The 42,134-nt window shown below is 55.0% G+C and carries 29 protein-coding genes, 1 tRNA gene and 1 pseudogene (1 of these 31 running past the window's edge); 25 read left to right on the forward strand and 6 right to left on the reverse strand.

The annotated features are described in order from the left end of the window. The 4 genes from F4Y39_23985 to F4Y39_24000 form a co-directional block, all read right to left on the reverse strand. Positions 1-469: M67 family metallopeptidase (locus tag F4Y39_23985; GenBank protein ID MYC16799.1), on the reverse strand; the 469-nt coding region annotated here is incomplete at its 3' end. Beyond that, positions 445-1,389 carry a cysteine synthase gene (locus tag F4Y39_23990; GenBank protein MYC16800.1) on the reverse strand — a complete coding sequence of 315 codons (945 nt, stop codon included), beginning with the start codon at positions 1,387-1,389 and terminating at the stop codon, positions 445-447. The genes F4Y39_23990 and F4Y39_23985, both read right to left, overlap by 25 nt. Positions 1,390-1,499: 110 nt before the next feature. Then, the gene (locus F4Y39_23995) at positions 1,500-2,246 is read right to left on the reverse strand and encodes a phosphoadenylyl-sulfate reductase (GenBank protein ID MYC16801.1); all 747 of its coding nucleotides are present in this window, start codon (positions 2,244-2,246) and stop codon (positions 1,500-1,502) included. A gap of 211 nt (positions 2,247-2,457) precedes the next feature. After that, a tRNA-Lys gene (locus tag F4Y39_24000) sits at positions 2,458-2,530 on the reverse strand. A 77-nt stretch (positions 2,531-2,607) separates the two neighbouring features. Here F4Y39_24000 and F4Y39_24005 point away from each other — a divergent pair. The 5 genes from F4Y39_24005 to F4Y39_24025 all read left to right on the forward strand — a co-directional run bounded on the left by F4Y39_24005 (position 2,608) and on the right by F4Y39_24025 (position 10,250). Further along, complete coding sequence (locus tag F4Y39_24005) at positions 2,608-3,846, forward strand: HlyD family efflux transporter periplasmic adaptor subunit (GenBank protein ID MYC16802.1); 1,239 nt, start codon at positions 2,608-2,610, stop codon at positions 3,844-3,846. Positions 3,847-3,982: 136 nt separating this feature from the next. Then, positions 3,983-6,628, forward strand: coding sequence for a pyruvate, phosphate dikinase (locus tag F4Y39_24010; protein MYC16803.1), 2,646 nt, complete (start codon positions 3,983-3,985; stop codon positions 6,626-6,628). A 181-nt stretch (positions 6,629-6,809) separates the two neighbouring features. Further along, a complete protein-coding gene (locus F4Y39_24015) occupies positions 6,810-7,571 on the forward strand; it encodes a ParA family protein (protein ID MYC16804.1) in 762 nt (253 codons plus the stop codon). After that, a complete protein-coding gene (locus F4Y39_24020) occupies positions 7,564-8,466 on the forward strand; it encodes a ParB/RepB/Spo0J family partition protein (protein ID MYC16805.1) in 903 nt (300 codons plus the stop codon). The genes F4Y39_24015 and F4Y39_24020 overlap by 8 nt, the downstream gene beginning before the upstream one ends. A gap of 11 nt (positions 8,467-8,477) precedes the next feature. Continuing rightward, the gene (locus F4Y39_24025; GenBank protein ID MYC16806.1) at positions 8,478-10,250 is read left to right on the forward strand and encodes a redoxin domain-containing protein; all 1,773 of its coding nucleotides are present in this window, start codon (positions 8,478-8,480) and stop codon (positions 10,248-10,250) included. A gap of 14 nt (positions 10,251-10,264) precedes the next feature. Here the strand turns inward: F4Y39_24025 and F4Y39_24030 are convergent, their stop codons facing one another. Beyond that, entirely contained in the window at positions 10,265-12,346 is a 2,082-nt protein-coding gene (locus tag F4Y39_24030) for an ABC transporter substrate-binding protein (GenBank protein ID MYC16807.1), read from the reverse strand. An 86-nt stretch (positions 12,347-12,432) separates the two neighbouring features. After that, on the reverse strand, positions 12,433-13,623 hold the full coding sequence (locus F4Y39_24035; protein ID MYC16808.1) for an exo-alpha-sialidase: 1,191 nt from the start codon (positions 13,621-13,623) through the stop codon (positions 12,433-12,435). Between the two features lie 325 nt (positions 13,624-13,948). On the opposite strand from F4Y39_24035, the gene F4Y39_24040 reads away from it, so the two are divergent. The 20 genes and pseudogenes from F4Y39_24040 to F4Y39_24135 all read left to right on the forward strand — a co-directional run. Further along, entirely contained in the window at positions 13,949-16,477 is a 2,529-nt protein-coding gene (locus tag F4Y39_24040; protein ID MYC16809.1) for a GWxTD domain-containing protein, read from the forward strand. Next, positions 16,401-18,185, forward strand: a complete 1,785-nt coding sequence (locus F4Y39_24045) for a CocE/NonD family hydrolase (protein ID MYC16810.1) — start codon at positions 16,401-16,403, stop codon at positions 18,183-18,185. Before F4Y39_24040 ends, F4Y39_24045 begins: the two co-directional genes overlap by 77 nt. Before the next feature lie 118 nt (positions 18,186-18,303). Further along, positions 18,304-19,104: a FadR family transcriptional regulator gene (locus F4Y39_24050; protein ID MYC16811.1), complete on the forward strand. Its 801-nt coding sequence runs from the start codon at positions 18,304-18,306 to the stop codon at positions 19,102-19,104. 349 nt (positions 19,105-19,453) lie between these two features. Further along, positions 19,454-20,572, forward strand: a complete 1,119-nt coding sequence (locus F4Y39_24055) for a Gfo/Idh/MocA family oxidoreductase (protein ID MYC16812.1) — start codon at positions 19,454-19,456, stop codon at positions 20,570-20,572. Positions 20,573-20,621: 49 nt separating this feature from the next. Beyond that, on the forward strand, positions 20,622-21,317 hold the full coding sequence (locus tag F4Y39_24060; protein MYC16813.1) for a porin family protein: 696 nt from the start codon (positions 20,622-20,624) through the stop codon (positions 21,315-21,317). Between the two features lie 30 nt (positions 21,318-21,347). Continuing rightward, complete coding sequence (locus F4Y39_24065; protein MYC16814.1) at positions 21,348-24,479, forward strand: TonB-dependent receptor; 3,132 nt, start codon at positions 21,348-21,350, stop codon at positions 24,477-24,479. 97 nt (positions 24,480-24,576) lie between these two features. Then, complete coding sequence (locus F4Y39_24070) at positions 24,577-26,793, forward strand: hypothetical protein (protein ID MYC16815.1); 2,217 nt, start codon at positions 24,577-24,579, stop codon at positions 26,791-26,793. A gap of 10 nt (positions 26,794-26,803) precedes the next feature. Further along, on the forward strand, positions 26,804-27,760 hold the full coding sequence (locus tag F4Y39_24075) for a UPF0164 family protein (GenBank protein ID MYC16816.1): 957 nt from the start codon (positions 26,804-26,806) through the stop codon (positions 27,758-27,760). 158 nt (positions 27,761-27,918) lie between these two features. Continuing rightward, on the forward strand, positions 27,919-29,148 hold the full coding sequence (locus F4Y39_24080; protein MYC16817.1) for a Gfo/Idh/MocA family oxidoreductase: 1,230 nt from the start codon (positions 27,919-27,921) through the stop codon (positions 29,146-29,148). Between the two features lie 39 nt (positions 29,149-29,187). Then, positions 29,188-30,015, forward strand: coding sequence for a 3-oxoacyl-ACP reductase FabG (locus F4Y39_24085; GenBank protein MYC16818.1), 828 nt, complete (start codon positions 29,188-29,190; stop codon positions 30,013-30,015). A 22-nt stretch (positions 30,016-30,037) separates the two neighbouring features. Next, positions 30,038-31,411 carry a M20/M25/M40 family metallo-hydrolase gene (locus F4Y39_24090; protein MYC16819.1) on the forward strand — a complete coding sequence of 458 codons (1,374 nt, stop codon included), beginning with the start codon at positions 30,038-30,040 and terminating at the stop codon, positions 31,409-31,411. Between the two features lie 50 nt (positions 31,412-31,461). Further along, on the forward strand, positions 31,462-32,304 hold the full coding sequence (locus F4Y39_24095) for a phytanoyl-CoA dioxygenase family protein (GenBank protein MYC16820.1): 843 nt from the start codon (positions 31,462-31,464) through the stop codon (positions 32,302-32,304). 28 nt (positions 32,305-32,332) lie between these two features. After that, positions 32,333-32,992 carry an RraA family protein gene (locus F4Y39_24100; GenBank protein ID MYC16821.1) on the forward strand — a complete coding sequence of 220 codons (660 nt, stop codon included), beginning with the start codon at positions 32,333-32,335 and terminating at the stop codon, positions 32,990-32,992. A 48-nt stretch (positions 32,993-33,040) separates the two neighbouring features. Further along, the gene (locus F4Y39_24105) at positions 33,041-35,056 is read left to right on the forward strand and encodes a hypothetical protein (GenBank protein ID MYC16822.1); all 2,016 of its coding nucleotides are present in this window, start codon (positions 33,041-33,043) and stop codon (positions 35,054-35,056) included. A gap of 53 nt (positions 35,057-35,109) precedes the next feature. Beyond that, the gene (locus tag F4Y39_24110; protein ID MYC16823.1) at positions 35,110-36,348 is read left to right on the forward strand and encodes a Gfo/Idh/MocA family oxidoreductase; all 1,239 of its coding nucleotides are present in this window, start codon (positions 35,110-35,112) and stop codon (positions 36,346-36,348) included. Beyond that, entirely contained in the window at positions 36,155-37,723 is a 1,569-nt protein-coding gene (locus F4Y39_24115) for an extracellular solute-binding protein (GenBank protein MYC16824.1), read from the forward strand. The genes F4Y39_24110 and F4Y39_24115 overlap by 194 nt, the downstream gene beginning before the upstream one ends. Before the next feature lie 3 nt (positions 37,724-37,726). Next, positions 37,727-38,614, forward strand: coding sequence for a sugar ABC transporter permease (locus F4Y39_24120; protein ID MYC16825.1), 888 nt, complete (start codon positions 37,727-37,729; stop codon positions 38,612-38,614). 12 nt (positions 38,615-38,626) lie between these two features. Next, complete coding sequence (locus F4Y39_24125) at positions 38,627-39,457, forward strand: carbohydrate ABC transporter permease (GenBank protein MYC16826.1); 831 nt, start codon at positions 38,627-38,629, stop codon at positions 39,455-39,457. A 65-nt stretch (positions 39,458-39,522) separates the two neighbouring features. Continuing rightward, on the forward strand, positions 39,523-40,641 hold the full coding sequence (gene ugpC / locus F4Y39_24130; protein MYC16827.1) for a sn-glycerol-3-phosphate ABC transporter ATP-binding protein UgpC: 1,119 nt from the start codon (positions 39,523-39,525) through the stop codon (positions 40,639-40,641). A gap of 30 nt (positions 40,642-40,671) precedes the next feature. After that, positions 40,672-42,134 (forward strand): annotated as a pseudogene (locus F4Y39_24135) (tetratricopeptide repeat protein); it runs 568 nt beyond the window's last position.

Here is a 42,134-nt window from a genome sequence, read left to right on the forward strand (position 1 = left end):
ATCCCTCAAATATTGACCACCATACACGGAATTGTAACTCTTTTGCTCCCCCGACAGCTACCCGTGGATTTTTTAGTGGAATAATGGGATAAACCACGCCCGGATAGGTTGGCTCACCAAAAAATGTCGCCGCATCTTGATCCTCTTGAGAAAAATAAGCATCCACATCGATATGAGAATGATAGATCGCGACAATCCGCCCGCCCGCTTGTTCCGCCTCCGATTGAATTTTCATCACATGCATATCGTTCATGCGATAGGCCGTCCTGGAAGTGCGCGGGTGGGTTTCGGGATCGGCAGCGTGCAATTTATCCTGGATATTCTCACACGGATGAATCGTCTGCACACCCGAAGCATCTTCGGTCACAATACCACAACACTCAGCCGGGTATTCCCGCTGTGCGTGGACAAACATGGCATTCCAAATCGCTTTGTCAAACATCTCTACCCCGCGGGATCGAGCCGCCACAGGGGCGTACTCATGTACTTCTCACCACTATCGGGAAACATCGTGACGATGACCCCTTCATCCAGTGTCTCGGCAACTCTCAGAGCAGCGGCCATCGCCGCACCACAAGACTGCCCCACCAGCAAACCCATATCTCGCGTCAACCACCGTGCAATATCATACGCATCTTCTGTTTCAATCCGTATCTTTTGATCCCACACCGATGGATCGTAAATGCCTGGCACAATGGACACATCCATATTTTTCAGGCCCTCAATCCCGTGAAATTCGGGTGGCTCAACGGCAATAATCTGCACATCGGGATTAAATGCCTTCAGACCTCTGCCAGTACCCATTACAGTACCACTCGTGCCCAACGTCGCCACAAAATGCGTCACCCTGCCCTGTGTCTGCGACCAGATTTCCGGTGCCGTGTGCAAATAATGCGCCCTGGAATTGGACGGATTATTGTACTGATCGGGTTTGTAATACAAATCGGGATTCGAAGCCAGCATTTCTCGACATTTTAAAATCGCACCATCTGAGCCTTCGAGAGGATCGCTCAACACCAGATCAGATCCATAAGACTGAATGACGTATCGCCGCTCAATACTCACACTCTCGGGCATAACCAGCTCGACGCGATATCCCTTTGCCGCGCCGATCATGGCATACGCAATACCCGTATTGCCCGAAGTCGAATCCAAAATCACTTTTTCCGGTGTGAGCACCCCTGCTTTTTCAGCATCTTCAATCATCTGCAAAGCGGGGCGATCTTTGACCGACCCGCCCGGGTTAAACATCTCCAACTTCGCCCAGATTTCAACCCCTGGCTCGATCTTGTCACCCAATTCCCGGATACGCAAAAGCGGCGTATTGCCTATCGCATCGAGAACCGAGTGTCGGATGCCAGAACGCTTTGATAGCTTTTTCCTACGCATAAATGGCCTTTAGCCGTTATTATGAAATTAGCCACGCTTTTTCATAAACCAAAAACGACCCCACGAGAGGGCCGCGATTACATCCAAATAATACTATTTTCGACATTATGTCAAGATTCAACAGGCACGGCATTAACCGCCGCATCAATAGGCTGTAAAAAGGTGTGAATACCGCACTCTGTCTTATCCGAATCCGCCCAGCGACCCGCGCGTTCGTCTGCATCTGCATCCGCAGCTTTGGTGCAGGGCCAGCACCCTATCGTGGCAAAGCCCTGATCCATCAAAGGATTATAGGGCACATCGTGTTCGACAATATAATCCCAGACCTGTTTGCGCGTCCACGGTGCCATGGGATTCAATTTGAGCAACGCGCGACCATCTGTCTCATAATATTCCAGAATGGAAATTTGGCTGCGGGTATCGCCCTGATCTCGCCGGCGGCTATTAATCCAGCCATTCAACTGGGACAACTTGCGCTGCAAAGGCTCGACTTTTCGCAACCAGCAACAGCGGTCGGCATCCCGCTTGTAGAGTTCATCACCGTAATCACGCGCTTGCTCTTCAACACTCAAACGAGAATGCACCCGCTCAATCTCAATCCCATAGCGCGCTTCCACGCGGTCGATCAAACTCAGAGTTTCGGGAAACAGAAAACCCGTGTCAATTGTAAATACGGGAATTTGTGGCGCGACCTTTTGCATCACATCGAGCAAAACCATGCCGCTGGCACCAAAAGCAGTACCAAATGCCACGCGAGAACCCAGCGTCTCCCATGCCCAGATCAAAATATCTTCCAGAGGTGCTGTTTCAAATGCCCGGGACTGCGCATTCAATTTTTCGCGAGTAAGCACAAACATCTCCTATTCTTGAGTTCGTTGATTCACAATATATTTAATACCCGTTGTGATGTCAAGTTACCTCGCAATATAGCGGTCCCAAATCATAATTTTTATTTATAACTTTCTTGACCTTTTAAAAACAATATAATAGATTTATTTACTATATTTACTCGCAAGGGGCGCAAAAAAAGCCCTGAAATCATTGTGATTCAGGGCCGTTTTGTAATAGTGAGCGCGGCAGGATTCGAACCTGCGACCCACGGCTTAAAAGGCCGTTGCTCTACCGCCTGAGCTACGCGCCCATCCAGGATTTTGGTATAGAATTGTAAAATATACCATTCTGCCAAAATCTGTCAAGCAAAAGGAAAAAAATAATCCCATGATGCGCCGTCGCCGAAAAGGCAGAATTGTCAAATGGCTACTCTGGGTCTTCGGTGTGATTGGTGCCATTGCACTCGCCCTTGCACTGATCCAGATTGACGATGTTGTGATGGCTCAAGGCATTGTAGAACCAGGAGATAAAATATTTATCAACTCGCCCATGAGCCAGGACATCCACGAAATCCTCGCAGAACCCGGCGACTCCGTCATAGCCGGTCAACCCGTCGCCCGACTCTACGACGGCAATTTAAGAGCGGTAGCGGCAACCGCAGAACAGGAAATCAAACGGGAGATGGCCAACCTCGAAGCCGCACAGGCGCGGCTTGCCCTGCTGCGCGCACAGCCAACCCCCGAAGAAATCAAAATAGCCGAATCGCGTGTTGAGCAAGCGCGCATTAACCTCACAGCCCGGCAACAGGACCTCAAACGCGCACAAGCTCTCTATGAAGGCCAGCGGCTCTTCAGTCAGGAAGACTACGAACGCGCCAAAACCAATTACGACCTGGCTGAAGCCAGCTTAAAAGTTGAACTCGAAAATCTCAACCTGGTGAGACGCGGTCCCCTACCCGCCGAAATTCAACAGGCCGAAGCGGCAATGCGCCAAACCCAAGCATCTCTGGACAAGGCAAAACACAATCTCGAAGCCGCGCACGAAGCCCTCGAACGCGCAACCCTGCGCGCGCCAGTCAATGGCGTGGTGGCCCGCCAGGATCTCTATCCCGGCATGCAGGCCAGTCAGGGAGCCGTTGTCATGATCATCGCAGGAGAAGGCGAAGGTACAGTCATCGGTGCCTGGATGGCCGAAACCAGTGCGTGGAAGGTGCGCCCCGGCCAACCCGTTGAAATATTGAGCAACCTCTTTACCGACCGCGAGGGTTTTATCGGTCAGGGTGAAGTATCAGAAGTTCATGGGTATGCCGTCATCGAAGGCAATGTTCGCACCTTTGGTCTGGAAGTCGCAGTCAAGCAAACCCCCATCGCTCTGAGTTTTGGATCTACCGCTGATTTGCGTATCTATGTGGGGCGGCGCAGCATTTTGCAAACCATCCTCGGCTGGGAAAGCAATACTCAGTTCAATCAAGTAAAATCATCGATTGAATCATTCCAAGCGCTCCAACCCGACACTATCAATACGCCACAACCCGACACCATTAATACCCTACAGTCTGACACTATCGATACTCCACAGCCCGATACCATCAATACCTCACAGCCTGATACTTCCAGTAATGAGTAGTCAGCCCATCTCCGCCTTATCCTTCTCAATTCCAACAAAATCCTTGCTCGTTTTTTTGCCCTGTTATATTTTTTCCTGCCCAAATATCCCGGGGGCACACTGTCGTGCCCTGATTTGAACCCCTTTGGAGGACGCAATGGCAACAGCACAACAAGAAGAAAAATACGTCTATTTCTTTGGCGATGGCAAAGCCGAAGGCTCTGCAGAAATGCGCAACTTACTCGGTGGTAAAGGTGCGAACCTCGCAGAAATGTCGGGCCTTGGCATTCCCGTGCCCGCTGGATTTACCATTACCACCGAAGTTTGCACGTATTATTACGATAACGACAAACAATATCCCGACGCCCTTGAAAAACAGGTCCTGGACAACGTTGCCAAACTCGAAAATGTGATGGGCAGCAAATTCGGAGATGCGACAAACCCATTGCTTCTCTCCGTGCGCTCGGGTGCGCGCGTCTCCATGCCCGGCATGATGGAAACCGTGCTCAACCTCGGTCTCAACGATGAAATCACAGAAGGTCTCATAGCCAGGAGCAACAACCCGCGTTTTGGATGGGACTCTTATCGCCGCTTCATCCAAACCTATGGCGATGTGGTAATGGGCGTGACTCCTGAGGGTCTCGAAATAGACCCCTTTGAAGCCGCTATTGAGGAAGTAAAAGAAAAGCGCGGCATCGAAGACGACCTCGACATGACCGTAGAGGATCTCAAAACTCTCGTCGATATGTTCAAAGACATCGTCCAAACACGCACGGGACAAAATTTTCCCACCGACCCCATCGAGCAACTCTGGGGCGGTATTGGTGCAGTATTTGGCTCATGGCAGGCGGATCGCGCCATCACCTATCGGCGTCTGGAAAATATCCCTGGAGACTGGGGAACAGCCGTCAACGTACAGTCCATGGTCTATGGCAACATGGGCGACGACTGCGCCACAGGCGTTGCATTTACGCGCGACCCCTCCACGGGTGAAAACATCTTTTACGGCGAATTTCTCACCAACGCGCAGGGCGAAGACGTGGTTGCAGGCGTGCGCACGCCCGAGCCTGTAGAACGCCTGAAGAGCAGACAGCCCGAAGCATATCAAACACTCGAAGGCATCTATCAAACCCTCGAAAAGCACTATCGAGACATGCAGGACATCGAATTTACCGTGCAACAGAGCAAACTCTGGATGCTGCAAACCCGAGGTGGCAAACGCACTGCGGCTGCCGCCGTCAAAATTGCCGTTGACATGGTTAACGAAGGACTGATCACCCGGAGCGAAGCTATACAGCGCGTGGAACCCGAACAACTCGACCAACTCCTGCACCCCACTTTCGATCCCTCAGTTGAACGCAGTGTGTTGGCTACGGGATTGCCCGCTTCACCGGGTGCTGCATCGGGAAAGGTCGTCTTTCTCGCCGAAGAAGCCGAAGAAGCCGCCGAACAGGGCGAACGGGTTCTGCTGGTGCGTCTTGAAACCTCGCCCGAAGATATCGGCGGCATGAACGCCGCACAGGGCATTCTCACCGCACGCGGGGGCATGACCTCACACGCCGCTGTGGTTGCCCGCGGTATGGGCAAATGCTGTGTAGCTGGTTGTGGCGATCTGGCCATCGACTACACAGCGAATCAATTCTCCGTTGGCGATACCGTTGTCAAAGGTGGCGACTGGGTCTCCATTGACGGATCTACGGGCGAAGTCATGCTCGGCCAGGTCCCCACACAGGAACCCGAACTTTCGGGTGATTTTGCCACCTTAATGGGCTGGGCCGACGAGATTCGCACACTCAATGTGCGCACCAATGCGGACACACCACACGATTCGGCTGTTGCACGCGAGTTTGGTGCCGAAGGCATTGGTCTGTGCCGAACGGAACACATGTTCTTCGAAGGCGACCGCATCAATATCGTACGCGAAATGATTCTCGCCGATGACGAACAGGGCCGCCGTCGTGCCCTCGAAAAACTATTGCCCATCCAGCGCGGCGACTTTGAAGGCATTTTCAATGCCATGGCAGGGCTGCCCGTAACCGTTCGCCTGCTCGATCCCCCCCTGCACGAGTTTCTCCCACACGAGAGCGACCAGCAAGAGGAAATGGCAAGGCGGCTCGATACCTCATTGCGCGTGATTCAGGACAAGGTCGAATCCCTCAACGAATTTAATCCCATGCTCGGGCACCGCGGCTGCCGGCTGGGCATCACCTATCCAGAAATTTACGAAATGCAGGTGCGTGCCATCCTCGAAGCCGCCGCCAATGTGGGATCCAAAGCCGTTCCCGAAATCATGATCCCACTCGTGGGCGCGGTCAAAGAATTTACCGAACTCAAAATCATGACAGACCGCGTGGCTCGCGCAGTGGAAAGTGAAACCGGCAAGCGCGTCGCGTATCTCATCGGCACCATGATCGAAATCCCCCGCGCTGCCCTCACCGCTGCCGAAATTGCCGAACACGCAGAATTTTTCTCGTTTGGCACCAATGACCTCACGCAAATGACCTATGGTTACTCGCGCGATGACGCCGGCAAATTCCTGGGCGAATACGTCGAAAAGGGCATCCTCGAAAACGATCCCTTCCAGACCCTCGACCAGACCGGCGTGGGGCAACTCGTCGAACTCGGCACCAAAAACGGACGCGACGCCCGCGGCGATCTCAAAGTGGGTATCTGCGGCGAACACGGCGGCGATCCATCCTCTGTACACTTCTGCCACAACATCGGCATGGACTACGTATCCTGTTCGCCCTTCCGCGTACCCATCGCCCGCCTCGCAGCCGCCCACGCTGCACTGGAAGATTAATCTCCTATTTCTGGATAGGGATAAACACACAAGCACCCGCTTCTTCAACTGAGAAGCGGGTGCTCGTTTTTTGTCCGCTATCCTGCCACCACAAACGCCCGTGCTTGATTTTCCCCCGTGCGTACACTATATTTCGAGAACTTGAATATTTTTATTTATATGTAAATTTACGGGGTTTTGGATGTCTGCACGGGTCATTGCCATAGCCAATCAAAAAGGCGGCGTGGGCAAAACCACCACAGCCGTCAACCTATCTGCGTGTCTGGCTACTGCTGAAAAGAAAACCCTGCTACTCGACATAGACCCACAGGCCAACGCGTCCAGCGGATGTGGCATTGAGGTAAATGAACAAACGCCCTGTGTGTACGAAGTACTCCTCGAAGATGTGCCCTTAATGGAAGTCATATACCAGAGCGACCTGCCCTTTCTTAGCATTGCGCCCTCTCACATTCGACTCACCGGTGCCGAAGTTGAAATGGTCTCCATCATTTCACGCGAACAACGCCTCAAAAATGCCCTCTTGCAAGCGCGCGAAGCCTACGACTTTATCATCATCGACTGCCCCCCCTCACTGGGCTTACTCACGCTCAATGCACTGACGGCAGCCGACTCCGTCCTCATTCCCATACAATGCGAATACTACGCACTCGAAGGCCTGAGCAAATTGCTCAACACCCTGCGCCTCGTGCAGCAACACCTCAACCCCCATCTCGCCATTGAAGGCGTACTCCTCACAATGTACGACGGACGTCTCAATCTGGCGCGCCAGGTTGCCGAAGAAACCAAATCGCATTTTGGCGACCGCGTCTATAACACGATTATCACTCGCAATGTCAAACTCGGCGAAGCACCCAGCTTTGGCAAACCCATCATCCTCTACGATATTATATCTACCGGCGCGCAAAATTACATGAACTTAGCCGGGGAGGTCATCAATGGCTAAACGCAATGCCCTCGGCAAGGGATTGGGCGCCCTGATTCCCGGTGCCGATGCAACCCCTGCCGACAAAATAACATCGGAAATTGCTCCTTCGCCTACGGGACAGACCCAACGGCAAATCATCGAAATACCCATTGATGATATTGAACCCAATCCCCACCAGCCACGCACGGAATTCGATCCCAAAGCCGTGGGCGAACTGGCGCAATCAATCCGCGAAAAAGGCATCATACAGCCTGTTTCTGTGCGCCGCTTTGGCTCGGGCTATCAACTGATCGCAGGCGAGCGACGTTTCCGCGCCGCGCGTCAGGCCGAACTCGCGGTCGTACCTGCGATTGTTATGGATGTGGGGACAGACCAGGAAATGATGGAACTCTCGCTAATTGAAAACATCCAGCGGGAAAATCTCAACCCCATAGAAGAAGCCAAAGCCTATCGCATGCTCATAGAGGAGTGTTTTCTAACACAGGAAGAAGTTGCCGAACATGTGGGCAAAGACCGCTCGACCATTGCCAACACCTTGCGCCTCCTCGCATTGACACCAGAAGTCCTTGACGCACTCCAAGCCGGGCAGATATCTGCAGGTCACGCCCGCGCACTGCTGGGCCTTGACAACGCGGAACAACAAATTGCCTTATGCCAGCGGATTATTGCACAGGAATTATCGGTTCGCCGCACAGAAGCCCTCGTCAAAGCACTCAAAGAAGACACCACGTCCAAAAAATCCACGCCGCCCAAAGACCCCAACTTGCTATTTCTCGAAGAAGACCTCCAGCGTTATTTTGGCACAGCGGTCAACATCAGCCGCAGAGGCTCCAAAGGCAAAATCGAAATCGAATTTTACAGCAATGACGACCTCGAGCGCGTACTGGAATTGTTGCGAAGTAGAGAGTTTTAAATGGAGATATTATGAAACACCTATTGTACATCCTATCCTGTCTCTTCATCGGCTGTTCTGCCATTCCCGAAACACCACAATCCGTGGATATTGTCGTTGACGATTTTGGCCTTTATGACCAGAACGGTGAATTCCACACCCTCCACGAGCACTCAGACGCATCTGCCATCGTCTTATTCGTCCAGGGCAATGGTTGCCCTATTGTGCGCAATGCTGTGCACGACCTCAACGCAATACGCGATGAATACGCGCCCAAAGGCGTACAATTTTTAATGCTCAATGCCAATTTGCAAGACGACCGCGAAAGCGTACGCGAAGAAGCCAATGCCTTCTCCATCGACTATCCCATCCTCATTGACGAAACGCAACTCGTCGCCGAATCGCTCGACCTGCACCGCACGGCTGAGGCACTTGTCATCGATCCCAAAACGTGGCACATCCTCTACCGAGGTCCCATCGACGATCGCCTGAATTACGAAGCGCAAAAACCCAGTGCATCCAACCATTATCTCGCCGATGCACTCCTCGCCCATCTCAAAAATGAAGAAATCGCCGTCAAAGCCGTCGCATCACCCGGCTGCCTGATTGCTCTGCCGGGCAAAGACCGCGCACAACACAAACAGATCTCTTATGCCAGAGAAATCGCGCCCATTCTGCAAAACAAATGCGTCACCTGTCACCAACCCGGCGGCATAGCCCCCTTTGACATGACCGATCACAAAGAAGTCGCGGGCTGGTCCCCAATGATGCGCGAAGTCGTGCGCACACGCCGCATGCCCCCCTGGCATGCAGACCCACACATAGGCACATTCAGCAACGACCTGTCGCTCACACAACAAGAAGAACAAACCCTCGTTCACTGGATCGAAGCCGGATCGCCCCGCGGCGATGGCCCAGACCCCCTATCCGAAAACCCGACACAAGCCACAACCTGGGCTTATGGAAAGCCCGACCTGGTCATCGCATTGGAACGGCAAGAAATCCCCGCAACCGGCATTATCGACTATCGCTATCTCAAAATTACAGTGCCCATAGACCGTGATGTGCGAGTGCGCGGCACCGAATTTCTGCCGGGAAATCGCGCCGCCATGCACCACGCCCTCGCGCGCGTGATCTATCCCAAAGGACACAAAATGAAAACCGTCAAAAAGAACCGGTGGTTAGACGGCATCTTTGCCTCTTATGTACCGGGCATGGACGGTGTCATGCTGCCCAAAGGCACGGCGCAACTACTCCCCAAAGGGAGCAGAATCCAGTTTCAAATCCACTACACGACCACAGGACGCCCCGAAGTGGATGAAAGCAAACTCGGGTTGTATTTCACCGACGCACAAAACCTGCGCGAACACCGCGTGGTCGGTCCCGCCAATCCGAAAATTAAAATCCCACCGCATGCGAGTGCCCATCGCGATTCATCCGTAAAAATCTTTGAACAGGATGCCACCCTCTACACCCTCTTCCCCCACATGCACTTCCGGGGCGCGGGCTTCCGCTATGTGGCACATTTTCCCGATGGAACCCGCGAAACCCTGCTCTCCGTGCCAAATTACACGTTCAACTGGCAGCGGTTCTACGCCCTCTCAACCCCCAAACACCTACCCGCTGGAACGCGCATAGTCAGCCATGCCGTCTTTGACAACTCGGCAAAAAACAAACTCAATCCCGATCCATCCGCAACGGTTCGCTGGGGTGAGCAAAGTTTTGACGAAATGCTAATTGGATACATGGGCATTGTCGATGGTAAAATTGAACAAACCGCTCAACTTTCGGCACTGGAAGAGTAATCACCCTGTACGGGCTATGGCTCAATCGCATAACACTCAACCGCCGTATTCGCGGGCGTGCGAACTGACCACGATGCCATGGCGACCTCCGGCACATTCCGAAATGTATTGTGTACCAGCATAATCGAAGGCATACTCCCGATTGTTCCAATCACCCAGAGATTTTTCCGATTCAGCTCTATAATCTCTCCAAATAGCCGAATTTGTTCGGCCTCGTCCGGCGTCTCCTCAATCTGCCAGAACAGTTCAATGCAGCGCCGCATATCTCCCGTGGGCGTCTCCCCCCGTTTTCCATTGGTCAAAAGCCAATGCGTGAACCCAATCGCATGGCTCGATCCCACATTATAAGGGACAAACAGGCGCGGCTCCAAAAGTGGGTTCTGAACCTCACCCCCCGCAGTTGCCGCATCGTGTATCAATGCCTTTCTTCGCTCGTAATAAAGCTGTCGGGCTTCCTCTTTGATCTCCGTCTTCACCCCAACCGCCGTCCAATAATTCGCCACCAATTCCAGCACCCGATTGTTGATCGACATCGTTTCAATTGCCACTCTGATCGGCTTGCCATCCGGACGCAATCGCATACCGGACCGATCTCTCTCCACCAGCCCCATATCGTCCAAAAGCGAGTTGGCCTTATCCGGCTCATATTCGATATATGCTTTTTCAAAAGCCTCTGAATAATGCACTGATGTCCGCAAAGGCGCCGGTTGTCTGGGCTGACCGATACCAAACCCACCGACCTCGTTAATCGCCTCCCGATCAATCGCATATGACAGCGCAATGCGGAACCGACGGTCCCATATAATTTCACGCATCACCGGATCCTTATGGTTCAAATTCAGTGCAACGCACTCTCCCCCGGTCCCTCCAGTAATCCAGTGCAACACCCGGTACCCCCCACGCGACTGATTCTCCATAAATAATGAATAATTTTCGATCAAAATGTGCCGCCCCTGCATCCCAATCTCCCCGTTGATCGCTTTGAGATTGATCGTCTCGCGGTCGTAAATCTCAAAAGTCATACGATCAATATAAGGAAGCTGGTTCCCCTCTGGATCCACCTTCCAATAATAGGGATTGCGCTCGAATACAGAAGGACGAGCCGGTGGCGGCGCCACGACAACCCACGGCCACAGCCTGGGAATATCCGGGTTCCGCCAGTCCCGCTTGTCTTGAAAAAGCTGGTGCCAGAAATCAAAACCGTGTTCCCCCGCCATCGATTCCAATTTCTCCAGCGGCACATACCGCGGATGAAACTGCGCCATATAATGCGCCGGATACCGCAACATTTCGTATCCGCGCCCCCACGCCAGCAATTTCAAAAAAAGACCATTGGGTCGCTTGAAGCGAAAACGCACCGTGTACGCATCGACTTTCTCTATCGCCATCACCTCGCCTCCCCGCTGAAAATCCCGCGCCACCACCGGTGTCAACTCCTCGTTACGCAACACATTTTCATGCCAGAAGAAAATATCCTCTACCGTAAAGGGATGTCCATCTGACCAGCGCACCCCCTTTCGCAACCAAAACGTGTGCGTCCGTCCCCCATCGGATATCTCCCAGTGCGTTGCCAGATTGGGAAGAATTTTCTGCCCCATCGGATCCCATCTCACCAATCCTTCATAAGCAAATCGCGCCTCCACGATGCCTATATCTCTCGGTCCCGTTGCAAACCGCGTCCAGGTGCCTCCATAAGGCCCATTCTGATGGGGCGGCACGATCACCAGCGGATTTTCCGGCAGCCGTTCCTCAACTGGTGGCAACTCACCCACCGCCACCCTCTTTTGAAGCATTGGGGCTTCCCGAAACTGCCGTCCCCTTCTCTCCGGCCATTCCATCACCCGATGCACGGCTTTTGCTGTCTTAGGATGTCGGTCTGGCACCACAACCTGTATAGCTCCCTCTGTAGGACTTTGCACCAGCCTGCCCATAATCGCCTCAAACTCAGACGCCTGTTGCATTGACTCCGCATCCCTGGGCATCAGGTACCAGGTCACATACCCCAGTAACTCCACCAGGGCGACCAGTCCCAAAAAGACCACACCCACACCCATTCCTATATGTAGAATATTCCGGATCATTATTCTCCACCACATGTATAGAAAATCCCCGCCAGATAGCGCAACTGATGGGGACCTGCATTGCAAAACATAGACAATGGCAAATCGAGTGCTAATATTCCTTACTTCTGTGTGGGCACATAGCGCGACCAGTCCTCCGTCCGGTTGCGCTCATGCTGCTTCCGGGTCCACTCGGCGGACAGCTCCACATAGGGCTGGGTGGATGATGGGTGCAGCCACGGCACAGCGCCTTCCGGAAACAAAAACCAATCATGGCGAGAGACAATGTAGCCCCGAATAAAAGCTCGGGGGGCGTCATCGGTAATGTAATTGACCACGTACAGATCGCCGCTGGGGAGTTGCACCCACCCGGAATAGCCGCTATCGGGATGAAGGCTGCGGTCATTGTCCAGAAAGGCGAACCTGGCCTGGCGATAGTCGGTCGCGTAATCATTCGGGTTCGGATCGTCTCGGCGAACCGCCTCGGCGGTAGTCTCTACATACAGGGCCAGGCTGGTGGATACAGCAGAGCAGAAGCGGTAGGTGACTACGATCTCGCCAGACCGAACCCGGCCGACCGATGGACGGCCCAGGCAGGAGTGCATCTGGCTGCGAAAGGCTTCAGACCATGTGCGACCACCGTCGTCCGAAGTACTCTTCCAACCCGTGAACCGCTCCCCATCTTCACGCATATAGCAGACCACCGTGCCATCGTCCAGTTCGGCAAAATCGCCTTCGTTTAGCCGCAGGTAAGGCGGAGCTGGAACTACTGAGGGTCCCTCCCAGGTTCGACCACCGTCGCCGGAACGATAGATTGTCTGCTCTTCCTTCAAGCCGGAGAGCCTCCCGTCCGTAGAACGCTGGCGGGTCACACCGACGAGCAGATTGCCGTTGGAGAGCTCCTTGATGGAAGGCACGATCCCATCGGTGATGCCCGTCTCTACAGGCCCTTCCCATGTCCGGCCCGAATCACTGCTCCAGAACAGCAGGTTCTCAACCGGATTCACCAACCGATCCCGACCGGGCGCGTAGAAATCTACGATCAGCAACAGGGTTCCATCCCGGCAGACTGTAATGCGGGAACAGTTCAGTCGCCCTTCCCCCTTCTCGCCATCCTTCTCAATGACTACTTGCCTGGGCTGCCAGGTGTAGCCACCGTCCTCGCTGTGGCGCACTACGATCCGCGAGAAGGGCCAGGGGCCATGAGCCATGCTCTCGCGGTAAGTGCAGACGAGGATGCCATCCAGCGTCCGGGCAATGTCGGCAAAAGCCTCATAGACTTCGTCATCTCGTGAAACAGTGAGCTTCTGCATATTCACTAATGTCCAGTTAAACGATTACTTATATGGTGGGCCTCGTCTCCAACTGAATAGATTTCGCGTCAAGAGTGTACCTGGGAAACCCGGCCTGACAGTCTTTGGTTTAAGTTAGCTTTTTTTAAAAAATTTCAAAAGGAGTTTTTTTATCCAGGACTTCACGTGGACACAGCAATATAACGAGACCGGATTGTACCTGCCGCTTGACTTCCCCTGTTAGCAAACCTTATATTATTCTGAAGCCCTGGAAATATGATGGCAGTTGGAAAAGGATCCATCTTCACAGTCAAGATCCCACCAGTGTAGAGAGTGGAGGTGTACAATGGGAGTTTCTGTCGGATTTCGGCGTTTTACTTTCTCTTTTTGGGTCCCCTGGACGTCAATCTGGATCCTCACACTTGCCATCTCTGCCCAGGATCTACCGTCCGAGGCGGCACCACAAGTCCTCTCCAAAGCCAAGCGGGACTCTATGATCGCCCTGGGAGAGCAACAGATGCGAGCGAGCGAGTTGGGCAAGGCCGTTGATACATTTGCCCGCCTGGCCGAGGCATACCCGAAAGACGCCGCCCTTCAGATCCGGCTCGGCTACGCTGCCCTCAAGAAGGAAGACTTCGAGGTAGCCAAAGATGCCTTCGCAGCGGCCAGGGAACTCGATCCCAACCTCCCCAATGCCCGCGTGGGTTTGGGGCTGACCCACGTCAAGATGCCTGGCAAAGGACTGGCGGCCTTCTACAATTTCCGACGTGCTGTGGGTGAGGGTAAGCGGGCGGCCAAGATCGATTCAGCTTACGCCCCGGCCTACTTGCTTCTCGGAGAGGCCTACGAACACTTTCGGGGGGATCACCAAAAGGCGATTGGATACTATTTAAAATACGTTAAACTGGAGTCCAATGACCCGGATGGCCTCTACGCATTCGGGCTTTCCTGCGTGCGGGCCAGGCAATATGACAAGATTAACACCTACCTCATCCCTTACCTTGAGGCCAATCCCCAGGAGTTCCGGCTCCTGCCCCTGGTGGCCCAGGGCTATTTCTTCCATGAGCGCTTCGAATCAGCCCTGGAGTACTTCGAACGCTATCTACAGAACCTGAACGAAGGGGAACGCCAGATCTATACGGATATCTCACTCGTGGCCTCCAGGAAAGAACTCGACGATTATCGGGCTATCGCTGAAGCAGCGAAGCGCCAGGCCTATCTGGAGCAGTTCTGGATGCGTCGGGATTCCGATATCCTGACCCCTATCAACGAGCGTATCATCGAGCACTACCGCCGGGTGTGGTATGCCCGCACCTTCTTCGCTGCGGGACCCCATCCCTGGGACCGGCGGGGAGAGGTCTATATCCGCTATGGGGAGCCCGACTTCAGGTCGCGGTCCGACCTGAGGCAACTCAGTGTGAATGCCGAAGTTGAGGCCGTGCGCACCCGGATGGCGGTGGATATGTATGGACCCGAGGCCAACTATTTGACTTTTACCGGACCGGTCTTCCCGGTCCGGACGCGCCGTGACGCTCTGTCCGATGACATCACCGTTGACCCTCGTCAGATGGCTGAAGGGACAGCCGTTGGAGATCCCATCCTGGATGATGAGAATGTTGAAGCGCTTTCGGGATCGACGGATTCGGACCTGGATCGCCTTATGTTGCAGAATATTCCCACTCCACAAGAAGATGAACTCGGGAGCCTTTCCGATGATATCCTGGATATAAAGACTCGGCTCAATTTCCAGGGCTATACGCCCCTCACGATCGACAACGAGGTCAATACAGTTCCCTGGGAGACCTGGACTTATACACAGATCCAGAACGGCATCGAGTTTACCTTTACCGACGAACTGGGCAACCGCACCTACGACTTTGCCCCGATTCCCCCGATACCTGCCGGGCAAAGACAGTTGAAATACACGGCGCGAATGCTCGAATATGCGCCCAAACTCGTCTTTGAAAGGACTGTTGTCGCAACCCCGGACTATTACCGTCCCAGCCTCCGAGGCTCTGCTCTCCACTTCTACTACGACCTGGCCGACTTCCGAGGCCCCGATGGGCAGACCACGCTCGAAGTCTATTACGGCATTTCACCCAAACAATTAGAATTCGTCGAAAAGGACACGGGTTCGATGATCCATGTGCAGGCCGCACTGGCTCTGGCGGACGAAGGCCACACCAACATCTATCGAACGACAGATACGTTTTCCTATCGAAATACCGGAGAAGCCGACTGGGCGAAAGGGACGTTTGTCCCCGATGTGCTTCAGGTCCAGGTGCCACCGGGAAAATACGAACTTCAGGTTCACCTCAAGGACCTGATCGCAGGACACGTCGGGGTCTATAAACAGTCGCTGGAGATTGAGGACTACCGGTCGATGACGCTCCAGATGAGCGACATTGAGCTCGCTTCCGCCATCGGCGATAAAGGATCGAACAACAGATTTCGGAAGGGCAATATCTGGGTGGTGCCGATGCCCTCCCGTGCCTACAAATCGGATCAGAAGGTCTATGCCTATTTCGAGATCTACAACCTGAATAAAGACGCTTTTGGTCAGACCCGCTACAAGGTGCAATATCTGGTTCGGTTCAGCCCCGAAGGTTCGGTGGGGATTGTCGGAATGGTTGCCTCTGGGTTCCGATCCCTCCTCAGGAGCAAGAAACCTCAGGTCTCAGTGACCTACGAGCAGGTCGGATCGGAATCGAGTGAAAATGAGTATGTAGAGCTGGATTTGAGCAAGACCAAACCCGGTATCAACGTCCTGGAAGTGACAATCACGGACCTGGTGAGTGGTGAGACGGCCACACGCGAGATCGGCTTCCACTATGGAAGACGGTCGAAAAACAAGCGTGTCTCGAACGAACATTAGTAATAAAGGATACATGTCAGAAGGAGCCCCCATGGAACCCAATTACGACGTAGATATGCAACTGGACGTAAAAGTCCCGATGCGGGACAGAGTTAATCTATCCGCTGATATCTACCTCCCCAGAGCCGCGGGAAAATTCCCCACTGTCTTGATGCGTACCCCCTACAGCAACAACACCGATATCATGATCGAAAAAGCCCGGCAACTGGCCAACTGCGGCTACGCCTGTGTGATGCAGGACTGTCGCGGTCGCTGGGACTCGGAGGGCAACGACTACCCTTTCCGGGAAGACAAAGATGGCTACGACACCCAGGAATGGATCGGTCGCCAGGAATGGAGCAACGGCAAAATTGGTATGTCCGGTGCTTCATACCTGGGCCTGGTCCAGTGGCAAAGCGCACCGCACAGAAGCCAGTATCTCACCTGCCTTGCCCCTCGCGTCATCTGCTGTGACTACTTCAGCGGGCTGGTCTATCCCGGTGGTGCCCTTCAGCTCAACGTCCTCATGACCTGGGGCATGCGCACCACCGCTCGCACTGCCCAGAGCATCGAATACCACAACTGGACTGAAGCCTTTCGTTATCTCCCCCTCATAGAAATGGACGAACAGGCCGGGCGCAACCTCGGCTTCTGGAAAGACTGGATTCAACACGCCGCCTACGACGATTACTGGGACGAAATCAATGACGAAAAACGGTGGGGTGACATCGCTGTCCCCGCATTCAACATGGGTGGCTGGTATGACCTTTACGCCGCAAACACCTTCACCAACTTCAACGGTCTGCGGCATCACGGCCGCACCCCCGAAGCCCGGCAAAGTAAGCTCATCGTCGGGCCGTGGCCCCACGTCTTGAGCGCCTCTCCCCGAACAGGCGACATCGACTTCGGCGACCACTCAATGGTGGACTTAGAGGCTCTGGAACTGCGCTGGTTCGACTACTGGCTCAAAGGCATCGACAACGGCATCGTAGATGAACCGCCTCTGCGTATCTTCATCATGGGCACCAACGAATGGCGCAATGAAAACGAATGGCCCCTGGCGCGCACCCGGTGGCAGAAATGGTATCTCCATTCCCGCGGCACTGCCAACACCCTGCTCGGCGACGGGAGCCTGTCTCCCACCCTCCCAGAAGGAGAGACTTCGGACCACTTCATCTACGACCCTCGGTACCCCGTCCAGACCCTGGGTGGCAACAACTGCTGCTCGCCCCACATCGTGCCCTGGGGGCCCTATGATCAGCGCCCGGTCGAGATGCGCAGCGATGTGCTCTGTTACACCTCGGCTCCCCTGGAAGCCGACCTGGAAGTCACCGGACCAATCAAAGCCGTGCTCTACGCCGCCACCGACAGCCCGGACACCGACTGGACGGCCAAGCTGGTAGATGTCTCCCCCACGGGTTACGCCAAAAACCTCTGCGACGGCATCTTGCGTGCTCGCTACCGCGAAAGCCTTACCAACCCAACCCTGCTCGAACCCAACCAGATCTACGAATACGAAATCGACCTCAGTGTCACCGGCAACGTGTTTCGGAAAGGCCACTGCATCCGTGTCGAAATTTCGTCGTCCAACTTTCCGCGCTTTGACCGCAACCCAAATACCGGCCACGAATTCGGCACCGATACAGAGATGCGCCCGGCTCGTCAGACCGTACATCACTCGAGACAGTATCCGTCTCACATCGTATTTCCCGTCATTCCGGCAACCTGATGCCAGACCTTTCCAAAGAGTAAGGTTCACCAATTCACAAGAGGTCAACTGTTTATACCTTCTCCTCAAACATTTCATCCCGAAGCCTATATGAATCAAAAAATCCTTGACAGATGATATGAATAAGTGTATTATTTTTACTAATGGTCTGACCATTATACCATATAATGATATGGCTGGTTTTGTAAACCAATATCTGTACAATGAAAGGCCGGGAGAATGGAATTTGTTTAATAGCATTGAAAAAGAAAATCTGAGTAAGAGGATCATCGGTGCAATCAAGAACCATATTTTGCAGAATGGATTGATGCCCGGAGACAGGTTGGCCACAGAGCGAGAGATGGCAGAAGCGTTTGGTGTGAGTCGTGCCTCCGTTCGAGAAGCGGTCAAGATCTTAGAGGCAATAGGCGTTCTGGAAGCTCGTCCCAAGCATGGGATCAGTGTCAAAGAGTTCGATCCTCAGGCTTTGTTTAAGTATCTGAGCTTTGTTCCATCCATAAATAAAAAGACGATTATAGAGATGTACGAATTGCGGCGGGCGGTGGATATTGGAATTGTGGAGATGGTAATAGAGCGCGTAACTGAAGATCAGCTGGAAGTGATGGGGCAACACCTGGAAGCGATGCGGGAGGCGTTAGAACGTCCTGTCGAGTTTTACACGCACGACTGGGCGTTTCACTTTGCGACCTACGAAGCAACGGGGAACCAGGCGACTCAGGCTCTTGGACGAGTACTGAGTGAATTTTTCGTTACGGCGCACCGCGAGTGGTGGGACTGGGAGAGCATTGACCTGGAACACTTCCAGAACCACGAGCGGATCTTCCTCGCTCTGAAGGCGCGTGATCCAAACGGGATGCGGCAGGCAGTGTGGGATCACTTCGACACCGGCATGAGGCAATGGGTAAAGCGCACGCAGTAAGTCCAGTCGATCTGAAATCGGGTATAAGAGAAAAGAGTTGAAGCGTATTATTCGCAAGGCGCATAAAAAAAGCCATTAGCTACCAACCTTGCGCGGAGGAGCTAATGGCCAGAGCAATGTGAGAAAATATTATAATTTCTCTCATTGCGCCTTTCAATATCAGAAAGATAGATTTTTATGTCAAGTAGAAATTAGCGAAACTTAACTAAGTGTGAGGATTAGCGAAACTTAACTAAATATGGAGTAGAACGGTTGGTGCATTTTAGAAAGGAATCGTATTGCCTGGGGCTCATTTGTTGCAATGTTTCCATTTGCGTGACTTAGGATTGTTATCTGTCGGAGGGTATCGATGGCTACCTTGAAGGCCGGGATCGTGGGGCTTGGATTCGGGGAGTCGCACCTGAGGACATTCCACGACTACATCGACGAAGTGGATGTCGCTGCGGTGTGCGATATAGACGAGGAAAAGGCGAACCAGTTCGCCAGGGAATACGGGGTGCCCAGAGTCTATACAGACTACGGGGACCTGCTGGCCGACCAGGACGTGGACTTCATATGCACGGGCACGCCGGGATTTCGCCACGGAGATGAGTGTCTGGCGGCCCTGGAGGCGGGAAAGCACATCCTGACGACCATTCCGATGGTGGAGAATGCCGACAAGCTGCACCAGTGCATGGAAATCGTCAAGGCGGTAGAACGAACAGGCCTGAAGCTGGCCATGGAGCAGAATAGCCGGTGGGATCCACGCACGATCACCCTGAGGCGGCTGGTGAAAGATGGCACAATCGGCGAGGTATGCTACGCCGAGTCTGAATATACACACAGCCTGGTGTACCTGTTTGTAAGAGATGGGAAAAAGACCTGGCGGGACGGGTTCGGTACAACGACGCAGGAGAGCATCTCTTCCGGCGGCGGCATTCACGCGATCGACGACATCCGTTGGATCATCGGGCAGGATTTCACCGAGGTGGTCGGGTTGGGAAACCGCATTTACTCGCCATATCGGACAGTCAACGACTGGGAGACAGCAATTTTCAGGACGACCGGTGGGGTGACGGTAAAGATTGCCTGTTGCAAGGCGATGGCCTGGCCCGGCTGCAACCTCTACAAGTCGCTATACGGCACCAGGGCGGCCGTTGAGGGAGATCGGCGTAATGGAGTACTCGGTATTGCACATGCACAGGAGGAAGGCGGGCTTCCCGGAGAGATTGAGCCTCTGGAGTTGGTGGGGCTCGAACTGGATGCCGAGGTTGCCAAAAGAACCGGTCACGGCGGTGGTACGTACCACAACTGCCGCGACTTCGTAGATGCGATTTTAGACGATAGGCTGCCATTTATCAACGTTTACGAAGCGGCAAAGAGCTGCGCTGCGGCAATCAGTTCGCTAATCTCGATCAACGAGGGGGGCCGGAAGGTCTATATCCCCCAGTTTTACAATCGGCTCGGTCCGGAAAGGGAGATCATCTGAGACGGGTGAGTTGATCGAAAAATGACTGCGTATCTTCAAGGAGGCGTTTATGAGAAGGATCATGGGTTTATGGATTCTTTTGTGGGTGTTGTCGCCCACGGCTTTTGCTGTGGCTCAGGAAGAGGGCCACAGAGGGGGGTTCGGCGTATTCGCCGAGCTTTATTCGCCGCTGTTTAACTTCAGGGATATGTACACCGAGGGATTCAAGCTTGGGGCTGCTGCGCACTTTGTAACCAGTCCGGCACGGATCGTGGAAGTAGAGTACTATTACTCGAAGTTTGCGGGCGGCAGTCTCGAAGAGCGGACGTTTCGGTTCAAGGATGGAAGGGACTACACAAGTCCACAGGCCAAGTCCGATATGACCTTTAACAGCCTGACGGTCAACTGGCTTTTTGCCCTGAAGAATAAGAAGTTCGAAGGCGAAGGAAGCGTTCCCTATCTTACCGTTGGAGCCGGATTCCACAACTACCATTCTAAGGTGAGCGGGCTCATCTTTCCCGAACAAGGGGGAGCTACGCTGGATCAGACCCTGCTCCTGGAGGCGATCGACGATACGCGGACAGCGCTGGGTGTAAGCGGAGGGGCTGGGATGCAGATCTTCCTGGGACCGAAGGCTGCCCTGGACCTGCGTGTGAGTTACAATGTGATCGTTGGGGAACTCAGGCCCTTCCTGAACTGGGGTGTGAAAAAGACCCATCCGTTTCACTTGTTCGACATCGGGGCTGGAGTGAAGTTTTATATGTGATCCGCAACCTGTTAATAAAAGGAGAAGAATATGAAGAGTGATCGTGTTTTCTGGATTGTAGGGTTGCTCGCCTTTCTGCTGCTGTTCTCGGCGACCTCCGAGCAGGTGGTTGCCGGAACCACAGGAAAGATTAAAGGTCAGATCGTTGACAGCAACGGCCAGGCGTTGCCCGGGGCAAATGTGATCATCGAGGGCACCTCACAGGGTACCACCACAGGGCCAGATGGGGACTACTTGATCTTACTGGTGAATCCGGGGACCTACACGCTGACAGCGTCCATGATCGGCTACGATCAGATTTCCAAGACGGACGTCCAGGCCATCGCTGATTTTACCACGACTGTAGATTTTACCCTGAAGGAGACCGCCCTGGAGATGACCGCAATCGTGGTCGTTGCTGAGCGGCCCCCAGTGGAGCCGGACAGGACAACCACCAAATACATCCTGGACAACTCCAACGTCGAGGAGGTCGCTCCCATCGTCAAGGACACCGAACAGGTGCTTGAACTCCTGGCCGGGGTCGGTCTGGACGGAGACACGTCGATCCGGGGTGGAGACACGTCGTCATCTGGCTCTGGGAGCAGTGACGTGGTTTACTACGTCGATGGAGTACCCATGTCTGCAGTCAATGTAGAGCGGCGGTCGCACGCCAGCCGAAATTTTCAGAGCGTCAACTCCAGTGCTGTTCAGGAACTCGCCGTGGTTACAGGCGGGATGGAGGCCGAGTTCGGCAACGCCCAGGCGGGTGTTGTCAACATTGTGACAAAAGAAGGGAGCAGGGACTTCCACGGCAGCCTGGATTACCTGTTGAATCCGGCCGGGAAAAAGCACTGGGGCAGCAATGTCTATGACAGCCCCTATTATCAAGATAAGATGAAGTGGAACAATTCGAACTGGACGGGCGAAACCGACCCGGTGACCGGACGGAGGGTGCACGAGCGGATCGATTACACCGGCGTGATCGGCCACCGCATAGAGGGGACTCTGTCCGGACCAGTGATCGAAAATGCTTCCTTTTTTACCTCGGCCAGGTATCGGGGGTTGGCGGCGATATTTCCAGAGGGCAAACAGCGCGGCTTCTACCTCTACCCAGACCGAAAATCGGGTTGGATTGCCTCTCCTGGCAACATCGAGACCTCCTACAAACTAACCGGGATCGCACGCTCAAAGTTCAAGGTGGGCGTGGGGGGCATATACGGCCGTTCAGGAAGCTACTGGGGAGGCTCAGGTGCCAGAAGGCAGTTGGGCCGCGACATCTTTCTCCCTGAGGGGAGTGGGGCCGGGCAGGTCAAGTATAAAAACGACCTGGCCTATGTATCGCTGACCCACATCCTGACGCCCAAGACATTTTACGAGGCAAAGCTTTCCTTTTTCCGAGATAACCAGGACACCACCAACGTACCGGTAGATCAATACGGAGAAGGCCTTACCGAGGACATTCGCCGGGACGCGGACGGCTACTTCACGGCTGCCCCTTCGACGAGAACCGAGTATCAGCTTACGAAGCGAGAACGGGTCAACTTCAAGCTCGATTTCTCCAGCCAGATCACAAAGGGTCACTTCGTCAAGAGCGGGTTCGAGGCCGCGTTCGACAAAGTGCTGACCGTATGGGAACGCTGGCGAAGTATGACGAGTTTCGCCCTGCGCGTAGCCGGGAAGCCATATACGAGGGATACGCCGTGGGAACCCATCCAGTCGTCCTGGTATATCCAGGACAAGATGGAGTTTCACGGGCTGGTCCTGAACGTGGGTGCTCGCTATGACCGACTGGATTGGGGCACCCAGGTGCCTCAGGGCGAACACGGACTCTGGTCGATGGCGCCGATGACCAAATCGTGGACGCGCCAACAGCTCATCCCTCTGGTGGATGCCGAGGCCCTGCAGGCCTGGAGTCCCCGGGTTGGGGTCTCACACCCGATCACCGACAGAGCTACGATCCGCTACTCTTTCGGAGTGTTCCGCCAGTTGCCCTCCACATGGTACATCGCTCAATACGGATGGGTCAGTCGAGCACGGGCAGCGGATTTCAACAACAACGGACAGATCGACCCGACAGAGGTCGGGAACCAGTCGGACTCGCGGGACTGGTCCGGATTCTGGAACCACATTAAGTATGAAACGACCACCAGCTTCGAGGTCGGGACCGACTGGAACTTTGTCGGGGACTACATCAGTTCTCTGACGGTCTTCTACAAGAGTGGGACGGATCAGTTCTTCTACGGCAATAGCTACTGGTGGGACCCGCAGAAGCAGGCTCCCCAGCGCGGTGGCGCTGACTGGAGGAACAACTCCTATGAGGACGTCCGGGGCATCGAACTGTCGCTGAGGAAGAATCTCAGCCACGGGTTCTCATTCCTGGTTTCGTACAATAAGCAGTGGGTGTCTGCCGCACGCCAGTCCGGGTGGTGGCGGACCTACTTTGTGCCCGACTCGAACTGGGTCGCCACCGGATCCAACTACTATGTGACGCACTCCCGGGACACCAACGGCGACGGGCAGGTGAACAGCAGCGATTCCGGAGCGGAAGTACCGGTGCTGCTGACCGCCGAGGAGATCCAGGAATTCGGCCATCGGGCCAACGAACGGCTCCGGGCCATCCAGAATGGCACCGCGGCGGACTACGACCCGCTCAAGGAAACCGAGATCAAAGAAATGGAGGATTGGCCAGGCATGTGGTCCTACAAACAGTTTAACGTAAACCCCCGGGGACGGAACACAGCACAGGGGACTTTTGGGACCGAACGGCCGGGTTTCGGATCGGTGGTGTTTGTGTATCACTCGCCGACCGACTATGGACCGGTGTGGGGCGACATCAGCGTCACGATGGTCTATCGGATGCAGGAGGGGAGGGCCAGGCGGTTCGCACTGCCTGGCGAGCCACCGAAGTGGTGGTTCGGACCTATGCATACCCGGACCGACCTGGCCTTTGTGAAGCGGTTCCAGATCCGCAACCAGGTGCGCTCTACATTCTATTTCAACGTCAGGAACCTGTTTAACCAGCGCGATCTACAGCCCAGGCCGGCTGAGGACTGGTGGAAAAACGGTCTGGATCGGCCAAGGCCCGACAGCGGCACGTACAAACAGTTCGGTGATACCGGAGAACTGAACCGATATGCCGGGTTTCCAAGAGAGATCGAGCTGGGAGTGATGGTGTCCTTTTGACAGGTCAACCCTGTTTTTATCAGAGCTTGGGATTGAGGCGAACGCAGGCTGTGGCCCGATCCCAGGCGCTCCTTAATTATCACAAGGAGGTTTCAAGATGCGAATAGTGAGAATAGGCTTCTGGCCTGTGGTGCTGGCGCTGTTGTTCCTGCCGTGTAGCCTTTGGGCCCAGGCTGCGCCGATGCGGAACCTGACCCGGGGACTGCTCTGGTCGGGCTATCGCAGCAACGGCATCCAGGGTAAGACAGAGGGCATGACCAGGAGCTGGACGAGGCTGTGGGACGCGGGCCTGATGTATCCCGGCGCTCCCATTTTGGAGGGAGACTTTGAAGACTACTGGGGAGTTAAGGAGAGCATCGACTTTGCGGATCGTTCGACCCACACCAGCCAGGGAGAGGGAATCTATGTGCTGACAAAGGACGAGAACGGCTTCTACAATGTGTCGATGTCCAACCCGCGGATCGTCACAGAGGATATCGTGCCGATGACCTACGATGCCTCCGCCGGTCCGGAGAAAGATCTGGGAGTGCGGACGGTCTCCCCGGCGACTGGAGCAGTGACGGCCAACTACTGGCCAGGAGCACCGCCGGTGGTCAACGATGTGACGGAGATCCACAACTTCGACTACAACCGTTACATTCCCAACGACACCCAGCCCGAGGAAATCTTGATTACGCAGTGGGGCACCGAAACCGGGATTGTCGTGACTCGAAAGGCCAAAGCGTGGGGCTACCCGGACTACGACGACTTCATCATCCAAGAGGTCATTCTGGAGAATACCGGGACGAAGCAGTTGAACGATACCTACCTTTCATTTTTCAATCTGCCCAGAGTCTCCCGGGCAGGGCACATGTGGACGGGCTGGACCAGCGGCTGGGAGGATGTGAGCACCCGGGTGCAGGACGACTGGTTCAAGTACAGCGAAGCGCCCAATTTCGATGGCCACGCGGATCTGAGGGGAAAAAAGATCCAGTACGTCTATGACGGCGACTATCCCTTTGACCAGGCCGATGACACGGGAGAGCCTGCCCGGCTGGCTGAGGCCCCGGGCAATGTCCGAAACTCCGGCCTTCTCAAAGAAGGGCAGCTCCGGGCATTTCAGTATATCGGGCTGGCCCTGTTAGACGCAGATCCGACCGACGGGTTCGCCCAGGACGACGAGGTCTATGTAGCACCGAAGAATTCCGACCAGCCAGCCTTCCCCTTCTGGTGGCAAATCCGCAGCCTGGACGACATCGATACGCCGGAGCATCCTATGTCCGACGAGGAGATCTACCTGGAGATGACCGGTCAGGGGACGCGCCCCATCTCGCCAAAGCACCCCCAGGACAATCCCACAGAGCTTATGAACATGGGCTTCGCCCAGACCTATGGTCCCTACGATCTGGGACCCGGCGACAAGGCCAAGGTCGTGGTGGCCTGGGTGGCCGGCACCGGAGCCGAATTTGCAAGCTCGGGAGAAACAGTGGACATTTTTGGATGGAGCAGACAGCCGGGAGCTCAGGCTCAGGTGTCCGACGGCGAACGGGCACTGGCCCAGCACCTGGATCGGGCCCGGTTTGCCTACGCCAACAACTACGATATCCCTGACGCGCCGCCCGACATCAGATTCACGGTGGAAAGCGACGAGGACGGGAACAACCTGCTGTCCTGGTCTGCCGATGCAGAGGCCGCTGAAGATCCCGACTATATGGGGACCGCAGAGGCGCGGGATGTAGCTGGCTATCGGATTTACCGGTCAGAACTCACGTCTATGGGCCCCTGGGAGCTTCTGGTGGACCTCCAGACTGGCACGCACAGCTACAAGGATGCTTCCTCGCTCGCGGGGTTCAGTTATTGGTACTCTGTCCGAAGCTACGACACTGGGCACGCCGACTGGAACGGCACAGGGATGGCGATTCCCTCCCTGGAGAGCGGACACGGCGCGCCCGAAACGAGGACGCACCTGCAAAGCATACCCTTTGTGGTGGCCTCCGATAAGAAAGACCGATTCGAGGATCCGGTGATTGTGGTGCCCAACCCATTCAGACTCGACGACATTCACCGCTACCCGGGTGGTAGCGAAGAGATCCGGTTTGTAAATGTGCCCCGAAGGTGCAAGATCTCGATCTTTACCGTCTCTGGAGATCTGGTCGCGGTGGTCGATAACCCGGTGCGGACAAGGTCCCCGATTCGGGGAGAGACGAGTTGGAATCAGGTGGTACTGAATTTCGCGTCGAAGGTCTCGACGGGAAAGTATTTCTTCGTGGTGGAGTCGCTGATGCCGGGGAGCGAGGGCGAGAAGAAGACAGGGACATTTATGATTGTCAAATAACCGTGCGACCATGAAAGGAGGCATAAAAATGAGACGCAGTCTGTTGATAGCCACTTTGGCCGCACTGATGGGGCCGTTTCTGGCCGTGGATGCAGAGGCCATCTTCAAGAAACTGGGCACGACCGGGTTTAACTTTGTGAAAATTGGCCAATCGGCTCGCCCTGTGGCGATGGGATCTGCATATATGGCCATTTCTAACGATATCAATAGCATCTTCTGGAATCCGGCTGGTCTGACCCACATCGAGAGGGCTGCATATACCTTTTCTTACAATCGCTGGTTTGCCGATTCAAAACTCTACTCGGGTGCCGTGGCTTATCGTTTCGGTGCTTCGGTCTTCGGGGTCAGCATGGTGTCGTTCCGGACGAAGCCATTTGAGGAGACGACTATTTTCGAACCCATGGGCACCGGCAAGATGGTAGAGGGGGACGACATCGCGTTCGGTGTTGCCTATGCCTACCAGTTCACCGATAGGCTCTCTTTCGGTGCAAACTTCAGGTACCTTCAAGAGTCTCTATTCGAAGATTCGAATACGACTTTTGACGCCAGCGTCGGTACGCTTTTCTACACTGGTTTCCAGTCTTTCCGGTTGGCGATGACCCTGAAGAACTTCGGGCAGGACAACACCGTTATCGCAGAGAGCTCTTTTATGCCGGTGGTTTACACAATCGCCGGGGCCATGGAAGTGATCGGGAAGGTGGGAGATCCCACTTACCTGACACTTTCAGCAGAGAACGTATTTGCGATTGATTACGAAGGACGCGTTCACATGGGTGCTGAGCTGTGGTTGGCCAATACACTGGCACTGAGGGGGGGATACAAGTGGAATTACGACGCCGAGGATTTCAGCGTCGGCGCCGGGCTCAAGCGGGCTTTTGGTGCCGCGTCGCTAAGTGTGGACATCGCTTACACTCATAGCAAATACTTCAACGCACCTTTGAGATTCACGGTAAACGGGACGTTCTGAGCGTCTGTAATGGTATGCCTAACGCCGGGGGCATGGAGAGGTCCAAACCTCCGGCGTTGATTTTGTGGATTGTTCTCGTATTTCTGTCCTTATTTTTTTCTGGTGGTCCTTGACCGTATTCTTGAATCAAACGGATATCCAAGGGACACCAGTTTTTTTTGAGGGATTCATTTAAAGGTGGGGTGCTGGAAATGAAGACTTACAAGGTCGGTGTGGTCGGACTCGGTCACGGAAGAAGCCATGTTCGTCTAACCCACGAATACCTTGAGCAGACCGAGTGCGCTGCGATCTGTGATGTGAACGAGGAGCGGCTGAAGAACACGGCTGAAGAACTGGATATAGGCAAGACAACCACGCATTACGCGGACTTACTTTCGGACCCGGACCTGGACATTCTGTGTATCTGTTCGCCCTGTCATATCCACGGGCAGATGGTGCTGGCGGCGCTGGATGCCGGCAAGCATGTGATGGTTGAGACGCCGATGGAAAACGAGTCCATGGAACGACTCTGGAAAATTATCACGATGGCCGAACGCCGGCATCTGAAGGTCCAGATGGACTGCCCGGACCGGTGGATCCCGGAGTCGGTGAAGATGAAGCAGTTGATCGACGATGGCCATGTGGGGGAAATCTATTACGTGATCTGCGAATATTTACAGGATATTCGGCAGCAGGGCGGAGGCGGACTCATGAAAAAAGAGGGTTTCCGGATGGGCTACGGGGTGAAGGCACAGGAATCTGTGTCTGCCGGAGCCGGCATCTATGCTGTGGACACGGCCCGGTGGTTTCTGGGAGAGGACTTCACGGAGGTTTTTGCCTACGGCAATCGCAAGAATCTGCCCAGCCGGAACGTGGACGACCACGATGTGGCTCTGTTTCGGACGGCCTCTGGGGCGATTGCACGGGTCCAGTGTTCAAAGGCAGCGAGGCGTCCCTACAAGGAAATTACAAAATCGGTGTGGGGTACGAAGGGCACGATCGAATCTACGGGGTATCTGCCTGCGCCCCCGGACAGTACGGGGCTTTACGGATGTCTGGTGGAGGACGGCGCCGGACCCAAGCCTTATACCGGGCCTTACGAGATGCGTCCGATTGAGGTGCCGTCGGTTCCACTACCGGAGTGGATCACCCAGGATATGGTCAGGAAGGTGGGGCATGGCGGTGTGGAGTTCTTCAGTTGGATGGACTTGATCCACTCGATCGAGAACGATTGTATGTCGGAGATCAATGTCTATGAAGCGGCGCGCACATGTGCCGGGGCAGTTGCGGTCAACGAGTCGAAGGTGGCGCATCGACCGATCTCTATCCCACAGATTGTGGATCGACACGATGAGATGAAACCGCTCTATCCACTGCCCTATGGGGAAGCGTCGAGTGCGGAGCTTTGAGGTGCCGATTTTTCATAAATTGTCCTGGAGGCCGGAATTATGGAGAACGATACAAAACCATCCCCTCTTCAAGGTCTGGAAGATCGCGTTGCGGTCGTGACGGGCGGGAGCCGGGGCATCGGTCGGGCAATCGCTCGCGAGTTGGCACGTCAGGGGGTGGCGGTCGCCGTCAACTATACCGCCAATGCCCCGGCAGCCGCGAGCGTGGTCAGTGAGATTGAGCGGGATGGAGGACAGGCTATGGCGATCCAGGCCGATGTATCGGATCGCACAGCAGTGGAGGCCATGGTCCAGGCAGCGGTTCAACGTTTTGGCAGTATCGATATTCTGGTCAACAACGCCGGTATAGATGTCGCCGTATCCGTTCTCGATACAACCGATGCCGATTGGGAGCGGATTTTTGCGGTAAATGCCCGGGGGTGCTTTCTCTGCACGCAAATCGCGGCTCGGGTTATGATCGATGCCGGGGGCGGTGGACGGATCATCAACATCAGTTCGCTCAACGCCCACCTGGGCTGGATTGCAAGAGCCGCCTACAGCGCCTCCAAGGGTGCGATGGAGGCTTTTACCCGGTGCTGTGCCCGGGATCTGGGGCAATATGGAATTACGGTCAACGCCGTGGCACCCGGTGCGATTCGGACCGACATTTGGGGCGATGCGCTCACGCCCGGCGCTGAAAAGGCACAGGCCGAGCGCGTTGCCCTCGGGCACATCGGAGAGCCGGAGGATGTCGCCGGAATCGTTGTATTTTTGGCGTCCCCATCTGCGCGCTTTATCACCGGCGAGGTTATCCTGGTGGATGGCGGCCGAGGGACATGCGATTACTTGCCGACAGAGCATGCGTTAGAGGACAAGATGTATCCGTAGATTTGATCAGGAGGGCATTAAAATGGCAGAGGATACACTTAAACAGATTTTCGAATATGTTGATCAACATTTCGACGATCATCTGGCAGCTACGCAACGCTATCTTCGCCAACCCAGCATCTCAACGGAGAATTTGGGGATACAGAAGTGTGCCGAAATGACCGCAGAGATGCTGCGAGACCTGGGTGCAGACGCGAGGCTGGTCCCTCTGAAAGGCGGTCATCCCGTCGTGTACGGCCATTTGATGTCCAGCAACAGCGATCGCACCCTTCTGGTCTATGGCATGTATGACGTCCAACCGGTAGATCCGCTGGAGGCCTGGGATTCGCCGCCCTTTGAGGCCAGGATTGTGGATGGCCGTATCATTGCCCGAGGTGCCATAAACACCAAGGGACCGCTGATGGCTTTTATTCACGCCGTCCATTCCATTCAGGCCGTTACGGGTGATGTGCCCGTCAACCTCATTTTTCTCATAGACGGTGAGGAGGAATTGGGCAGTCGGCACCTGCCCCAGTTTATTGAGCAGTACACAGATGAGTTGAAGACGGCCGATGCGATGTACTACCATCTCCCATTGGAGACCGTTAAAGGCCATCCGCAGGTAAGTCTGGGTTTCAAAGGCATTGCCTACTTTGAACTGGCGGTCAAAACACTGCCGACTGATGCGCATTCCATGGTCGGGCCTGTGGTCAACAGCCCGGTGTGGCGGCTGATCTGGGCACTTAATTCTATGCGCGGGGCCGACGATCGAATTGTGATTGATGGTTTTTATGAGAATGTACGGCTTCCCACTGAGGATGATGAGCACCTGCTCACCGATCTGGTCGATATTTGGGGGCCCCGTGCTTTCAAGGAGATGTACGGTATTACGGAATTCCGTGAAGGGCTTGATGGCCTGGACCTTGTCAGAGAAGCGATTTTTGCGCCTGGCCTGAATATCGACGGCTTTCTGTCCGGATACACTGGGCCCGGACCCAAAGCGATTGTGCCAGCTTCGGCGATGTGCAAAATAGACATCCGATTGGTGCCGGATATGACTGTCCAGGAGATTCTGGACAAGGTACGCGCCCATCTGAACCGACATGGGTATGGCGATATCGAACTGAGATTTGTGACCGGATACGATCCAGCCAGGACATCGCCGAAAGAGCATATCGCGCAAGCCGCTGTCAGAGCCCTCAGAAGATTAGACGCCGAGCCTGGAGTTGTGCCTATATTACCTGGAACGGCTCCGCAAGTGTTGTTCAGCGAGCCTCCGTTGAACCTGCCCTTTGTGATGTCGGGACTCGGTCACGGCTGGTTATTGCACGCCCCTAACGAGTATTTCGAAGTGGAGGGCCTGCGAGCATGTGAGAAGTCGGCGGTTGCGCTTCTGTATGAATTTGCAGATGCTTGATGGTTGTAGCGGAAGAGTCATCGGCCGCCACAGTGAAGGAGATTGAGGGAATGTCCGTCTTAAGCACAGAAGACCGAACCTTTTGGGAAGAGAACGGTTATGTTGTTATTCCCAATGCCGTTCCCCCGGATCAGGTCAGAGCAGCCGAACAAAAGGTCTGGGATTTTCTGGGCATGGGTCCCGAGCATCCAGAAAGCTGGTACCCGAATCCTCCCCGTGCGAGTATTATGGTCGAAATGTACCAGGATCAGACCCTCTGGAACAACCGCCAGTATCCCCGCGTCTATCGGGCGTTTGCCGAGATTTTTGGGACGAAAAAGCTGTGGGTGAGCATCGATAGAGCCAGTATGAATCCACCAGAACGGGACGACTGGAAATACTCCGGCAAATTCCATTGGGATACATCGTTGGATTTGCCGATCGAATTTTGGGTACAGGGTGTGCTCTATCTAACGGATACTGCCCCCAACCAGGGGGCGTTCTCCTGTGTACCCGGCTTTCACCGAAAGATCAAGGCGTGGCTGAAGGACCTGCCGCCGGATGCCGACCCCCGGCAGCAGGATATCGAAAGCCTGGGCGTGCGGTCAATTCCAGGCAGGGCGGGAGATCTCATTATCTGGCACAGTGCGTTGCCTCATGGAAGCAGTCCAAATACGGCCGATCTTCCGAGAGTAGCGCAATACATCACTATGTATCCCGCTCAAGAAGAAGATGAAGAAGCACGGGACCATCGGATTGAGGCCTGGCGAGATCGCCTGGCGGGTCTGGTTATCGAAGTAACCGGTAAGCGCTGGGAACTCCGGAAAGAAAAGGAACACGAACTTGGCCTGACAGCAAAATTGTCTCCCCTGGGACGAACACTATTAGGTCTTGATCTATGGGAAGACAATTAAAGAAAAAATAAAATAGGAGGTCAATTTGATGGATTTTGAAGAGATCAAGCGGCGTCTGTCCCTTCTCGATACCGCGTGCATATGTGATGCCAACAAGGACCTCAGGGCTATCGATTCTGCCATTCGTCCAATCACCACTGGCCTCAAGCTCATCGGACGTGCACACACTGTGACCTGCCACGAAGACTTTCTTACGGTCGTCAAAGCGCTGAGAGACGCCGAGCAGGATGAGGTTCTTGTCATCGATTCCCAGGGCAGTCGCAGGGCGCTGACGGGCGAATTGTTTCCGACTGAGGCCATGCGCAAGCAACTGGCTGGCGTCGTCATCGACGGTCCCTGCCGGGATACGGCAAAGATACGCACCTTACCTATTCCGTATTATGCCCGTTCAATCTATCCCGTTGCCGGTACCACTTCCAAGATATTCGAGACACAAATACCAATCTCGTGTGGAGGCGTGAGCGTGCATCCGGGTGATATTCTTTTCGGCGACGACGATGGTGTTGTTGTGGCAACCACCGCTGAATTGTCAAAGGCTATTCCGATTGCCGAGGATATCCAGAAAAAGGAAGGGCTGTTGCTCACAAAGATGGAAGAAGGGGTGAGCCTGCTTGACATGTTGAATTTTGAGGAACATTCTGCGAAGGTGGGTGCTGGAAAAGAGAGCGAGTTGAAGTTTATCGTTTGAGTTATTACCGCCCACGATAAAAAAAATAGACATTGGGGAAGATAGGTTATGAATAGCCGAGAACCAGTTTTTGTTCCCCCCAGGGCGACGATTGAATCGACAGCCGCGGATGAGGCGCACCTGTCCTCACCCGCGAAGAAGGAGGGAATTACAACCAGATCGGTGATTCTGGGCGTTCTCTTCGCGGCCTTCGCCAGTCTGTTTCTGACCTATGATGAGTACGTGATTCGCTCCTCGTATCTCAACCTGAGTCATTTTCCTTTGATTGCCTTTCTGTGCTTCCTGGTCCTGGTTATTTTGAACGTCGTTCTGGGTCGTCTGGGTTTTGTGCGCCCGCTTTCGCCCTTCGAACTGCTGATCATCCTGGCGATGGTGATGGCCGGAAGCGTGTTGCCGACATGGCAACTGACGGGCTTTTGGCTGGCGATCATTTCCTCTCCGTACTACTTTGCCTCGCCAGAGAACCGGTGGGAGCCATATTTTCACAACTACATCTCTGACTGGCTGGCCCCATCTGACCACACCGGCGCCATGACGTGGTTTTTCGAGGGTTTGCCAACAGGGGAACGTATTCCCTGGGAAATGTGGGTGGTCCCCCTATTTTGGTGGGTCTGTTTCATCGCGGCGGTGACGCTGGTTTCGGCGTGCATCGTGGTGGCATTGAGAAGGCAGTGGATCCATCACGAGAAGCTGGGCTACCCTCTGGTGAATGTCGGAATCGAGATGGCGACAAAATCTGGAGCAGCTGGCTTCAAGCCGGAATTTATGCGTGGAAAGCTGTTCTGGGCCGGGGCAGTGATTCCGTTCGGGATCGTCTGCTGGAACATCCTGACCTATCTCGTCCCGGGCCTCCCGCCCATTCCCCTGGGAGGGGGAAACGTCGTTCTTTACCCGGGGGCGCCAGGTATAAACCTGAACATCCACTTTTTTGCGATGGCGTTCGGTTTTTTTGCGAACTTAGAGGTGCTGTTCAGCATCTGGTTCTTCTTTCTGATCTTTATTGTCGAAGCCTCCATCTTCAACCGCATCGGCTACAGCGCTGGGGAAGGAGCGTACTGGTCGTCCTACAGCGCGGCCACCGGCTGGCAGTGCTGGGGGGCATTCTGGTGTATGGTGTTCTGGGTGCTGTGGACGGCGCGGCACCACCTGAGGAATATAGTGCGCAGTGCCTTCGGATATGCACAACCCGCCGAGGACAGCGACGAGATGATGTCCTATCGGACCGCCGTGTTTGGATTTATCCTGGGTATAGTATTCATTCTCTTATGGCTGCACAGCGCAGGGATGAGCTATAAGATGGCCCTGGTGTTGACGGTTTCCACTCTCGTCATATACATTGGAGTGTCGAGAATCGTGGTCGAGACCGGCCTGGCTTATGTGCGAGCACCCATGACGGCGCAGTATTCCACGCTGTATGTACTGGGGACCGAGACAACCTCGGGGGCCAGCCTGACTGCCCTGGCCTTCACATACTCTTTAGTGGCCCGTGGGACGGGGCTGTTCATGCCGGTGCTGACACATGTGGGGAAGGTGGCGGATGTGGCCGCACGTTCCCGCAAGGGAATTCTGGTCTGCACCGGTCTGGCACTATTTGTTTCTCTGCTCTGCTCGGTGTGGGGAACCCTTTACCTGGGATATGCCCACGGAGCCTACAACTTTAACTCCTGGAAGATCAATTCCGCTGCGCCGAAGGTCCTCAACGACGTAGTCGTGTACATGCAATCGCCATTTCCGACCGATTGGGAGAAGCTGCAGTTCTTCTGGATCGGCGCCGGGGTTATGGCAGTCATGACGTTCCTCCGGTACCGGTTTCCGGGCTGGCCGATCCATCCGATTGGATTTGCGATTTCATCTACCTACTTCAGCTACCGAATGACCTTTTCCATCTTTCTGGCCTGGGCGTTTAAATGGATCTTTATGAAGATCGGAGACGCGGCGCTCTACAGGCGGTCCAGACCGTTTTTTATCGGCATCCTGGTCGGCTGGGCGCTGGGAGTCGCCCTGACAATTCTCGTGGATGCGATCTGGTTCCCCGGTAGCGGCCACCATATCCACGCAGACTAAAGCCATATAGCACGCGCTTGAGCGGTGATCATGATCAGAAGGAGAAACAGGCGATGGCAAAGACATTGAAGGTTGCTGTGGTCGGGATGGGCCATGGGAGGGCGCACGTTCGGGTGTTCAACGAGTACATCGACCAGACGGAAGTGGTGATGGTCTGCGATGTCGTTGAGGAGCGGGCCAGGTCCGCGGCAGAGGAACACGGCATTGGCAAGTGGACCACCCGATACGCCGATGTGCTCGCCGAAAAGGATGTGGACCTGGTGGCCCTCTGCACGCCCTGCCACCTGCACGGGCAGCACACTCTGGCGGCACTGGACCACTGGAAGCACGTTATGGTTGAGGTGCCAATGGAGAACCAGTCCCTGGAGACGCTCTGGAAGATTGTGTATATGTCTGAAAGGCGCAATCTGAAGGTCCAGATGGACAATCAGCTCCGGTGGATGGCACCGACGGTGCATATGAAGCGGTTGATCGAACAAGAAAAGCTTGGAGAGATCTACTATGTAGAGACAGAATATGTCCACGACATTGAGGGAATTACCATCCGGCAGGATGGTTCTCCGACCTTCCGATGGGGGTTGGGAGAACTGGCTCAGGGATCGATCAGCGCCGGCGGCGGTCTGTATGCCATAGATAATGCGTACTGGTTGATGGGAGAGCAATTCGTCGAGGTGTTCGGGTACGGGAACAAAAAGAATATGCCCTATCGACAGGTGTATGATCACGAAGTGGCGCTTTTCAAAACGGCGAGCGGTGCGATTGCCCGATGTGTCTGTTCAAAGGGCCCAAAGCGACCCACGATAGAGTATGCCGCCGTGTACGGGACGAAGGGCACGCTGGAGACCTCCGGCCGTCTGCCCCATCCTCCCGATGGGCCGGGTGTCTATGGCTGCTTTGCCGACGAAGATCCGAATTATAGCAGGGGCGTTTATGGGTGGATGTACACAATGTCCGTCAAACAGGAGGACGAGGCTGCAAAGGAGCAGTCGGAACACGGGATGGTGAAGATCGAAGTGCCGCCGCTGATTGTGGATGAGGAAATCTCCGGGAGGGTGGGCCACGGCGGCACGGAGTACCTGGCCGACCTGGATCTGGTGAATGCCATCCTGGAAGACTATCAGCCGCCGTGCAACGTCTATGAGAGCGCCCGATCCTGCGCTGGAGCAATCTGTGCGGTGCAGTCGATCTACGAGGGGAGGCCGGTCCAGGTGCCGGATATCGTGGATAGAAGCGACGCCGTCAAGCGATTTGGACCACTACCGACTGCACACCAGAACTCGGATGAGCTATAAGGAGATTGAACCAGTGGGTGATGGAGGAGTGACACGGCGGGAGTTCCTTGCAAGGAGCGGCCGAGCAACTGCCGGTCTGGCAGGTCTGTCTCTGGTTATCCCGCTGACGCCCGGCAGCGTCCGGGCCGCACCAGAGGTTCATCTCACCGTCTGGTGGTGGGGCGAACAGGAGGCACCGGGTCTGCAGCAGTGGGTGCGGGAGACCGTTCACCGATACAAGGCGGCGCATCCGGGCGTTGAGATTGCAACCGTGCTACAGGCTACAGAATCGCTCTACCCGTCATTCGCCTCCGCCGGACAGGCCCGACAGGGGCCCGATATTCAGTATATGTGGGGTGGGGTATCCACGATGCAGTTCGTCTGGCGGGGGTATGTGCATCCGATCAGCGACCTGCTGAGCAAGGACGATCTGGAGCCTGTTTTTCCCGACAGTCTGCGGGAGACCGCCTTTCGGGGGAAGGTCTATGGGCTCCCCTGGTATGCGCTTCCCTTCCTGCTCGTTTACAGCAAGCCAGCTTTTGTCCAGGCGGGCCTGGATCCCGATCATCCGCCTCGCACCTGGGATGCGTTCCTATCGGCAGCAGATCGCCTGCGGGCTGCCGGTTTTGTGCCGTGGGGATATGGTGTAAAGGGTCTGAGCGGTATCGGAAATTTTAGCAGCCTCTTCATTTTGCAGGAATTGGACGATTCTACCGATATTCTCAAGGCCGCTACCGGCGAGGTTCCGTTTATCGATCCTCTGTATTCAAGCTGGCTGCACCGCGTGGAGGAGATGGTTCGAAAGGGCGTTTTCAACCGGGATGTATCTTCGCTGGAATACTATCAGGCTCAAAACCTGTTTCTGGCTGGGGAAGCGGCGATGGCCGTTGCCGGCCAGACCAAGGTGAGCTACTTCAGCAAGATGCTGGGAGAGGAGAACGTGGGTGTCATGCTGCCTCCCAGATTCGGGAAAGGCAGGCTGGCGGGTAGGATGCCGAATACGGCACAGCAACTGCTTGTGACTTCGTGGTCGGATTACAAGGAGGAAGCGGCCGATCTGCTTTGTTACTTTCATACCCCGGAACGACTGGATCGGATGCATGTCCTGTCGGGAGCGATTCCACCCGACAGGCGCTTCGATCGCAGCAGACTTGTGTGGCCGCAGGATCGCACGATTGCCGCGTGGATGGGGAGCGAGAGCATGACGAATTACCAAAACTACTGGCCGCCTCAGATGGATCGGGAAAATCTTTTCCCGACGGTGCAGTCCCTGTTCGCCGGAGCACTGTCCGCAGATCGGGCTGCGGAGCAGGTGGATGAATTCCTCAACCGGTGGCGGGATTCGAATGTGGATACGGTTGAAGAACTCGCTACTTGGGCTTCTGAGGCCAGATAGCGTATGCAGGTCAGGAGACAGCGTGTGATGATACAGTGGACAAATCGCGCGGGGTACACCTTTCTCGTTCCCGCCCTTGCCATTCTCGCCTTTGTGTATGCATACCCTATGGCGAAGGTTATCGAATTCAGCCTGCGGCATAGAGGGACCGGTGTGTGGACCGCGCTGGACAACTACCAACGCTTGCTGGGCGATCCGATTTTCTGGCAGGCGTTGTGGAACAATGTTGGGTTGTTCTTCCTGATACCGATTCTCGTTGTTCTGTCTCTGGTTTTTTCGTCCCTGCTGTACGAGCGGATCAGGGGCTGGCAGGTGTACAGGTTTTTCATCTTTCTCCCGTACATGATACCGGTTGTGGTTACCGGCATCGCGTTTGGTTACATCCTTCAGTACCGCGGTCTGGTCAACAGGGTCCTTGATTTCGCCGGACTGGGTGGGCTGCGCCAGGATTGGCTGGGAGATCCTCATCTCGCTTTTTTTACCGTAGGGGGTGTGATCGTCTGGCGGGAATTGGGGTTGGGCATCGTCCTGTTCCTGGCCCGCCTGATGCAGGTTCCGGGCGAACTCTACGAAAGTGCCCGTATTGATGGGGCGGGCTGGTGGCAGACACTTTATTACGTTACGGTTCCGCAGCTGAGTACGGTGATTCTGTTTTACACGAGTGTTATGATGATTCAGCTGTTTAGCTGGGTATTCAATTATATCTTTGTACTGACCCGGGGCGGGCCCGGCTTCACCACCTACGTGAGTGAATTTTATATCTATCAGCGGGCTTTCAGCTACGACGAGATCGGCGTTGCCTCCGCCTGTTCGTTTGTCGTGGTATTGCTCGTCGCTGTGGGCCTATCCGGCCTTTTCAGCCTGCTGCGCCGGGTGGAAATCTTCGAGTAGAGGATACTCGCGATGGTCCAAAGATTTATTCGGTCGGCCATGTGCCACTTTGTTCTGCTCGGGCTGTGCATCGTGGCCCTCGTCCCCCTCTACTTTATGTTGGTTTCGGCTCTTAAAGAGCAGATGGAGTTTTTCCAAGATCCGGTGGGATTGCCCTCTTCGCCTGTGCTGAACAATTTTGCCGTTGTCTTTGGCCAGTCGAAGTTTGCACGGTGGATTTTGAACAGCACTGTTCTCACAATCGCGTCGGTCGGTTTGACGCTCGGTATCTCGTGCTTTGCAGCTTACGCCTTCGCCCGGATCCCTTTCACGGGCCGGCACGTACTCTTTCGGCTGACCTCGGCGCTGATGGCCGTTCCGGTCATCGCCATGATCGTGCCGCTATTTGTCTTTATGGTGAAGGTCGGTCTGGTGAACACCTATCCGGCGGCCATTGCGGTGTATTGCGGGTTTATGTTGCCCTATACCACGTTTTTTTTGACTGGCTTCTTCAGCCAGCTGCCCCGGGGAATCTTCGACGCAGCTCTGATCGATGGGTGTTCGCACGGGTTGCTGTTGCGCAAAATCGTGCTGCCGCTGTCCCTTCCGGCGATCGCCACCTTGGCCATCGTCAACGCGTTGTGGGTCTGGAATGAGTTGCTCATCTCCCTGGTGCTCCTGCAGGCCGACGATATGCGCACACTTATGGTGGGGATCACTGTTTTTCGGGATCGATTCGGCGTCAATGTGCCAGTGACGATGGCGGGATTGCTCGTGGCCGTTTTTCCGATGCTTCTTTTGTACCTCAGTGGTCTGCGCTATTTTGTTTCCGGCCTGATGGTCGGTTCGCTCAAAGGTGAATGACAGCCAGCGGATGGCGGACGGAAACTCAGGAGAGAGATGCGTGTCACCAAAAAGAAGAGGTAGCGATGGCGAGCGTGACTCTGAAGCGTGTGCGAAAGGTGTTCGACAAAGCGGTGGTGGCAGTAGAGGATGTCGATCTCCAGGTGGAAGATGGAGAGTTTGTGGTCCTGGTGGGTCCGTCCGGGTGCGGGAAGACGACAATCCTCCGGATGATCGCCGGTCTGGAGGAGGTGACCAGAGGAGAGATCTATATCGGGGAGGTCCTGGCAAACAACCTCCTGCCCAAAGATCGGGATATTGCCATGGTCTTCCAGAATTACGCCCTCTACCCCCACATGTCCGTTTACCAGAATATGGCCTTCGGGTTGAAGCTGCGGAAATACCGGAAGGAGGAGATCGACGCCCGGGTAAGGGAAGCGGCAGATATTCTGGGAATCGGCGACCTGCTTGACCGGAAGCCGAAGGCGCTGTCGGGTGGACAGCGACAGCGCGTGGCGGTGGGGCGGGCTATCGTTCGGAAACCGAAGGTCTTTCTGTTCGACGAGCCGCTGTCGAACCTGGATGCCGGGCTGCGCGTCCAGATGCGCACAGAGATCAGCAAGCTGCATATGCATCTGGACGCGACGATGATCTATGTCACCCACGATCAGGTCGAGGCGATGACGATGGGGGATCGGATTGTAGCGATGCGAGAGGGACGGATCCAGCAGATTGGTTCCCCTATCGATCTCTACCGGCATCCGGTCAACCGGTTTGTGGCCGGTTTTATCGGCAGCCCGTCAATGAATTTTCTGGAGGGCAGGCTGACCCGAAACAAGGGGGTGGCCTTTTCCTGCGATGCCATCTGCTTCCCCATTCCAGAGCGATGTACCGGTTGCCTGCAAGCCTACATCGGCCGGGATCTGGTACTGGGCATCAGACCGGAACATATTGTCGAGGCGTCTGCTCCCTACGGGCCTCAGGAACGAGGGGAGGTCCGCGCCAGCGTTGAGGTGGTAGAACCGATGGGAAACGAGACCTATCTCTACCTGAGGGCGGAAGATACACGGTTTGTCGCCCGTATCTATACGGATTGGATTCCGGCAGTCGGCGAAACGGTTCACCTGGCGTTCGATTTGGCCGAGATACACTTTTTCGACAAAGAGACGGGAGCAGCCCTGATTTCGAACGAATGGGATAGCTGAACCCTGTTTTAACCTGAATAGACATGGAGGATGGAAATGCGGGTTTTCTTGTTGTTACTGATCGCGGTTCCCGTCTGGGCTCTGGCTTCGGACCAGGAGGAGGTCGAGGCGCATTATCGGCGCGGCGTCGAATCTGTGGATCAGAGCCAGCACAAGCAGGCGATCCAGGCATTTCTTCGCTGTCTGGAACTCGACGCCTCCCACTACGATGCCCGCGTGCGGCTGGCAGAGATCTATCTGAGGCAGCAGATGTTGGGGCGAGCGGCCGATGTGCTCCACCAGGCGATCGAGATTGAGCCGGACCGGGTCGAAGCCCGCCTGGTGCTTGCGGAGGTTCTGGCGACTGAAGGGCGGTTCTTCGACTCTCGACAGGAGATTCAGCAGGTGCTTTTGACCGACCCAGACAGTATCCCTGCGGATGCACGGATGAAGGTTGGCTACCTCCTGGGGATCGCGGGGGGGATGCTTCCCAACCTGGAGGAGGCCAAGAGGCAATTTGAGAAGGTGCTGGAAGTGAATCCCGATCATGTAGGCGCTTCCTTTCAGCTGGGTATCGTCGAACTCAGACTCGGTCAATTTTCTGAAGCCGCAGAGCGCTTCGCATCAATTATCCCGCATTATCCCCAACATTTTGAAGCCCAATATCAACTCGGGATTGCCCATCTTCGAAGCCAGGATTACCGCAAGGCCATTCCCGCTTTGAAAGAAGCCCTTAAAATCAGGCCAAGCAGCCTGGAGGCCAAATGGGCCCTTAAACTCGCCTACGATCGGGAAGGCGGATATCCGGAGGATTTGGAAGAGAGATATAGACTCAGGCTTTTCCACGAGGATTTCGGAGTTTCTCACCCCCTGTTTACCGATATCGCTTCCCGGGTGGGGGTCGCGAAGGTGGATGGCGGACGGGGTAGTGCCTGGGGAGACTACGACAACGACGGAGACCTGGATATTTTCGCCCTGGGACATTATGCGCCTCAGGCTCTCTATCGAAACAACGGAGATGGCACCTTCACTGATGTGGCTGTCCATGCGGGATTGGCCGATATGCCGGGCGGTTTCGCGTCTCTGTTTGCCGACTACGACAACGACGGGGACCTGGATCTCTACGTAACCCGTGACGGCTGGTTTGGTAAGAAGCCAAATTCGCTCTACCGGAACAATGGGGACGGCACCTTTGACGATGTGACAGCGAGTGCCGGCGCAGGAGATTCCGGGTCGGGCTTTGGCGCTGCCTGGGGGGATTACAACAATGATGGGGCTCTCGACCTTTACATTGCCAACGGTGTGGTCGGGGATGGGTCACCCAACGTGCTCTATCACAACAATGGCGACGGCAGTTTCACCAATGTTGCCGTTCAAGCAGGTGTTGCAGACACCCGGTCGGCTATCGGGACAGCCTTTGGGGATTACGATAAAGATGGTTACCTCGATCTGTATGTCGTCAATCATACGGAATCCAATGTCCTTTATCACAACAATGGGGATGGGACCTTTAC

The organism is Gemmatimonadota bacterium (genome assembly GCA_009838845.1).
In the GTDB taxonomy this organism is placed as follows: Bacteria; Latescibacterota; UBA2968; order UBA2968; family UBA2968; genus VXRD01.

Coding starts and splice junctions, on each gene's coding strand:
- F4Y39_23990 (MYC16800.1), bottom strand. CDS start 1,389: ATGCGTAGGAAAAAGCTATCAAAGCGTTCTGGCATCCGACACTCGGTT.
- F4Y39_23995 (MYC16801.1), bottom strand. CDS start 2,246: ATGTTTGTGCTTACTCGCGAAAAATTGAATGCGCAGTCCCGGGCATTT.
- F4Y39_24005 (MYC16802.1), top strand. CDS start 2,608: ATGATGCGCCGTCGCCGAAAAGGCAGAATTGTCAAATGGCTACTCTGG.
- F4Y39_24010 (MYC16803.1), top strand. CDS start 3,983: ATGGCAACAGCACAACAAGAAGAAAAATACGTCTATTTCTTTGGCGAT.
- F4Y39_24015 (MYC16804.1), top strand. CDS start 6,810: ATGTCTGCACGGGTCATTGCCATAGCCAATCAAAAAGGCGGCGTGGGC.
- F4Y39_24020 (MYC16805.1), top strand. CDS start 7,564: ATGGCTAAACGCAATGCCCTCGGCAAGGGATTGGGCGCCCTGATTCCC.
- F4Y39_24025 (MYC16806.1), top strand. CDS start 8,478: ATGAAACACCTATTGTACATCCTATCCTGTCTCTTCATCGGCTGTTCT.
- F4Y39_24030 (MYC16807.1), bottom strand. CDS start 12,346: ATGTGGTGGAGAATAATGATCCGGAATATTCTACATATAGGAATGGGT.
- F4Y39_24035 (MYC16808.1), bottom strand. CDS start 13,623: ATGCAGAAGCTCACTGTTTCACGAGATGACGAAGTCTATGAGGCTTTT.
- F4Y39_24040 (MYC16809.1), top strand. CDS start 13,949: ATGGGAGTTTCTGTCGGATTTCGGCGTTTTACTTTCTCTTTTTGGGTC.
- F4Y39_24050 (MYC16811.1), top strand. CDS start 18,304: ATGAATAAGTGTATTATTTTTACTAATGGTCTGACCATTATACCATAT.
- F4Y39_24055 (MYC16812.1), top strand. CDS start 19,454: ATGGCTACCTTGAAGGCCGGGATCGTGGGGCTTGGATTCGGGGAGTCG.
- F4Y39_24060 (MYC16813.1), top strand. CDS start 20,622: ATGAGAAGGATCATGGGTTTATGGATTCTTTTGTGGGTGTTGTCGCCC.
- F4Y39_24065 (MYC16814.1), top strand. CDS start 21,348: ATGAAGAGTGATCGTGTTTTCTGGATTGTAGGGTTGCTCGCCTTTCTG.
- F4Y39_24070 (MYC16815.1), top strand. CDS start 24,577: ATGCGAATAGTGAGAATAGGCTTCTGGCCTGTGGTGCTGGCGCTGTTG.
- F4Y39_24075 (MYC16816.1), top strand. CDS start 26,804: ATGAAAGGAGGCATAAAAATGAGACGCAGTCTGTTGATAGCCACTTTG.
- F4Y39_24085 (MYC16818.1), top strand. CDS start 29,188: ATGGAGAACGATACAAAACCATCCCCTCTTCAAGGTCTGGAAGATCGC.
- F4Y39_24090 (MYC16819.1), top strand. CDS start 30,038: ATGGCAGAGGATACACTTAAACAGATTTTCGAATATGTTGATCAACAT.
- F4Y39_24095 (MYC16820.1), top strand. CDS start 31,462: ATGTCCGTCTTAAGCACAGAAGACCGAACCTTTTGGGAAGAGAACGGT.
- F4Y39_24100 (MYC16821.1), top strand. CDS start 32,333: ATGGATTTTGAAGAGATCAAGCGGCGTCTGTCCCTTCTCGATACCGCG.
- F4Y39_24105 (MYC16822.1), top strand. CDS start 33,041: ATGAATAGCCGAGAACCAGTTTTTGTTCCCCCCAGGGCGACGATTGAA.
- F4Y39_24110 (MYC16823.1), top strand. CDS start 35,110: ATGGCAAAGACATTGAAGGTTGCTGTGGTCGGGATGGGCCATGGGAGG.
- F4Y39_24115 (MYC16824.1), top strand. CDS start 36,155: ATGCCATCCTGGAAGACTATCAGCCGCCGTGCAACGTCTATGAGAGCG.
- F4Y39_24120 (MYC16825.1), top strand. CDS start 37,727: ATGCAGGTCAGGAGACAGCGTGTGATGATACAGTGGACAAATCGCGCG.
- F4Y39_24125 (MYC16826.1), top strand. CDS start 38,627: ATGGTCCAAAGATTTATTCGGTCGGCCATGTGCCACTTTGTTCTGCTC.
- ugpC (MYC16827.1), top strand. CDS start 39,523: ATGGCGAGCGTGACTCTGAAGCGTGTGCGAAAGGTGTTCGACAAAGCG.